Source organism: Leifsonia sp. YAF41, from assembly GCF_052113185.1.
GTDB lineage: Bacteria > Actinomycetota > Actinomycetes > Actinomycetales > Microbacteriaceae > Cryobacterium.
The window spans coordinates 1-56,957 of sequence record NZ_JBFRCS010000016.1 but is presented as its reverse complement, the minus strand read 5'-3'; the positions used below and the strand labels follow the sequence as shown (position 1 = coordinate 56,957).

The window sequence follows — 56,957 nt, the reverse complement described above, 5'->3', positions numbered from 1 at the left end:
TTCAGCCGGGCGAGCCAGGCCGCCGGCCTGCCCCGCGCCGAACTGACCGACGCCGGACTGCTGCGTGAAGTTGGTGAATTCCATGGTGATTGCTGCCCGTCCCTACTTCTTGTTCGCTGAATCGTCGGTTCCGCCGCCGCCGACAACCTCGGACGCGAATTCGCGCAGGTGGTCGACAAAGCCGTACTCGAGGGCTTCCTGTGCGGTGAACCAGTTGTCGCGGTCGTTGTCGATCAGAACCTGCTCGACACTCTTACCGGTCTGCTCTGCCGTCAGTTCAGCCATCCGCTTCTTCATGTCAAGGATCACCTTGGCCTGCGTCTGGATGTCCGCGGCGGTTCCGCCGAAGCCACCGGAGGGCTGGTGCAGCAGCACGCGGGCGTTCGGCGTGATGTAACGCTTGCCCTTCGTGCCGGAGGACAGCAGGAACTGGCCCATCGAGGCGGCCAGGCCGATGCCGACCGTGACGATGTCGTTCGGCACGAAACGCATCGTGTCGTAGATGGCCATGCCCGCGGTGATCGAGCCACCGGGCGAGTTGATGTACAGGAAGATGTCGCGTTCCGAGTCTTCTGCGGCAAGGAGCAAGATCTTCGCGCAGATCTCGTTCGAGTTGTCGTCACGGACCTCTGAGCCGAGCCAGATGATGCGGTCCTTCAGCAGTCGGTCAAAAACACCGGGTGTGGGTGTCTGTTCGGCCATGTCAAGCTCCGTTTCAGTTATCGCTTCGAATTGAATCTATAGGAGCTAACGCACACAAACTGCTCTGTTCGCCCTCGGCAGATTGCCAGGGCCCGATTCGGCGGAAACTCGCCTCGCTGAAGGGCCCGAAGACAGCGAAAGGGCCGGATGTCTGTGACATCCGGCCCTCGTTCGCTCTGTGCGAAACTACGCGTGCGAAACGCGTGGGAAGTTACTCCGCTGCGGGAGCCTTCTTGGCTGCAGCCTTCTTCTTCGGCTTCGCTTCGACGACTACCTCTTCGGCAGCGTCTTCGGCGGGAGCCTCAGCAGCTGCGTCTGCAGCGTCTTCGGTCGGAGCATCGGCGACGGCGGTGAACTCGGAGAGGTCAACCTTCTTGCCGTTGGTGTCAACGACGGTTGCCTTGCCGAGAGCGATAGCGAGAGCCTTGTTGCGTGCAACTTCGGCAACCATCGACGGGATCTGGCCGTTGCTGGACAGGGCCTGAACGAACTCGCTCGGGTCCATCCCGTACTGGCTGGCGCCCTGGATCAGGTACTGGGTGAGCTCGTCCTGGCTGACCTGCACCTTTTCTGCCTCAGCGATGGTGTCGAGCAGGATCTGCTGACGGAAGGTCTTTTCGCTGGACTCGGTGACCTCGGCGCGGTGCTCAGCGTCTTCGAGGCGGTTCTCGCCCTCGAGGTGACGGTGCACCTCGTCTTCGATGATCGCGGCGGGGATCGGGACCTCGACGACGGCGAGCAGCTGCTCAACCATCTTGTCGCGGGCCTGGCTGCCCTGACCGAAGACCTTCGAGCGCTCGACCTGAGTCTTGAGGCTCTCGGTCAGCTCGGCGATGGTGTCGAACTCGCTGGAGATCTGAGCGAAGTCGTCGTCGGCGGCGGGAAGCTCGCGCTCCTTGACGGCGTTGACGGTGACGGTGATCTCAGCGGTCTCGCCCTCGTGGTCTCCACCCATCAGGTTGGAGTTGAAGGTGGTGGTCTCGCCGGCGGTGAGGGAGTCGAGCGCCTCGTCGATGCCGTCGATCAAGTCGCCGGAGCCGACCTCGTAGGAGATTCCGCTGGCCGTGTCGACCTCAACACCCTTGATGGATGCGACGAGGTCGATCTGAGCGAAGTCGCCGGTCTTGGCCGGGCGGTCAACGGTGATCAGGGTGCCGAAACGAGCACGCAGGGTGTCGAGTTCTTCGGCGACCTCTTCGTCGGACACCTCTACGGCGTCAACTTCGATCTTCAGGCCGTCGTACTTCGGCAGCTCGATCTCGGGACGGACGTCGACCTCAATGGCCAATTCCAGATCGCCGGAGAAGTCTTTGTCGCTCGGCCAGGTGACGATGTCAGCCTGCGGGCGGCCCAGGGGGCGCAGCTTGTTCTCGGTGACAGCAGCGCGGTAGAAACCGTCGAGGCCCTCGTTGACAGCGTGCTCAAGCACAGCGGACTTGCCGATGCGCTGGTCAATCATTGCCGGCGGGACCTTGCCCTTACGGAAACCGGGAATGTTGATGCTCTCAGCCATGTGGCTGTAGGCGTGGGTGATGCTGGGCTTCAGCTCCTCGGGCGTCACCGAAATGGTGAGCTTGGCGCGCGTGGGGCTCAGCTGTTCGACCGTGGACTTCACGTGGGGACTCTCCTGTATCTGAACGATGTACTGGGGTGATGGTCGGGGCGACAGGATTCGAACCTGCGACCTCTCGGTCCCAAACCGAGCGCTCTACCAAGCTGAGCTACGCCCCGGATCGCCATCTCAACCCGATTGAGCCACCCACAGACGCGCAGTAATTCACGTGCCGTGCGGATTGACCTCGGTCAGTCTACTGCACTGTTGCAGGTGCCGGGGTGCACGGGATGCGACACACGCGGGACGCAGGACGTGGCGCGAACTACCCCCGAACGTGTACTACGATAATTTGAGTGCCCGGTTCTACTGGGTCACGGGGATGTAGCTTAGTGGTAAAGCCTCTGTCTTCCAAACAGATGATGCGAGTTCGATTCTCGTCATCCCCTCCAGATGAAATGAACCCCCGCAGCCCCGAAGGGCCAGCGGGGGTTCATTCGTTTAGCCGCCGCAATCTGTCGGGATGCCCAACGCCGACGGCACCCTCACCGATGCATCGTTGAAACCGTCATTTAGGTCAGGGGCCGGGAGCTCCATGCTCGTCTCGAACGACTCGGACTTCGAAATCGAGACCCAATAGATCGATTGCTCGGTGAGACTCGCGGCAATTGTCGCAACGTCATCGGCCACCTCCGTCGGCCACTCGGCTGCGCTGAGGGTCTGCGACCCCGACGCGGTGAGGTCGGCCAGATTCGCCGTGATCGTTTGGATTGCAGGGAAGTCTTTCGCAACGGTTGCCGTGATCAGCTTCTGAGTTTCATCTGCCGCGGGACAAACCGCTGCGATGTAGGTCTCTGCTGCCTCAGCGTTGGACATCACGGGTTCAGCCGAGCAAGCGGTGAGCAACAGTAGAACGGCGGACCCCGCCGCCAGCCTCATAACAAGCTTCCTCATCGTTCTCCCCCCACGAATGACTCTGACCCTAGCGATGCAATCAATCCGGCGACCACCCCGCTTCCGGGGCGGTTTCGTACCAGGTGCCCGGAACACCAGCCGTGAGGGGTCGCATATCGACCTTCGTTGGCGCCACGAAGGTCGATGTGCGCCCCCTCACGCGATCGCATCCGGCCGGCGAGTTCGTCCGAGGACGGAAACACTCAGCCTGATTGGCTGAGCTCAGCAAGCCGTGCAAGCCCTGTGGGAAGCCCCGTCTGCAGACGGCTCAGAGTGTTCTCCAGCTCTGCAGATCGCACGTACTCGGGCGGGACTCGCGCCGGGTTGAGCGCGACTCCGTCAGCCCACGCCTTGATGTCGGGTTCGGCTCCGAACGAAGCCGTGGCGCGGGCGCCTAAGAGTGTCATGTTCGCCCATCCCGCCAGCGAGTTCCCGTACGGGGTCGGTGGGCACAACCGATTCTTCTCTTCTTCGTCCCGACGAGTCGCTTCCACGTATCCGGCCAGAGCTGCTCCGAAGCACGGAAACCCGGCTCGGATCGGCTGGAGCGTGATCGTTGACGGGCTCCAGATCGGTACGCGTGGCGGAGTCTTCAGACCGGACGCCGCGCAGTGCACGACGAGCGCGTCCCTCGTGATCGCCACCTCCCCGTGTTCGAGGGTGACACGGCCGCGCTCCACGCGCCGGACGTGCCCCAGACGCACAACGTGCTCAATCGTGCGCAGCTGCTCGAGCTCCCAGCCGGCCAGGGTCGGCGTCCTCGCCATCGTCGGCATCACCGTCCGGTCGATGCGAAGCATGATGCCGGCATCTTCCAGCCTGAGGAACAGCTCCGCCAATGATGTCGCGGCCGCTGCCGCTTCCATGGTGTCGGCAGCCATGCCGAGGACTACGGCAGGATCCGGCTGCACCACCGCCCGGTTGAGCATCCACGGCTCGCGCGGTCTCACCCAGCAGATCGCTGCGGCATCCACACCATGCGCCAGGAGCCAGATGCAGGCGTCGGTCGCGGTCTTGCCAGACCCCACGATCACGTATTGCCCTGGCGCCTCGCTGAGACGGGCAAGGTCATTGACCGGAATCACCCGGGCGTCGTCCGTAACGTCGAACGGTGGCGGCGTGGTCGCGGGAATATCGGGTGCGAGGTATCGCGCGTCCACGATTCGACAGCCCGGCGACACGTCGATCCGCTCACCCGAGATGCGCGAGACGATCTGACGCGCCGAGTCGTACTCGCAGTTGGCAAAGAACTCGACCCTGCCGGATTCCAGCATCCGGTCACCCAGGATGTGCGCATAGTAGGCGCAGATCTCTGAGACGTTAGCCCGCTCGTGCAGGCCGGCCTCCGGCCCATGCGCCTGCACCTTGCCGCCCAGCGGCGTCGACGCGACACCGTAGAAGGCGGAGGCCTGGTGCAGACGGACGAAGGGATATGCGTCCAGCCAGTGCCCACCGACGCTGTGTCGTCGGTCGACCACGGCCACGCGAACGTCGGCGTTATCGATCAGCGCGTCAGTGAACGCCATACCGGAGGCACCGGCGCCGACGACGAGGTAGTCAGCCTGCAGGCTGCGCGTCATGGCGCAATTCAATCACCGCGGCAACTGCGGCACCAGGACCAGTCCAGGTCCGGTCGGCAAGAACCTCATGTATGTGCTCGTCACCGCGCCGACGGTTCGTGAAGCGGCAGAGAAGTCAGCCCTCGAGACCCAAACGGATGCTCTTCGGCAGCGACGCGACAATGATCGCGTGCGACTCGGCGATGAGCTCACGCACATGGTCGTCGGGCACGGTGCCATCGAGGTTCACCGTCACCCAGTGCTTCTTGTTCATGTGATAGCCGGGGTTGATGCCATCCACACTCTTGATCAGCCGCGGCACGTTCTCTGGCAACGCCTTGAGCGTGATCCTCGGGTGGGGAGCATCCGGTGCGTCAATCGAAAAGACCTTCCCGGCGACCTTGAACACGCGGGCCTCTGGCCCGAACGGGTAGGTTTCCTCGGCGCCGTTCAGGTCGAGCAGGAAGGCGGTCAATTCGTCTGGATTCATCTCGCTCGACAGACTATCGCGCGGGGAACCGGTCGTCAGCGGCGCAGAGTGCGACCACGCCGGCGTCGGCCCGAGCGCAGCCGAATGGCATACTCGAAACGGTGACCACGAACCCGACCCGCGAACAAGCACGCCGCGGGCTGCTCGTCGACATCAGTCCACTGCGTGAGAGTCCCGCGTTCGCCCGACTCTGGGCGGGCGGCGCCATATCCGGCATCGGTGCCCAAATGACCGTCGTCGCGGTCGGTCTGCACATCTACGCGCTGACCGAGTCCACGATGGCCGTCGCCCTGGTGGGCGCGTTCGCACTGATCCCGATGATCTTCGCCGGTCTCTACGGCGGGATGCTCGCCGATGCGTTCGACCGACGGCTCATCCTGATCTGGGGTTCGGTGATTGCCTGGGGCTCGACCATCGCCCTCGCGTCACTGGCCTGGATGGGCATCGAAACGATCTGGCCGTTCTATCTGCTCACGACGGTGAACGCGGTGGCCGCGACGGTGATCGGCACCGTGCGTTTCGCGGTGATCCCGCGCATCCTTCCGACACACCTGCTGCCGGCGGCGTCGGCGCTTGGCGGCATCAGCGTCGGGGTGATGGTCACCGTCGGCCCGGCGCTGGCCGGGGTGCTCGTGGCCACCGTCGGGTTCGGCTGGACCTACACGATCGACGCCATCCTCTTCGTCGCCTCGTTCCTCGGCATCCTCGCACTCCCCCGCCTGGCACCGGAAGGCGACGTCGACAAGCCGGGCCTCGCCTCGCTCGTGTCCGGATTCCGGTTCCTACAGACGGCTCCGAACGTGCGGATGTCGTTCATCGTCGACATCATCGCCATGACCTTCGGCCAGCCCCGCGTGCTGTTTCCCGCCGTCGGCGCGCTCGTTCTCGGCGGCGGCGCGATCACCGTCGGTATCCTGATCGCGGCAGGGGCGATCGGGGCGCTGGCCACCAGCATCCTCTCTGGACGCCTCGGTCACGTTCGCATGCAGGGCCAGGCCATCTCCCGCGCCATCATCGCCTACGGCGTCTTCATCCTTGGGTTCGGGCTGCTGTTGGCCGTGCTGGCAACCGGATGGTTCGGCCCAGTCGGACCGTCGATCGAGAGCGCCAACGTGCCCGCGATCGTCATCGCGGCCGTTCTTCTGGCCGGTGCCGGCGGGGCCGACAATGTCAGTTCCATCTTCCGGATGACGATGCTGCAAACCGCGGTTCCCGACAGCATGCGCGGGCGACTGCAGGGCGTGTTCACGGTGGTCGTCACGGGCGGTCCGCGCCTCGGCGACATCTATGTCGGAGCGGTCGCCGTGCTCGGCGCCCTCTGGCTGCCTCCGCTCGTCGGCGGCCTCGCGATCATCGTTCTGGTCTCGGTGCTCGTGCGTGCACAGCGCACGTTCCGGCACTACGACGCGCTCGACCCGCGCCCGTAGTCGCGCGCGGGCCACGCAGGCGCCGTGTCGCGATGACGCATCCCGGAGCAGAATGGGTCCATGCCAGAGATGGCGGATCCCCCCTCCGAGAATGAACCGGATGCTCCCCCATCCGGCAATGCACCGGATGCCTCCCCATCCGGTGGCGAGTCACCGGTTCCCGCCTCGGTGCGCGCCCAGCTTCTCGCCACCGAGCATTGGGGTTTGCTCGCCGCCCGCGGCACCACGCAAAGCGAGGTGCTGAGCCGGATCGGCATGTTCCTCACCCTGACCTCCGCTGCTCTCGTAAGCCTCGCCCTTGTCGGACAGGCCAGCAAGTTCAGCGGAATCTTCCCTGGCTTCGCTATCGTCGTGCTCGGAATCGTGCTTCTCGTCGGCCTGCTCACCCAGCTGCGTGTGATGAACACCATGATGGAGGATCTGCAGTATGTGCTCGCGATGAACCGGCTGCGCGCCGCCTACGCCGAACTCGACCCGGGCATTGAACGTTACTTCATGGAATCCCGCTTCGACGATATGGCCGGATCACGGGAGACTTACTATTTTCTGGGTCCCCGGGGTCCCAGCCAACTTCTCGGCAGTAGCGCGATGTTCATCATGGCGGTCAACTCGACACTTCTCGGCCTGCTGACCGCGGCGGCGGCCGGTTTCGTCACAGCGTCCACCGCACTCGCCGCGGCGGTAGGTGCACTGTTCGGTGTGGCACTGCTTGCACTATCGCTCTGGCGGGGCAGCCGCCGCTACTTCACATTCTGGAAGCGGCACATTCCAATGTTCCCCACCCCGCAGTCTTCTCAGGCACCGCCGACTCCCCCGGCGCCTCCAACCTGACGCGCCTGAAATTAGCGCTGCAGAAACGCCAGAACGGCAAGCACCCGCCGGTGATCGGTGCCCGAGTCCTCGAGACCCAACTTCTGAAAGATTGCCGTCACATTCTTCTCGACGGCGCCGACCCCGATGACCAGGGCGGATGCGATCCCGGTGTTGGTGCGTCCCTCCGCCATCAACCCGAGCACATCACGCTCGCGCGGGGTGAGCGCGCTGAGCGGGTCGGTGCGGCGGGCGAGCAACTCGCGCACGACCTGCGGGTCGAGCACGGTGCCGCCGGCGCTGACCCGGGCCACGGCATCCTTCAACTCGTCGAGCGACGCGACGCGATCTTTCAGCAGGTAGCCGAGCCCGCCATCGCCGGCCGACAGAAGCTCCTGCGCGTACGTGCCCTCGACATACTGGCTGAGCAGCAGCACGCCGATCCCCGGCAGCCGACGGCGCAGTTCGAGGGCGGCGCGCACCCCCTCGTCGCGAAAGGTGGGCGGCATCCGCACGTCGAGCACGGCCAGGTCGGGGGCAAGCGCCTCGACCTCGGCAAGCAAGGCGTCGGCATCGCCGTAGGCGGCAACCGTCTCGAAGCCGGCCTCGTCAAAGAGCCGAACCAGGCCTTCGCGCAGCAGCACCGAATCCTCGGCCAGCACGAGCCGGAGTTTCGCCGGCGGCGCCGAAATCGTCGGGTCGCCGCCGGATTCACTCGTGTCAGACATTCATTCAGGATAGGGCGCGGAACTGCCGCCTTGCGAAACGACTCAGGCCGCGGAATCCGCGCTGGTCGTGCGGGCGACCATCTCGCCCACCGGGATGTGCGCTCCGATCGTCGTCGGCCCGCCCACGGGACTATCGATGCTGAGAATCCCGCGGAGACCCCGCAGTCGCTCGTCGAGACCCGCCAGCCCGTGGCCGGGGGCGACCACCGCACCACCCACGCCGTTGTCGATCACCCACAGGTCGAGCCAGGTACTGCCGTCGACATGCTCACGCAGTGTGGCGTGCAAACGGATGCTCGTGGCCGCGGAATGCTTCGCCGCGTTCGTCAAAAGCTCGGCCGCGACGAAATACGCACTGCGTTCAATCTCTGACGAAAGCCGGAGCTCGGGGTCCAGTCGCATCTCTAGAATCACTGGAACGGTGCTGCGCGCGGCCAGCGATTCGAGGCCGGCGACGAGGCCCCGGTCCTGCAGGATCGGCGGCACGAGCCCCCGCGAGAGCGCACGCAGTTCTTCGAGCGTGTCGTGTGCGTGACCGCGGGCTTCCTGGAGAAGTGCGCGAGCGGCATCCGGGTCGGTGTCGATCTTGCGTTCGGCGCTCGCGAGATCCATCTGCAAACGCACCAGGCGTTGTTGCGGGCCGTCGTGGATGTCTCGCTCGAGGCGGCGTAGCGAATTGTCCTCTGCGGCCACGGCAGCTCCGCGCGACGCGCTGAGGTCGGCCACTTCGCGGCGCAACGCTTCGGATCCCCAGGCGCCGAGCATGCCCCTGGCGACTCCCTGGTGCACGCGCACGAAGAGGTGGGTGATGAGCGGGAGCGTGAGGAGAAAGACGATGCCGAGTGCAAGAAAGAGCAGTGTCTCGCCGACGAACGGGTCGATGCTGATGGAGTTGCCGGGGAACATCCAGTCGAGGATGGTGCGGTTCAGCCAAATCCTCTCGTCGGTGTCGCCGTTGGTGAAGCGGCCCCAGATCCAATAGGTGATTCCGCCGACGCCGACCGAGAGCCAGACGACGGTGACGACCCAGGAGACGAGTCCGACCAGAAAGTTCACGATCATGCCGTGAAGCAGGTACAACCAGTAGTGCCCGTTGATCAGTGGGCCGAGCAAGGTGCGCATCGGGGTGGCGGCGACACCACGCGGCTGCCAGGCCGGCTGCGTGATTTCCGGCTGGCCGGCCCAGCGGAGACGGGCCAGCTCAACCACGCCAAACCCACGGGCGATGTAGAGGGAGGCGACGATGACGAAGAGGCCGATGAAGATGGCAATCATGCCCACGCCGGTGAAGAAGACGGTGGAGAGCACCGAGAGAGCAATGACGACGACCGGCAGGGTGAGCAGCAGGAACCCGAGCTCCTTCGGCACGCCGCGCCAGAGCGCACCATAGCCGCGGCGCGATGCCGGCGGCGTGGCCGCTACTGCGGTGGTCGCGGTGGTGGTTGCGGTGGCCGTGGTGTTCGACGCGGTGGGGTTCCCCGTGTCAGCTGGCGTGGCGGGATCAGGATGGGTCTGCACGCTTTCCAGCGTGGCAGACGGTGGCTCGGTATTCGACGACATAACTCAACTCTGGTCGCTGGGCGGCTGCAGAGTGATCCGGTGGGCATCCGACTTCTTCCGGGGGCAAACCCCCGCATGACGACAGATCCCCCGCATCACGACTCCTCATCACGACAGAAGCCCCGCCGAAGTTCGGCGGGGCTTCTCGTGCACGCTGGCGTGCTCGTGGTGGGAACGACGGTGCTAGTTGATCACCTTGTTGTCGCTTGACGATACGGTCAGCCACGGTCCGGCCGGAACATCAGCTGCTTCGACGAACTGCCAATCGACCTTGTCGGCGTCTCCGTCGAGTTCAGCGAAATTGAGGCAGCCGTTCAGCGCAGGCGAGACATCCATGCCCGCGCCGCCGTAGCGAGCGTTGGCCGGGCGTGCGTCGTTGCCTCCGAAGACGTAGGCCGAGTCGTGGTACTCGCCGGGGCCGGCGTCCGCGATCTGGCCGTAGCAGGTCTGGCCATCCTTCGTCAGCTTGACCCAACGGTTCTTCATCAGGCTGACCGAGGCGTCGCCTGCCTTGCCGGCGTAGGCCGGATCGTTGGCCCAGGGAATCACCGAACCGCGATTGGCGAACCCGGTCGAGTCGTTGACGTCGTCGTAGGGCAGATCGAGGTAGAACGGGTTCTGCTTGGGCGACATCGACGTCGGGAAGAATCCGTTCGCGGCGACGCGCTTCTCGGTCTCACACGATCCGCTCGAGGCGATCCCATCGCAACCACCGAAGTTGGCGAACCAGTTCGCGTCGTAGGTAGACAGCATCTGACTTCCGTCTTCAGCATTTGCATCGAAAATTTCGCCCACCCAGAACGTGGTCGCAACGATCCCGGTGTGCAGCGGATACGTGCTGGCGCCGGTACCCGTGGAGGCCGGCGGAGCGACGGGTGCGGTCGGAGCCACCGGTGCCGGAGGCGGGGTGGGGACCGGCACTGCGGTGGCAGAAGGACTGGGCTTCGGTGCCGGCGTGGATGTCGGCTTCTTCTTGTTGTGCTTGTAGGTCTGGGACGACTTCGTTCCGTAGTCACGGTGGCCGTCTGCTGTGGAGGCGCGCGACGAATCAGTGCGTGCGGATGCCTTTCGCGAGTCTGCCTCGGCTGAGGCCGCGTTCACGCCCAGCGTCGAGGCAACGACGAGGGCGAGCACAGCAACCCCCACGGTTCCCGTCGTTTTCGGATGGCGGCGAAACCATTTTCGAGCTGTTTGAATCACAACTTTCCCTCTCAGATTGAGTCGCCTCGACCCCCGTGAGGGGGGTGTGGCGACCCAGCGACCCTACGTGGGCGAAACTGAGAGAGTCATCATTTTGACGTGCCAATGCGCTGCGAGGAAACCAGCAATCTGCCTGGTCAGGAATCGATTCATTCCGAGTTGAATAGTTCTCAGAAACTCTCAGATTTGAACGTCTGCCCGCGCTGAGTGCACGGACTACCGGCCGAGCCGACCATGCACCCGGCGCATCTCTGCGGCGAGAGCCTGACTCGCGTACGGCCCGCTGCCCTCGAGTTCGCCGATGATGCGCTCGACCGTTTCGGCCGGTTTGTTCTGGCTCATTTTGCTCTTCGCAACGAACCGGTCGACGCGCATCCGGAATCCCACGGTTCCGCTCACGATCCGCGCGGCATACTCGGCGTTCTCCAGGGTGCCGTTCATGCGACGGGGCTCGTCCATCCGGTCCTCGAAATGGTCGACGAGCTTGTCGAGCACCGCCAAGTTATCGTCGTTGCTCAGCAGCTCCGGCGTTCCATAGAGGTGCGCTGTCACGAAGTTCCAGGTGGGAACCGCGGGCTTCGCGTCGTACCAGCCGGGCGAGATGTAGCCGTGCGGCCCTTGAACGATGAGCAGCAGTTCGTGGGCGCCCAGCTCATGCAGCTGTTCGTCGGGGCGCCCGACGTGACTCAGCACGACGATCTCGTCAGACGTCTCGTCGAGGATCACCGGATAGTGCGACGCCACCAGCCCGCCGTGATCGGGGTTGCTGACCACAGTCACCCACGGGTTCTCCCGGATAAGCCGTTTGATCTCGGCGATCTCGCCAAGCACGAAGCTGGGGTTCTGTCTCATGGATTCCTCACTTCATCGGGGGCGCCACAGGTCGAGCAGGATGCTATTGGTCAAGCAGGATGTTGCGGGTCGAGCGGATGTCGCAGCTCACGCAGTCCAGAGAGCCGTCAGGACTGGCAGCGCGGGCACCAGTACAGCTTGCGGGCACCCATCTCTTCGAGCGTTATATGAGTACCACAGACCCGACAGGGCAGGCCCTCGCGTTTGTAGACCCAGTGCCGGTCGGCTCGATTGGCCATGGCCAACACATAGTCGTCACCGTCGAGGTCGTCCATGGTCATCATCTGACCCGTTTCGACACCAATCTTCAGCAAGTGTGCCCAGTCCCGCCAGAGCGCGCGCACCGTGTCTTCGGTGAGCGATTTTCCGGGCGCATAGGGGTTCAGGTTCGCGCGAAAAAGCAGTTCGGCCCGGTAGACATTTCCGATACCGCTGACGACGTTCTGGTCCATCAAGATGAGACCGATCGGGGTGGCCTTCTTGCGCACGACCGCGGTGAAGCGGTCTTCGGCTTCTGGGCTTGCATCGAGCAGCGGGTCGGGTCCCAGCTTCGCGATCACCGCATCGACTTGTTGCGGGTCGAGCACTTCACAGGCGGTCGGCCCGCGGAGGTCAGCACAGACGGTCTCGGTAAGTAAACGCACCCGCACCTGCCCGATCGGGTCGGGCGGAAAGGTCTCCGGAGCGTTTGTCTCTTTCTCCTGCTCCGACATGCGCACCCGGGTGCGCCGCGGAGCCCCGATTGAGTGCAGGGAGTTTTCGCCGGCCGAGTCATGGATCGGATCGAGAACCGTGCCCTGCTGGTTCGTCTGACCCATCCGTCCGTTCGCCGAAGCGATCGTCGCATCCATCAGAATCTCGCCGGAGAAATCCCAGGCGCCGTAGAGGCCGAGGTGCACGCGCAGCCAGACCCGGTGGTCGAACTCCAGGAACATCTGCTTGCCGACCGCTCGGGCGTCGGTCATCACCAAACCGTCGAGCTGAGCCGCGCCGACTGCGAAACGGCCTTGGGGAGACGACAGCGACACCCGACTGCCGACGAAGTTGCGTTGAAACTGTCGCGCAATGCGGTGGACTGAATGACCTTCAGGCACTGTTAGCGCCGAATGCCCTTGCCCGCGATGTCGCCGGTCAGTTCGTACTCGGCGAGCTGGGCAATGCGACGCGCATGGCGTTCTTCGTCGGAGAACGGTTCTGCGATGAAGGCGTCGATGAAGCTCGTCGCATCCTCAATCGTGTGCTGGCGAGCCCCGATCGAGATGACGTTGGCGTCGTTGTGCTCCCGAGCGAGTCTGGCCGTGCTCAGGTTCCAGACGAGAGCGGCGCGGGCACCGGTCACCTTGTTCGCGGCAATCTGCTCGCCGTTGCCCGATCCGCCGAAGACCACACCGAGCGCTTCGATGCCCGCTGCCTGGTCATCGACAACGGCCTGGGCTGCGTTGATGCAGAAGGCCGGGTAGTCGTCAAGCGCATCGTAGGACTGGGGACCGTGGTCGATGACCTCGTGTCCGGTACCGGTGAGGTGGTCGATCAGGTGACGGCTGAAATCGAGGCCGGCGTGGTCGGTGGCGATGTGGATGCGCATGAAGACAGTCTATTTAGTCGCGCCGGGTAGTTCGCCGCGTCGGCTGCCGCATCCTTCGCCGCGTCGAGACTTCGCCCGAGAGGCGTCGTGCGCGATAAGTTGGCTGCATGAGCGCGACGACAGCCATCGGAATCGACATCGGCGGAACCGGCATCAAAGGAGCGGTGGTCGATCTGTCGACCGGTGAGCTGATTTCGGAGCGGGTGAAGCTGGCCACCCCGAAGGGCGGCGCCCCCGACGACATCATCGAGACCACGCGAGAGATTCTGGAGAAGGTCTCCGAGGGCTCGAGTTCCCTGCCGATCGGCGTCTGCTTTCCAGCCGTCGTCAAGCACGGGCACACGATGTCCGCGGCGAACGTGTCCGAGAAGTGGATCGGTCTCGCCGCTGAAGAACGCTTCGAGAAGGGGCTCGGTCACCCGATCCACTTTGTCAACGACGCGGATGCTGCGGGTTACGCCGAAGCACAGTTCGGCGCGGCGAAGGGCGAGCCAGGCGTGGTCATCCTCACCACGCTGGGAACCGGTATCGGTTCGGCACTGCTCAACGACGGCGTGCTCGTGCCCAACACCGAACTCGGCCACCTTGAAATCGACGGGCACGATGCCGAACGGCGTGCCGCGTACTCGGTGAAGGAACGCGAGGACTTGAGCTGGGAAAAGTGGGCCCATCGGCTCCAGACCTACTACTCGGCTCTCGAGGCTCTCTTCTCGCCCGATCTGTTCATCGTCGGTGGCGGAGTGTCGAAGAGTTACGAAGAGTTTCTGCCCCTGCTGAATCTCTCGACCCGCATCATCCCGGCCGTACACCGCAACAATGCCGGCATCCTCGGCGCGGCAGCCCTGGCCGTGAAATTTCCGACGACGCCCCGGGGACCACTCGTCGATGAACAGGTGCCGGCGACGACGACTCGTTAACCGTGACAGATTGAGGAATGGGCCGGCTATTACGCCGGGTTCTGTCTCAGTGCCTGCGTCGAAACGCACGCACCCTCGACGGTCATCTATCTACGAGCTACGTTGCCGCAACCCTCTAGCGGCCTACCCGAAAACTCGGCGAGCAGCCTTAGCGTTTTCTGTCTGACCTTGCTCCGGACGAGGTTTACCGAGCCGACCAGGTCACCCTGGCCTCTGGTGGTCTCTTACACCACCGTTTCACCCTTACCGCAGAGCGTTTTCCGAGGAAAAGCCCTGAGGCGGTTTACTTTCTGTGGCACTGTCTCGCGGGTTACCCCGGGTGGGTGTTACCCACCGTCCTGCTCTGTGGAGCCCGGACGTTCCTCGGCATCCGTTTGTAAAACAAACGAACAACGCGACCGTCTTGCCGACCCATTCTTTGCTTAAGCCTAGCTCAGATGCCCGATTCTTCGGTGCGCACGAGGATGGCGCCGCAGTCGGGGCAGAAGATGACGTCGTTGGCCGGGGCCATCCGCACGGCTTCCAGGTCATTTCCGGTCAGCGTCATCGTGCATCCGCTGCAGGTGCGAGCGCGCAGCAGCGCTGCAGCGTTTCCGCGACCCGCAATGTAGCGCTTCTCGTAGAGCTCGACGAGTTCGGGGGCGACGGATGCCGCGACGGCGGCCCGGTCGCGAATGGCCTCGGCACGCTGCTGATCGATGACAACCAGTGCTTCGTCGCGCACGCGCTCGGTCTCGGCGATCTGCTCGGCGATTGCCGCGCCTTCGACCTCGATCGCGGCGACGGCGGCTTCGTGCTCCTCAACGCGCTCCATCACTGCGATCTCGATCTCCTCGAGGTCGCTCTGTCGCTTCTTCAGCGCAGCGACCTCGCCCTCGTAGGCCTGGATGTCTTTGACCGACGAGCTCTGCTGCATGCGCTCGGTGTCGCGTGCGATGCGCTTCTCGACAACCTCAACGTCTGACTCGATGCGACGCAACTCGGTGCGCACATCCTCGAGCTCGCCCGTGCGCGCGGTCAACTTCTGGCGACTCGCGTCGGCCTTCTTGCTCAGTTCGGCCAGCTCGGCGTGCTGCGGCAGCGCCGTGGTCTGGTGCGCGAGCTGCTGGGCCTTGATGTCGAGGGCCTGGAGCCGAAGAAGCTCTTTCTGTTCTACGGGAGTTGCCTTCACGATGTCCTGACCTTTACGAGTGTTGAGTGTGAATGAGTTGAGGGGCCGGCGGTGGTGCCGGGGTGGCGGGCGAAGAATTAGTGCATGACGACAAAGTCCCACGGATCGGTGCGCAGGTCGCTGACGTTCACCGTGACGCCGGGGAGCGCCGCGCGCAGCTGTGCGGCCGCGGTGTCGAGCCAGAGCCATTCGCTGGCCCAGTGGGAGACATCGATGAGGGCGGGGCCGCCGCTGATTTTCGCTTGCTCGCGCGACTCCGAAGCCGGGTGGTGTCGCAGATCGGAGGTGACGTACACGTCGGAAGCGAGCACCAGTGGGTGGGCGAGCAGCGAGTCTCCGGCGCCGCCACAGAGCGAGACGACCTCGACGAGTTGCTGGTAGTCACCGGACACCCGCACACCGGATGCCGTCGCCGGAAGCAGGTCGGCAAGCACACGAGCGAGATGGCCGAGCGTGACAGGCCGGGCGAGTCGGCCGACCCGGCCGATGCCGGTCCCCGGCTCGACACTCGATGTGATCGGCTGGGTGTCCTGGAGTTCGAGGCGCTGAGCCAGGATGTCGGAGACTCCGTCGGTGACGACATCCGCGTTGGTGTGCGCAGCAAGCAGTCCGCAGTTCGCGCGGATCAACCGGGCCAGAAGTGCGCCCTTGTAGCGGTCTTCTGACACCGTGGTCACACCGCGCAGTAACAGCGGGTGGTGCACAAGAAGGAGGTCGGCCCCGGCTTCGATTGCCTCGTCGACGGTGTCTGACACAGCGTCGACGGCGAGATGAATCGACGAGACCTGGCGAGCCGGGTCTCCGCTGACGAGCCCGGAGGAATCCCAGGACTCCGCGCCGGACAGCGGCCACAGTTCATGGATGACTGAGGTTACTTCTGCGAGCGATAAAGACACCCTGCCAGCCTACCGGTCGCATCAACCGTGCCGCCTGTGGAGATGCAGGCCGAGGAGCTCACTCGCGCCGTTTCGCTTTCCGCGACGCGCGCGTCTCGTAKACCGGTTCAGCATTCGGAGCAGCTTCGGGAGCGGTCTCAGGCGTGGGCTCGGGAACGACAGCAGAAGCCACGTCGGGCTTCACGTCCGGCGTCACCGCCGCCCCCGGTTGCGGCTTCTTCTCCGCCTGCAGCCACGCCAGCGGATCCGCCGCGGACCCTGCCGCCGCAGCCGGCGGTGCTACACCCTCGCTCGGAACGGTTTCGTCGTAGTGGCCGCGTTTTCCGTGGTCCGTCTCCCGGTGATGGTGATGGCGCGAGAACCACCAGCGTCGGCGAGCAGACGGCACCACGTGCTCGCTTTCGCTCACGCGCGGACTCGCGATCGGCTTCGACGGAACCAGGGCGACATCGTCGGCGTCGTCGTCGAGCGAATCATCGAATCCGGCCTTGATGATGTCATGCGACGTCGTCGTCACGGCATCCGGATCACCGCCGACAATGATGGCCAGATCCGCCTCGGTCGGCGGTTCCGTCGGTTCGACGCCATCCTGCCCCTCTGGGCCACGATCTGACATCCCACTATTCTAGTGAGAAATCCTCAGATCAGCCGGTGAGCGTCAATTTGTCCGTCAGCTCACATGAATCGACGGTCGTCGTTTCGCGTTAGGTTCGGATGCCCGGAGCACCTCGCGCGTCACCGGCGCGATCTCACCCGCACCCGTGATCAAGAACTTGAACATGTTCGAAATCGGATTGCCTTCCGTCCATTCGAAGTAGATCTCGGGGATGATTCCGGTCTGATCGCGAATCTCGAGCAGCACCGACGCGATCGTGTTCGGCACGTTTCCGCTCGTCACCCTGAGCACCCGATAACCGTGCGCCGCCACCCCCTGAACGAGAAGATCCTCTTCGAAGTCCGAGGAATCCGACGGGTACACCTCGAGAAAAATCACCGACGACCCCGGCGGAATGTGCCCGTACCGGCGTTCGTCGCGACTCTTGTCGTGATACTCGGCATCCGTGTCGACACCGGGCTCGTGGGAAATCAGCCGCACTGCGTCGTACTCCTCCGTGTCTTCCATCACATAGTCGAGCGCGTTGGCGTCGAGCACCACGGAGGTCGCCCGCAGCTGGAACGAACGCCGCACGCGCGAGATCAATGAGATTCCCACGATGCCGAGAATGAAAAGCGCCGCAATGCGCACGCCGTCCGGGCGCTCGAAGATGTTGGCGATGGTCGTGTACACGAAGATCAACGAGATCAGGCTGAATCCCGCGGTGCGCCACTTCTGGCGTTTGCGCCGCGCCGACAGGGCGACGGCGACGGATGCCGAGGTGATCAGCACCAGAACACCGGTGGCATATGCCCCACCCTGGGCGTCGACGTTGGCGTCGAAAACGACGGTGATGAGAAACGCGATCGCGATGAAGACGAGGACCAGGGGGCGTACCGCCCGCGCCCACTGCGGGGCCATTCCGTAGCGAGGCAAGTATCGCGGAACCAGGTTGAGCAGACCCGCCATCGCCGACGCCCCGGCAAACCAGAGGATGCAGATGGTGCTCACGTCGTAAACCGTGCCAAACCCGTTGCCGAGATACTCATGCGCGAGGTAGGCCAACGCGCGCCCATTTGCCGGTCCCCCGGGTTGAAAATCCTTCTGCGGGATCAGGAACGTTGTGACAATGCTCGAGGTGATCAGAAATCCGCTCATGATGAGCGCTGACGTGGTCAGCAATCGTTTGGTGTCGCGGATACGCGTCGCCGGGTTCTCCTCGGTGTCTCCCGCGCCTCCCTTGACCTGCGGCATCACCGCGACCCCGGTTTCAAATCCCGAGAGACCCAGCGCAAGCTTGGGAAAGACCAGAAGTGCGATTCCGACGATCATCCAGGGGTCGCCATGCTGGGTGGTCAGCGCCGCCCACCAATCGGTGGCCACTTGTGGGTGCTGCAGCACCTCACCGATCGAGACCGCGATGACCACAAGATTCAGCGCAAGATAGATTGCGACGAGCACAACGGCGATCCCGATTGCTTCTTTGAATCCACGTAGGAAGACGGCCCCGAGCAAGGCGATCAACACGAGCGTGACGATCATTTGCGAATCGAGCCAGCTCGGCACGAACGGGTTCTCGAGAAAGTGTGCGGACGCATCCGCAGCCGAGAGCGTGATGGTGATCATGAAGTCCGTCGCCGCGAAGCCAAGCAGCACCAGCACAAACAGCTTGCCGGCCCACCACGGCAGCAGATTCTCGAGCATGTGAATCGAGCCAGAGCCCTTGAAACTTTCGGCTGCGACGCGACGGTATACCGGCAACGCACCGAACAGTGTCAGGGCGACCAGCACGATCGTGGCGATCGGCGAGATGAGGCCGGCAGCCAGCGCGGCGATGGCCGGCTGATATCCCAGGGTCGAGAAATAGTCGACGCCGGTGAGACACATGACGCGCCACCACGCGTGTGTCTTCTCGACCGCCTTGGCGTGCGGACCGACATGTGCGCCGGTCTTATCGACCAAGCCGTCCAGCATCCAGGCGCGAAACCCGACATTGGGAGAATGCAGTTTGCTCACGTGCACAGATTACGCCCGCACTTCGCTCGGCTCGCGCAAATCCCCACCGAGAGGAGGATGCGCCGGTCAGTTTTCCTCGCCCTCAAGCAGCGCCTTCGCGACGGCGAGGCCCGCTGTCTCGCTGTCCATCGAGGCCTGAACCGGTTTGCTCATCACAAGCTTCTTGATTCCGGAAAGGTCGGCGTTCAGTGAGAACTCGACCTCCGTACCAGAGTCGGTCGCCGTGAACCGGAAATCGCCGTGGGGTCGCACCGGTCCGGCGACAACCTGGAAACCGTACTGGCGGGGCGGGTCGTAGTCCGTCACCACGATGTCGGCCTGGATGCGACGCCCGCCAGGCCCGGCGACGGTCTGCGCGATGCGTCGACCGACGGCGGGCGGCCCCTCCGCCGCGATGGTCTCGACATGTGAGCGCCACCGCGGGTCATTCGCCGGTTCGGTGAAGAAGGCGAACACCTCGTCGATAGGACGGTTGATCACAATCACACGCGATGCACTCGGCATGACCTCAGGCTACGCTTCACCGGCCCACTCTGCGCGTGCGGAGGATTCGAGGGGCAATTCGCGTCGCAGCCACCCGCAGCCACGATTCGTAGTCACAATTCGTAGCCACAATTCGACGGTGAATCTTCCGAAAACCGAACATCGTGCTGGTTTGACGTAGTAGACATAGAGTGCGCCGATTTTGCAGCACTCTGATCAAGGAAGACCAATGACTACAACGCACCACGCCCGCGCCGCCGAACTCGTCTCCCAGCTCACCCTGGATGAGAAACTCCTGCTTCTCTCGGGGGTGAACATGTGGGAGACCGCGGCGGTGGGCGCGATCCCGTCGACGTTCCTCGCCAACGGCCCAGTCGGCGTCGGCAAGCAGGCATCGGCCGGCGACCACGTCGGCGGTGGTGAGATGCTGCCCGCCACGTGTTTCCCCTCTCCCTCCGTGCTCGCGTCGACATGGGACGTGGAACTCGTTGAGGAGGTCGGGGTCGCGCTCGGTCGTGAGTCCCGCTCGAAAGGCGTCGGCGTGCTGCTCGGCCCTGGTCTGAACATCAAGCGCCACCCCGGCGGCGGGCGCGTCTTCGAGTATTTCTCCGAAGACCCGTATCTCTCGGGGAAGATTGCCGCCGCCGCTGTGCGCGGAGTGCAGTCGCAGGGTGTCGGCTCCTCCATCAAACACTTCGCCGGCAACAACCAGGAGACCTTCCGGATGCGACTGGACTCGATCATCGACGAGCGCACGCTGCGAGAGATCTACCTCACCGGTTTCGAGATTGCGGTGACAGAGTCAGAGCCGTGGACAGTCATGACCTCCTACAACCTGGTCAACGGGGAATACCCCGGCGAGTCGCACCGACTGCTGGCACAGATTTTGCGCGAGGAGTGGGGCTTCACCGGCTTGGTCATGAGTGACTGGTTCGCGGTCTCCGACCGTTCGACCGGCATCAGCGCCGGGCTCGACCTGGAGATGCCGGGCAACGGCGGGCTCTGGACCGGGCGAGTCAAGAAGGCTCTCGAGGACGGCACGCTGCCGCTGACTGCAGTGGATGCCGCGGCCACCCGCGTCGCCGCGCTGGCATTGCGTGCCGCCTCCGAGTCGGCCGGCGCCGCCGTCACAGCAGACCTCGACGCCCACCACGCTCTGGCCCGCCGCGCGGCCGCGGCCGGCACAGTGCTCCTGCGCAATGATGGCATTCTTCCGTTACGCGCGAAAGGCACCATCGCACTCATCGGCGCCGGCGCCAAAACGCCTCGCTACCAGGGCGTCGGCAGCGCCAGCGTCAACGCCATCACGGTCGAGACCGTGCTCGACGCGCTGCCCACGCGACTCGGCGACAGCGCCGAGTTCACCTATGTGCGTGGCTATGACGCCCAGTCCGGAGCCGTCAGCGCCGAGGATTCGAAAGCAGCGCAGGCCGCCGCGGAAGCGGCCGACGTCGCCGTGATCATCCTCGCGATCCCGGCCGGCAAGGAGGCTGAAGGGGTTGACCGCGAACACCTCGCCTTCCCGCCCGCCATGAACGAACTGGTGCGCGCCGTGACGGCGGCCAACCCGCGCACCGTCGTCGTGCTTGTCAATGGCTCGCCTCTCGAACTGCCGTGGGCTGAGGAGCCCGCTGCCATCCTTGAGGCTTACCTGGGCGGCCAAGCAGCCGGACCTGCCATCGTGGATGTGCTCTTCGGTGACGCCGAGCCGGGCGGTCGCACCGCTGAGAGCTTCCCGGTCGTGGCGGCCGATCTCCCCTCCGCAGCCAACTTTCCGGCCACGACCCCGACCCAGGTGCAGTACCGCGAGAACCTCTACGTCGGCTACCGCTTCCATGACACGTTCGGCATCGCTCCGCGCTTCCCGTTCGGGCACGGACTCAGCTACACCACCTTCGAATACGGGGCCCTGGATCTGTCCGGCGAGGGCGTCGACCGCACCATCACCGTCTCGGTCACGAACACCGGTGACCGTGCGGGTTCCGAGGTCGTGCAGCTCTACGTGCACGCCACCGGCTCCTCGGTGCACCGCCCCGAGCAGGAGCTGAAGGCGTTCGCCAAGGTTCACCTCGCGCCGGGCGAAACCCGGAGCGTGAGCCTGACCCTCGGACACCGTTCCTTCGCGATCTACGATGTGGGGAGTTCAGAGTGGGCTGCCGAAGCCGGCGAGTACGAGATCCGCGTCGGTTCCTCCTCACGCGATATTCGCGCGACGACGACCATCCGATTCGACATTGGCGAGACCGTCACCCCGGTTGCGCGACCCGTGGCCGCGGTGGCGACTTCTGCCGAATTCGCACGGCTTCTCGGCCGCTCGGTTCCGATCGCGAAGGAGCTCTTGCCGTTCAGCCTCAACTCCCCCGTCGCCGACCTGCCGAGCACCTGGCTCGGTCGACGTCTCCACGGTGTGCTGCTGGGTGTCATCACCAAGCAGCTCCCCGCCGGAGGCGATGAGGACACTCAGGCGATGATTCACGCCGTCGTCGGGGGGATGCCGCTCCGTGCCCTCTCCGCGAACTCCGGCGGGCGTCTCAGCCTCGACACGATGGACCGCATCGTGAGCGTGCTCAATGTCGCATCGCCCCACGCGCGGCGAGCTCGCCGAGCGGCCAAGCACTAGAGACTGACGGGCGAGCCGGGTCCCCACGGGATACCGAGCAGGAACCAGGCGGCGAAGAGAACGATCCAGCCGATCAGAATCCAGACGGTGTAAGGCACCATCAGCGCGATGATGGTGCCGATTCCGGCATTCTTCTTGTAGCGCTGCGCGATCGTGACGATAAAGGGCAGGTAGACCATCAGCGGAGTCAGCACATTCATCGGCGAGTCGCCGACGCGGTACGCCGCGAGCAGTGTCTGCGGGGCTACATCGAGCGACGCGAAGATCGGCACGAAGATCGGTGCGAAGATCGCCCACTTCGGCACAACGCCGGGCAGGATCATGTCGAGCACGAAGATGACGAGCACGAAGGCGACGAGGAGCACGACGGCGGGAACGTTCGCCTGCTCCAGCACATGAGCCGCCTCGACGGCAGCGACGGTGGGGAGATTGGTCCAGTTGAAGAGGGCGATGAACTGCGAAATCATCAAGAACATGATCAGCAGGCCGCCGAGTCCGGCGAAAGTCTTCGCGATCGCTCCGACGACGGCGTTGCTGCCGCGCAGCGTGTTCGCCCCGATGCCGTAGCACACGCCGCACACCAAGAAGCCGAGCGAGATGATGAAGATGAGGCTCGCCATGAATGGCGTGGCGCCAATGAGCTCGCCGGTGGCGTTGTCGCGTAGCGGCGCTCCCGGCGGGAGGCTCAGCGCGAGCACGATGGCAGCGACGACGAGCAGGCCCCACATCGACAGGCGCAGGCCACGGGCTTCACCGGCGTCATCGACGGGCTCGCCCGTCGTGACATCCACCGGTTCGGCCATCTCGTAGACGCCCAGACGCGGCTCGACGATTTTCACGGTGACGACGACGGCGATGAGCGCCATCAGTATCGACGAGGCGATGCTGAAGAAGAAGTTGGCCGTCACAGTGAGCGGCTGCAGTCCGATGCTGCCGAGCGCCTCGTTGGTGATCTCGGTGAGCATCGAGTCGACCGGCGTGATGAGCACGTTGACCGAGAAGATCGCGCCGACGCCGGCGAACGCGGCGGCCATGCCTGCCAGCGGATGACGCCCGACCGAGAGGAACGCGGCGGCGGCCAGTGGAATCAGGATGAGGTATCCGGCATCGGAGGCGACCGACGACAGCACGCCGACGAAGATGAGGATGAAGGCGAGCGACCAGCGCGGGGCGACCTTGACGACCTTGCGGATGAGTGCGCCCATCAGGCCCGCCTGTTCGGCCACGCCGACACCGGCCATTGCGACCAGAGTCACGGCGACGACGCCGAAGCCCGCAAAGTTGTCGACAAACGAGGAGAAGAAGAACTGGATGCCGTCGCTCGAGAACAGGCTGCGCACAGCGAAGGTCTGTTCGCTCACGGTGTAGTCGGGAAGCGTCACAAACGCGTCGGTGTTCGTGTCGAAGGGCACCAACGTGCCACCGAGCGCGTCGTTGAGCTGCTGAAGTTGTTCGGTCGGCACGGGGGTGACGACCTCATCGGTGACGCTGACTCCGACCCAGGAGAGAATCGCGGAGATGATGGCGATGAGCAGAATCAGGTAGACGAACATGATCGTCGGGTTCGGAACCTTGTTGCCCAACCTCTCGATCTTGTCGAGAAATGTGCCTGACCCCTTCGTCGTCGAAGTCGCTGCTGCTGACGTCACAATGCCCCCACCTGTCGGCCACCTCGGCAGAAGCCGGGCTGATGCGGCCTCCAGTGGCCGCCGATCTCACCCTAATGGGAAGAAGAAACGTACTGGATATCTGCTTAGGTGAAGTAACCCTGGGCTAACTCAGCTTTCGGAACTTTTCGACGATGTCGCCTGTCGCCATGGCTGTCTGACTCTGGCAGCGTTAGTCAGCTCACCTAGCTCTCGGGCCCCGGTCAACCGTCTCGCAATCGTGGGCGGTCAGGCCTCTCTGGTCACGTTGCCGCGTTCTCGTGTAGAAGATTGCCCGAACCATATCCAAAGGGGTCGAGCCGTGACGAAGATGAGCACCGCAAAAAGGCTTTGACAGATGACCCCGAAGGACGAGAGTCCGCCGACCGTAGCGAAGACGGTCCAGTTCACTGCGATGTCGGCGATGATCACGGTGCTGCCGAGCACGATGCCGGAGCGCCGTCGAAAGATGATCAGCGCAGCGGTGGCCGGATCCAGGATCGTTAGTGTCACCCAGAACAGCCGGACGCCGAGCGGGAAGGCGCTGTAGGCGTCTAATCCGCCGATGATCAGATCCGCCGTATGAGTGGTTGTTCCAACGAGAAAGCCGATCACCCACATGACTTGGAACACTCTGAGCGCTCGTGCTGATGCGGTGAGAGCGATCATTCGCCCATGATACCGAGCCTGCAAGGGCAGTCGAGCAGGAGCCGATTTGAGAACACCTTGCTATTGGCTTAGCAAGAACGCCTATGACGACCGCTGAAGTCACCGCCCCGAGCACTACCTGGGGACCCGCAATTCTCCGAGATGCGCACCGGATGGTTATGGGTCCACGGTGGCACGTCCTGCGCCGTCTGAGGAGATTACCAGTGTCTCGATCGGATGTGGACCCGTGGCAACGCATTGCTGGAGGAGTCGGTAGAAGAGCAGTCCGCGGCTCTTCGAGGTGCGCCTATTGAATCGGAACGTGAACTCGTCCAGGTAGTTGGCGAGATGATCGCTCGAGGTGCCTTAGTGCAACGTCCCAGTCAGCCAGCGCTTCAGCAGCGAGGCAACGATATGCACGCCGGGCAGATCAACGTGAGCTGGCACGGTCGATCCGAGCTGGGTGAAATAGATGTGGTCGTAACCCAGCCCACCGAGACGACGGAGCTCGCGCGCACCATCAGTCTTGACCACCGAGCCTGGCGCTACCGTGCGCTTGGTGAACTCGACCAGGGCGAGTGGCTCGTTCGGGGCTGGCTCCAAGCGGATCCGTCCAAGCTTTCGCGCGCTGACCATCTCGGCCGCAACCATAACCCCGATCTTGTCGCTGGACCGGCCTCCCTTGCCGCGAGAGATCCCACCTACATAGCTCTGGTCGATCTCGACCGTCCCCGAAAGCACTCCACGCCCTGGAACGACCATCGCTCGCCGGAACTTGTGCATCCACGCCCACGCCGTCTCATACGATTTCAGACCTAGCACTCTCTGCAACCCCAACGCAGAGACGCCATTCTTCTGAGACGTGATGAACCACGCCGCCGCAAACCATGTCGGCAACGGCGCACGTGTCCGGTCGAAGATCGTGCCAGCCGTCACCGACGCGCGTCGACCGCAGTCGCGACACATAAACAGAGCATCTCCAGTCCGCCAGAACCGCGTCGAGGCGCAGGCCGGACAAACGAAGCCCGCCGGCCAACGAAGGCCAGCAAGGTACTTAAGACAATCGCGCTGCGAAGAGAAACGCTCCTGGAACTCACCAAACGTCGATGGAAAGTCGACACCGGATCGCGGACCCGAAACGCTCATGTCAGTCACAACTCACCGCTACTTCACCTAAGCAGATACCCAGTAGAAACGTTCTACTCGCCACCGCGCCGGGCTTCATTCTGTCCGCGCTCTGAGGCGGGCAGGCCCGATACTGGATTCGTGCTCGACTCCAACGTCACTGCAACCCCGACGGCCCTCACCTGGCGGCTGCTCCCGGCTGCGCTCATCTCCGCTTCCGCCGTTTTGCTGTTCGGCGTGCAAGTTCCCGTGGCGGGCTACGGGGTGCTTGTACTCGGCCTCTTGCTCGCCTGGTTCATCGACCGGCCGCTGTTTCGCGACTTGCTGCTCATCGCCAGTGGCCTCGGCATCATCAGCACGATCTCGCTTGAAGCCAACATCGACTACGCCAACATGGTGCTCTTCGGAGTCGTGCTGTCCGCCGCCGTTCTGGTGCCGTTCCTGATCCAGCGTTACGTCTACCGTGAGAGGGTCATCCGGTTTCCGTGGAGGGGAACCTGGCCGTGGACGCGAGCGCAATGGTGGTACATCGCCGCCGTGGTGGTGGCCGCCATCGTGCTGTTGCCTGCCTACTTCATCGGCTCCGGTTCCTACCAGAACTGGCCGGCGGTGCACGAGCCTGATGCCATCGTGCGGCTATTCGTCGGGGTGAATGCGGTCGGCATCTGGGACGAGCTGTTCTTCATCTGCACGGTCTTCACGCTGCTTTGCCGGCACTTTCCGGTCTGGCTCGCGAATCTGCTGCAGGCCACGATCTTCGTCTCATCTCTGTGGGAACTCGGCTACCAGAGCTGGGGGCCGCTGCTCACCATCCCGTTCGCGCTCGTGCAGGGCGCAATCTTTCGCATGACCCGCTCACTCAGCTATGTGGTGACCGTGCACCTACTGTTCGACCTGGTCGTTTTCGTCGTCATCGTCGCGGCGCACAACCCGGACTGGTTCGGCGGGTAGCTCGCCTGAAGACAGGCGTCAGGCTAGCCCGGATCGTGCCACCACAACGGCGAGTTGGGTGCGGTTTCGGATGCCCCACTTCGTCTTGATACCGGCGAGGGTTGACTTGACTGTGGTTTCTGCCACGAAGAATTGGGCGGCAAGCTCCGCGTCACTCGCGCCGGTAACGAGCGCAAGCGCAAACTCGTGTTCCCGGTCAGTGAGCTGGCCGAGCTTCTCGATGGCGTCTCGGCGTCCGTCGGCATTGTGGGAATCCTGAACCCACTGAGTCAGCTGGCGAGCGGCGCGTGGTGAAAACTCGGCGTCACCCGCCGCGACGTGTCGCACCGCCGCAATGATCCGGCGCGGGTCCTCGTCTTTCAGGAGAAAGCCGGCCGCGCCCGCGGCCACTGCGTCGAGAACAAGACCGTCCTCATCGAACGCCGTCATCATCAACACGCGCGGCGCACCGATCTTCCCCTGGACTGAACGCACGACCGCGACCCCGTCCATCCCTGGCATGCGCACGTCACAGAGGAGGACATCAGGCGACAGGCGGTGGATGGCGTCAGCCACCTGGGCGCCGTCGGTGCAGCTGCCGACAACAGCAAGGTCATCGGCCGTGCCGAGGAGCGCAGTGACGCCGGCGGTAGCCATCGGGTCGTCGTCGACGATGAGGATCCGAATGGGGCTGCTGTCCTGGTTCGGCGTGGTCACCGCGCAAGTCTAGCGACGGTGCCACGGTAGCCAGGCGACGACCGCATAGGTTTCCTCCAGCGTCACCCCAGCCTCAAATGAGCCTCCCACCAGGGTGGCCCGTTCTCCCATTCCCCTCACCCCGTTTCCGCCTCCGGTCGACGTGGGATGCGCTCCAGGTACGAGCCAGTTGACGGCACGGATGGTCACCCCGGTCTCCGGTCCGCCGCGGAGGTCGACTGAGAGGGCGACGCCGGGGGCATGCCTCCGCACGTTCGAGATCGCTTCCTGCACGATTCGGTAGCAGGCGTGGGCGACGTCCGGATCGCACGAGGAGGGGTCACCGACGAACATCTGGGTGCGTATGTCGGTACCCTCCCGCACTGCTGCATCGACGAGCGCACCAATGTCGACCAGCCCGGTTTTCGCCACCGCGTTGAGTTCGGGGTTGCGAATGACCCGCACGACACTGCGGAGGTCGTCCAATGAATGCTGCGCCGATTCCCGAACCGCGCGGGCCGCGGCGGTCACCCGAGCGTCAGACTCTCCGACCTGAAGTTCCAGTGCTCCGGCGTGCAAGGACACCGAGCTCAGCCGAGCGGCTAGGGTGTCGTGAAGCTCCCGGGCGATCTCCTGACGTTCGCGCTCCATCGACACCTCGTGGTGCAGCGCGGCAATGTTGCGGGCGGCAGATGCATTGCCCAGCCGCGCGATGTCCCGCTCCGCTTTGAGCTGTCGGGAGAATCCGAAGGCGGCGAACGGAGCAACCGCGAGTGCAGCAAGAATGGGCACCACCCACAACAAGGCCACCCTGGCCGGAGTTCCTTGATCCGGTGAACCGGCAAAGATGGCGAGGAACGACACGTGGGCCGCAACATCCCACGAGAGTGAGACGACGGTCGCAGCATACGTTGCTCCGACCATCGCCCAGCGCATCCGGCCGCGACGGACAGCGGCCAATGCAGCGAGGGCCAGCAATGCAGGGAGTGGGGTCGTCGGCAGAATAAAGGTCAGAGCTGTCGCGACGACGTAGAAGAGCGCGGGGAATTGATGCCGCCAGATCAGGAACACCGACACGGCGAGCATCGGGAGGATCCCGAGCATGGCCAGTATCTGCATGATCGACGGAGATGTGCCGTCTTGGGGCAGCTGGGTCCCCGCGGCAGTGATCGCCAGCAGCGACGACACGATGGCAAGCACAATTGACCCGGTGAGCGCCCACGCCCGCCGAGTGCGCGAGCGCGGTGCGACGGTCAGGGCTGGTGCGGTGGATGCCGCCCAGCCGCCGGACGGGAGAGGCGGAGCGGCGGTCATGTCTCGATCGTAGAGGGCCGCCCGACTCCTCCACTACCGACGTTCGGGCGGACAGAGACACCAACATCCCGTGCTTTCGGTCGGAACGAACTGACCCAAACGAGGTGGTTGCCGTCCGGGTGCCGATGCTGTTCTAGATGTGGCCGATCGGCCGCAGTCCGCACCTACCAGGAGGCATCCTTGTATTCACGTTCCATCATCCAGCGTTCAGCCCTCCAGCGTTCCGTCATGCGGCGTTCCACCCTTGCCGCTGCCGGCGCTGCACTCGCCCTGACCGTCGCGCTCACCGGCTGCGGCGCCACGTCCACATCCGGAGGCTCGGCATCGGGCGCTTCGACCGGCAGCTCGGCCGAGGCAGAAGCACCGCAGACCCCGGGGCTCAACGTTCCGGTCACGGTCGGCGCGTTCGAGTTCACCGCCCTTGCCGCCGCTGATGTGGGGACAACCGTCGGAGAGTCCCCACTGTCTCAGACAGCGCAGGGCTCCTTCTATCGCTTGGATCTCAAGATTGCGAATGTCGGCGATTCTCCAGAAACCTTCATCGTCAACTACGTCACGCTCGAGGACGCCGATGGCAAGACGTACGACGCGGACACCCTGGCGACGATGTACGCCGGCGGAGACGCGCAAACCTGGGTCGCAGCGATCAACCCGGGCAACGCAGTCGAAGGCCCTCTGTTGTTCGATCTGCCCGCCGGCACAACGCCGGTCAAGTTGATCGTGCGCGACAATCTGCTGTCTGGAGGAACGGCGATCGCACTCGGCTAGCTGCCGACATAGGAAAGGCCAGGGGACACGGATATGCCGGGGGGGCAACGCAGAAGGGCCAGGTCAGAATTGATTCTGACCTGGCCCCAGCGGAATCCTGCGGGTGAGCGGGACCTAGGCCGTTGTGGTGATTCCGCGTCCGAACGTGAACGCACGGATGATCTGCACGACACCGATCACGATCAGCGCGATCCCGGTCAAGAGGAAGAGCAGCTGCGCGCCCCACAGCGGTGCGAACAACAGTGCGATACCGGCGATGATGCTGACGATCGCGAGGATGACCGCCCAGGTCTTCGACGGTGCATCGCCGAGCTGCACGAGTGTCGCGACACCTTCGATGATCCACAAGATGCCGATCGCGATTCCCAGGAAGACGGCGAGGAACTCCACCGTGCCCGACAGGTTCCCGAATGCGAGGCCGGCACCGATCAGGAAGAGGACGCCGAGGATGATGTCGAGCGCCCTGGCCCCACCTGAGATGCCTCGGGCGAAGATGCCGATGCCGACGTATACCAGGCCCGCGACGATGAAGTAGATCCCCAGCAGGATGGCGATCGTCGCTGCAGCGGCCTGCGGCTGGAACGTGATCAAGAGGCCGATGAGGAGAGTGACAACTCCGCCAACGCCCAGGGCGATGCGGATGCCGTTGACAGCGGACTTGGTGAGGTCGCCTGAAGTGAACGAGTACCCGCCGAGAGCCGAACCGGATTGAGTGGACATCTGAAACCTCCTGCAGCAACGGGTGAGCAATTGTGCTCAGGCTATTCCCAGCATCGCTCACCTGCCACGATATTGCGAGGGCGTGTCGTCGATCCCGGCATCTCGCGTACGTTTCTGCGGGAATCGCGGCTTCGGCCCGCTCAGCAGGTGCTCTTCACCGCATCCGTCAGCGTTGTCAACGAGGTGCCCAGTGTCTTGACCGCCGTGCCGACGGCGGTCAGAGACTCGACCGTCGGCGAGGTCGTGGCCGCGTCAATGCTTGAGCCGACCGATGCGGAAGCCTGCTCGACGGCGTCGATCTCGGTGGCGTACTGATCTTTGGCGTCGGCCTTGACCTGGCTCAGGTCGGTCTGCACTTGGGTGAGCTTGGTCTGCAGCTCCGCCAGCGCGCCCTGGTCGAGCTCGACGTTCTTTACGTCAGAGACCGACTCCTTGAGCGATTCGACCGCGCCACACACCGCCGGCGAAGCCACCGGTGACGCCGTGGGCGGGGCGCTCGACGTGCATCCGGAGGTGATCAGTGCCGTCAGGAGTGCTCCTGCGGCCAGAAACGAGGTGATGGCCCGACTTGTCATGGCGGTGAGGCTACTCCCGCCTCCGGAAACAGAAAAGGTCAGAGGCGGAAACACCGCCTCTGACCTTTCTTTCTTCCTGCTGTGGGCCCTACCGGGATCGAACCGATGACATCCACGGTGTAAACGTGGCGCTCTACCAGCTGAGCTAAAGGCCCTGACAACCAGCCACTCACGTGGCGAATCAGGTTGCTTACATCCTAGCCAATCCGCCGGGCCCGATCAGAATCGAGCTCGCAACTCGCGCGCGTCGCAGGGTGTTCTCCAGCACGTTCGCCGCGGTGTTCTACGATGACGCATGACCTCCAACGGACTCACCTGGCACGCCAAACACAACCAATCGCTGAGTCGTGGGGCTCGTGCGGCCGACATCATGCGCAACGGTATGGGCAGCTGGCCGTTCGTCGGCGGATTCATCGGCATCATGCTCATCTGGGCCGCGATCAATATTGCGCTCCCGAATGACAGCAAATGGGACCCCTACCCATTCATTCTGCTGAACCTGTTTCTCAGCATGCTGGCGGGTCTGCAGGGCGCAATTCTGCTCATCGCCGCGAAAAGGCAAGACGGCATCTCTGCAGCTTTGGCTCAGCACGACTATGACACGAACCTCGCGGCCAAAGCCTCAATCGACAAGTTGATGACCATCGCTCATGGTCAGACTGAGATGATCACCGAGTTGCACCGCTTGCTCGCGGCCGAGCGTGTCGGGTCGGAGGCGTAGCCGGGGCTGCCGGCCCCACCGCCGGGACGCTGCAGACCACCTCTATGGGAACAACGGCTAAGCCGGCTGCAGCTCGTCGAGCGCAGCCCGGTAGGCGGCCAGTGAACGTGCTTCACCGGGGGCCGTGATGAAACTGGCACGGATGATGCCGCTCTGGTCGATCAGGAAGGTCGCGCGATTCGCGAATCCCTTTGCATCAAGGAACACTCCGTATTCCTTCGCCACGCCGCCGTGCGGCCAGAAGTCGGCGAGCAGGCTGAACTCGTAGCCTTCCTGCTCGCCCCACGCACGAAGGGTGTGCCGGGAGTCAACGGAAATGCCGATCAATTCGACGCCGCTGTCGGCGAAGAGCGACAGATTGTCACGCAGCTCGCACAGCTCATTGCTGCAGATTCCCGAGAATGCCAGCGGGAAAAAGACCAGCGCGACTGACTTCTCACCCCGGAACTGACTGAGCTGGACTGACTGTCCGAACTGGTTGGTAAGTACAAAATCGGGTGCCTGGGTGTCGTTCTCCAGTGCCATGGCGCAACGTCCTTTCCGCGCCACGGTGAACCCGTGGCAAGCCAAGCTGCACAGCCTAGTCCGGGCGGCTGCGGGAACCAAGAACGGTCGCTGGGAGCACCGAGGATGCTGCGGCGCGTACGCGGAGTTCAGCAAGAATCAGTAGGCTGGCGGGTGGTGCCGATGGTCGTGATCCGACCCACCCAGATATGCGGCACGAAACCCAGGCACGACCTGCCCAACACAGAGAGGTCGAGTGTGACTGTCAACGACCAGGACCCGTACTCGATGGACAACACCGACGCAGATCCAGAAGAAACGGCCGAATGGTCGGAATCGCTGGATGCGCTTGTCGCCGAACATGGCCATGAGCGAGGTCGAGAGATCATGCTCAGCCTGCTCAAGCGGTCCAAAGAACTTCACCTGGGCGTGCCCATGGTGCCGACCACCGACTACATCAACACGATCGCCGCAGAGAACGAACCAGCGTTCCCCGGCGACGAAGACGTTGAACGCCGCTACCGCGCCTGGATTCGTTGGAACGCAGCGATGCTCGTGCACCGCGCCCAGCGCCCCGGTATTGCCGTCGGTGGCCACATCGCCACGTACGCATCGTCTGCCGCGCTCTACGAAGTTGGTTTCAACCACTTCTTCCGTGGCCAGAACCACCCCGGCGGCGGCGACCAGGTCTTCATCCAGGGTCACGCCTCCCCCGGCACGTACGCCCGCGCCTTCCTCGAAGGACGCTTGAGCGCCAACCAGCTCGACGGTTTCCGCCAGGAGAAGTCACACGTCGGCGGAGGACTGTCCTCCTACCCGCACCCGCGTCTGATGCCCGAGTTCTGGCAGTTCCCGACCGTGTCGATGGGTCTCGGACCGATCAACGCGATCTACCAGGCACAGGCCAACAAGTACCTGACCAACCGTGGCATCAAGGATGCGAGCGACCAGCAGGTCTGGGCCTTCCTCGGCGACGGCGAGATGGACGAGGTCGAAAGCCGCGGTCAGCTTCAGGTTGCCGCCAACGAAGGTCTCGACAACCTCAATTTCATCATCAACTGCAACCTGCAGCGCCTCGACGGCCCGGTGCGCGGTAACGGCAAGATCGTTCAGGAGCTCGAGAGCTTCTTCCGCGGTGCCGGCTGGAACGTCATCAAGGTCGTTTGGGGCCGCGAGTGGGACGACCTGCTCTCCCGCGACACCGATGGCGCCCTGCTCAACCTGATGAACGTCACCCCGGATGGCGACTACCAGACTTACAAGGCTGAGAGCGGCGCGTACATCCGCGAGAACTTCTTCGGTCGCGACCCGCGCGCGCTCAAGCTCGTCGAGGGCTACACCGACGACCAGATCTGGAACCTCAAGCGCGGTGGCCACGACTTCCGCAAGGTCTACGCCGCATTCAAGGCTGCGTCAGAGCACAAGGGCCAGCCGACCGTCATTCTGGCGAAGACCGTCAAGGGCTACGGGCTCGGACCGAGCTTCGAGGGCCGCAACGCGACCCACCAGATGAAGAAGATGACGCTGGAGAACCTCAAGACGTTCCGTGACAGCATGCATGTGCCGATCACCGATGCGCAGCTTGAAGAGAACCCGTACCTGCCGCCGTACTACAACCCCGGCGCGTCAGACCCGGCGATCGAGTATATGCACGAGCGCCGCCGCGCACTCGGCGGATACCTGCCGGAACGCCGCACCAAGTACACCCAGGTGAACCTGCCGGACGACTCGACCTACGCGATCGCCAAGAAGGGCTCCGGCACACAGGAGATCGCCACCACCATGGCGTTCGTTCGTCTGTTGAAAGACCTGTTGCGGTCGAAGGAGTTCGGCAACCGCATCGTGCCGATCATCCCCGACGAGGCCCGCACGTTCGGCATCGACGCGTTCTTCCCGAACGCCAAGATCTACAACCCGAACGGCCAGCACTACACCTCGGTCGACCGCGAACTGCTGCTGTCGTACAAGGAGAGCCCGCAGGGCCAGATCCTGCACGTCGGCATCAACGAAGCCGGCGCCATGGCTGCGTTCACGAATGTCGGAACCTCGTACTCCACCCAGGGTGAAGTTCTCATTCCGATATACGTGTTCTACTCCATGTTCGGTTTCCAGCGCACGGGCGACGCCATGTGGGCTGCCGGCGACCAGATGGCTCGCGGTTTCATCATGGGCGCCACCGCCGGTCGCACCACCCTCACCGGTGAAGGCCTGCAGCACGCCGACGGCCACTCGCACCTGCTCGCTTCGACGAACCCGGCCATGGTCTCCTACGACCCGGCCTACGGTTACGAGATCGGCCACATCATGCGCGCCGGCCTCGACCGCATGTACGGCGGCACGCACTCCGACCCGAACGTGATGTACTACATCACGCTCTACAACGAGCCCCTTGTGCAGCCGGTCGAGCCCGAGAACGTGGATGTCGACGGCATTCTGCGCGGGATCTACCGCTTGAACCAGTCGACCGTCGCCGGTCCGAAGGCGCAGCTGATGGCATCCGGTGTTTCGGTGCCGTGGGCGCTCGAAGCCCAGCAGCTTCTCGCCAACGACTGGGGTGTATCGGCCGATGTCTGGTCTGTCACCTCGTGGACCGAGCTGCGTCGCGACGGCCTCGCGGCCGAGGAGCACAACTTCCTCTACCCCGAAGCTGCCGAGCGTACCGCCTACGTCACCGAGAAGCTCGCCGGAGCCGAAGGCCCGTTCGTTGCGGTTTCCGACCACATGCACGCGGTACCCGACCAGATTCGCCAGTTCGTTCCCGGCGACTTCGCAACGCTGGGTGCCGACGACTTCGGTTTCTCCGACACCCGCGCCGCAGCACGTCGCTACTTCAAGATCGACAGCCCGTCGATGGTCGTGCGCACCCTCCAGTTGCTCGCCCGTCAGGGCAAGATCGACCGCAGCGTGGTCGCCGCAGCAATCGAGAAGTACCAGCTGCACGACGTGAACGCTGGAACCACCGGCTCTGCCGGGGGCGAGAGCTAACTCATACCGTGGCACCGGCGCCCAAGACGAAAGAGCAGACGCTCGCCTGGCTTCGAACGATTTCAGGCGAGCTGTCGACAGCGACACTCAAGCGACTCGAGGACACGCTGCCCTGGTATGGCGAAATGCCACCAGGGCGGCGGTCCGCCGTCGGCCTTGTCGCGCAAGCGGGGATCACCTCGTTTATCTCCTGGTTCGACGACCCCAAGTCGACACCCTGGATTGCTGCCGACGTCTTCGGCGCCGCCCCACGTGAACTGCTGCGGTCGATCAGCCTGCAGCAGACTCTTCAACTCATTCGTGTGACCGTCGAGGTCGTCGAAGAACGGGTGAAGGAGGGCGGCGAGCTTCTCCGTGAAGCGATCCTGCTCTACTCCCGGGAGATTGCATTCGCCTCAGCGGATGTCTACGCTCGCGCCGCCGAGGCCCGCGGCCTCTGGGACGCCCGCCTTGAAGCCCTCGTCGTCGACTCCATTCTCTCCGGGGAATATGACGATGAGCTGCCGAGCCGCATCGCTGCTCTGGGCTGGCACGGTCACGGCGAAGCGTGTGTGCTCGTCGGCACCACCCCCAAAATGCTGGACGTCGACCAGTTGCGTCGCGCCGCCCGCCACATGTCCGCCGACGTTCTGATCGGCGTGCAGGGCAACCGGCTGGTTCTGGTGATCGGCCGCGCGCACCCGACCCCGGTCGACAGCGACGACGCGATCGGCACCGCAGCCACGCTGACCTTCATGGAAATCGCGATGGCACTCGAGCCCAACTTCGGGCCGGGGCATCTCGTGCTCGGCCACGAGGTTCCGAACCTCGTCGATGCGTCGAAGAGCGCCAAGGCGGCCCTTGCCGGTTTCGCCGTCGCCCGTTCCTGGCGCAACGCTCCACGGCCGGTGCAGGCCGACGACTTGCTGCCGGAGCGCGCTCTGGCGGGCGACCCGCTCGCTCGCGCCACCTTGATTCACCGCATCTATCGACCGCTACAGGCTCACTCCACCGAACTTCTGACGACACTGTGGTGCTACCTCGACAACGGTCGTTCACTTGAGGCGACAGCGCGGGAGCTTTTCGTGCACCCGAACACGGTGCGCTACCGCCTGAAGCGGGTCTCCGAGGTGATCGGCTACGACGCGACCGGCGCCCGGGAGGCGCTGATCCTGCAGTCGGCATTGATTCTCGGCTCGATCAGCGATCACGACGGGTCGACGCGGCGGCGCTAGCTCGCTTGACGTTGCCTGTTCCGCCGCGCGGGCTCTCTTGCCCGCCGACACCCGCCGACTTTGACACTTGCGGTCGAGGTACCCCGGCACACCAGGGAAAGTCGACCGGAAGTGTCAAGCTCGGCGAAGTTGGTCTCGACAGGTGTGAGCAGCGGGGGCACTCGATCACCGGGCTTCTGACAGATCCAACAAGGGATCCGCCAATTCTTGGTGGAGTGTCAACACACCGTCGTCCGACAGGATTGAGAGACTAGTCAGGTGATTGTCGTCGTTTGCCCTGGACAGGGCTCGCAAACCCCCGGTTTCCTCGCACCCTGGCTGGAACGCCCCGATTTCGCCGCAGACCTGCGCGCGATTTCCGACGCGGTCGGACTCGATCTGGTTGCCCACGGCACGACCAGCGATGCCGACACCATCCGCGACACAGCAATTGCCCAACCACTGATCGTTGCCGCCGGCCTCCTCACGCTCAAAGCACTGCTCGCCGACGGCCGTCGTGAGCGTGTCGCCGGCATCGCCGGGCACTCGGTCGGCGAGCTCACCGCCGCAGCAGGTGCCGGCATCCTCAGTGATGCTGAGGCCGTCCGTTTCGTGCGCGAGCGCGGTGCGGCAATGGCGGCGGCCGCCGCTCTGACGCCGACCGGCATGAGCGCCGTCCTCGGCGGCGATGAAGCCGAACTTCTTACGCGCCTCGACGAGCTCGGTCTCGAACCGGCCAACTTCAACGGCGGCGGACAGATCGTCGTCGCCGGCGCACCCGACGCCCTCGCCGCCCTGGCCGAAAACCCGCCGACACGCGCCCGAGTGATTCCCTTGCAGGTGGCCGGTGCATTCCACACCCGGTATATGAAGCCTGCCGTCGAGCGTCTTGCCGAGGTCGCGACCGGTTTGCAGACGACTGACCCCACTCTTCCCATCTGGACGAACAACGATGGGAGCCGCGTGACAAGTGGCTCCCGATTCGTCGAGCTTCTCGTCGGCCAGGTGTCGTCGCCGGTACGGTGGGACTTGTGCATGGCCGCCTTCTCGGAGGCCGGCGTGACCGGAATCATCGAGGTCGCCCCCGCCGGCGCCCTGGTGGGACTCGCCAAACGTGCATTGAAGGGCATTCCCAGCGTGGCCATCCGCACTCCGGATGACCTTCCCGCCGCCTGGGAGCTGATCGATCAGCACGCCTGATCACTCCTCCCCCATCCCGGCCCACCCAGCCCGGCCCACCCAGCCCTCGACCAAGAGATACCCATGACGAAGCCCCTCCTTGTACAGTCGCACGGCCCCGAGTTCACCCGCATCCTCTCCGTCGGCGCCGCCCGCGGCGACCTGATCGTTCCGAACGACGAGCTGGTCGGTCCGATCGACTCCTCCGACGAGTGGATTCAGCAGCGGACCGGCATCATCACCCGCACTCGTGCGAGCCGCGACATCAACGCCGTCGACCTCGCCACGGATGCCGCCCGTGAGGCCGTCGAACGCTCCGGCATCGCCCCCGAGCTCATCGACCTCGTGATCGTGGCCACCATCAGCAACATTCAGCAGACCCCGTCGATCGCCGCCGTCGTGGCCGACTCCGTCGGTGCCAACCCGGCCGCCGCCTACGACATGAACGCCGCATGTGCCGGCTACGCCTACGCGGTGGCTCAGGCCGACGCGCTGATCCGCACCGGCGCCGCTCACTACGCGCTCGTCATCGGCGCCGAGAAGCTCTCGGATGTCGTCGACCCGACCGACCGCAGCATCTCCTTCCTCCTCGGCGACGGCGCGGGCGCTGTCGTCATCGGTCCGAGCGAATACCCGGGTATCTCCAGCACTGTCTGGGGTTCCGACGGCTCGAAGGCCGGGGCTGTGGCGATGAACCACACGCTGGCCGAGTTCCGTCGCGGCGAATCCGAGTGGCCGACGCTGCGCCAGGAAGGCCAGACGGTCTTCCGTTGGGCAGTCTGGGACATGGCCAAGGTGGCCAAGCAGGCCCTCGACGCCGCCGGTATCACCAGCGACGACCTGGCCGCATTCATTCCGCACCAGGCGAACATGCGCATCATCGACGAGTTTGCGAAGCAGCTGAAGCTGCCGGCATCCGTCGTGATCGCCCGTGACATCGCAACCACCGGCAACACTTCGGCCGCCTCGATCCCGCTGGCAACCCACCGTCTGCTCGAAGAAAACCCCGAACTCAGCGGCGGTCTCGCCCTGCAGATCGGCTTCGGAGCCGGTCTTGTCTTCGGCGCGCAGGTCGTCGTTCTGCCTTAAGGCCTCCCCCGTCCCCCTAAACTAGGTCTCGGTCAAACGAGACACCCCCCAAGGAGAAAAAAATGGCATTGTCCACCGAAGAAGTTCTTGCCGGCCTGGCCGAGCTCATCAACGACGAGACCGGCATTGCAACCGACTCGGTTGAGCTGGGTAAGTCGTTCACCGACGACCTCGACATCGACTCCATCTCAATGATGACCATCGTCGTCAACGCAGAAGAGAAGTTCGATGTGAAGATCCCCGACGAAGAGGTCAAGAACCTCAAGACCGTCGGCGACGCCGTCGAGTTCATCGTCAAGGCACAGGACTAAGACCTCGTATCGAGAGCGGGTCGGCCGGGAAACCGGTCGGCCTGCTCTCCCTGGGGCATGCCCCTTCGTGTTACCCCGTTCCTTGGAGAGTTGACCGTTATGACCAAAAAGATCGTTATCACCGGCATCGGTGCGACCTCCCCGCTCGGCGGCACGGCCGCCGACAGCTGGTCCGCCCTGCTCGCCGGCGCCTCAGGCGCGAGCCCCCTCGACTACCCGTGGGTTGCTGAAACGCAGCTCCCGGTGACCTTCGCCGCTCAGGCCAAGGTCTCCCCCAGTTCCGTGCTCGAACGTCACGAGACCAAGCGCCTCGACCCGTCCAGCCAGTTTGCTCTGATCGCCGGGCGTGAAGCCTGGGCGGATGCCGGCTCGCCAGAGGTTGACCCCGAACGCCTCGCCGTTGACTGGTCAACCGGCATCGGCGGAGTCTGGACCCTGCTCGACGCGTGGGACACCCTGCGCGAACGCGGCCCCCGCCGTGTCTTGCCGATGACCGTTCCGATGCTCATGCCGAACGGCCCCGGAGCAGCAATCGGCATGGACCTGCACGCACGTGCCGGCATCCGCACCGTCGTCTCCGCTTGCGCGTCCAGCACCGAAGCGCTCGTCAACGCCTACGACCGTCTGCAGGCGGGCCTGGCCGATGTGATCATCGCCGGTGGCTCCGAAGCTGCGATTCACCCGCTGCCGATCGCGTCGTTCGCCGCCATGCAGGCGCTGTCGAAGCGCAACGACGACCCGGCCACCGCCTCACGTCCGTACGACCTGACCCGTGACGGCTTCGTTCTCGGTGAGGGTGCAGCCGCGCTTGTCGTCGAAACCGAAGAGCACGCTCTCGCTCGCGGCGCTCGTATCTACGCCGAACTGCTCGGCGGTTCGATCACCAGCGACGCGTACCACATCACCGCGCCGGACCCCGAAGGTTCCGCCGCGGCACGGGCGATGCTCACGACCATCCAGAACGCCGGTGCCAGCCTGGCGGATGTCTCCCACATCAACGCCCACGCCACCAGCACCCCGGTCGGTGACATCGCCGAGTACAACGCACTGCGTCGCGTCTTCGGCGATCTGCTCGACGGCATCCCCGTGTCGGCGACGAAGGCCTCGACCGGCCACCTTCTCGGTGGCGCCGGAGCAATCGAAGCCCTCTTCACGGTGAAGGCCCTACACGAGCGCCTTGCCCCGCCGACGATCAACCTGACCGAGCAGGACCCGGCGATTCCGCTGGATGTTGTGACGTCGCCGCGTGCACTGCCGGCCGGAGACCTGCTGGCGATCAGCAACTCCTTCGGCTTCGGCGGACACAACGCGGTCGTCGCGTTCCGCAGCGTCTAACCTCGAACACTCGCACCGCCACGCTCCGACTGGAGCACCCACAGAAAGACCCCGCCGGGAAGCCACCGGCGGGGTCTTTTCTTCGATGCGGTTCAGGGCGTTTCGTCTGTGTACGACCGGGACATTGCCACCGACCTGCGCATGTGACGCCACGCAACCTGAACCGCAAGTTCAGGCAGAATACTCGATCTCAGCCCACGTTGTGCAGCCAGACAATTGAGTTCATGTCACTGGCGTGCCGGAACGGCTCAAGCTCGTCATCCCAGGCCTGGCCGAGCACCAGACGGAGCTCCCGATGCAACTCGCGCACGTTCATCCCGGCCAGCTCGAGCGCACTGCGCAGCCGATCTTCGGGGATCACGATGTTGCCCACCGCGTCGGTCTGAGCGAAGTAGATCCCGAGATCGGGCGTGTGCAGCCAACGGCCGCCATCAGTGCCGGGACCGGGATCTTCCGTCACCTCATAGCGGAGGTGTTCCCAGCCGCGCAGGGCTGACGCGAGGGAGGCCCCGGTGCCGGGTGCGCCCTCCCAGTAGTATTCGGCGCGCTGGGCATCCTTCAGGACCGGTTGCTCAGACCAGGCAAAATTCGCCGCCTCGCCGAGCGCTCGACCAACCGCCCACTCGACGTGCGGGCAGAGCGCTCGCGGTGCCGAGTGAACATAAATAACTCCCCGTGCAGTGGGTACCTGACGGGTTTGTACTGCCGTCATCAATTTCTCCGTTCTGGTGAGGTGCGTCTTCCCCAACGACCTCGAAACGAATCTGATTCGGCAATGCTGTGAAATTATGCGGCGGTGAGGCCGTTAGCTGATTATGCCCTACCGCTTCCGAGGACCACAACCGCGGAAATGTACCTGCGTGTCGTCGTCAGTTCTGCAACGTTCAGCTCCGCACCCGCGCAATTATGTATATTCGGTATATATTCAGCGGTCAGTTGATCAGGAGCCCCGATGTCAGTTCGAAGCAGTCTTCTCGCGATCCTGACTCTCGGCCCGGCCTACGGATTTCAACTTCATGTTGAACTGCGCTCGCGCACCGGAGCGCGACGGACCGTCAATGTGGGTCAGATCTACGCCACCCTCGACCGCCTGGTCACGCAGGGAGCGGTAGACGCCGCCGGGGTGACCGATGACGGCCTGCCGCTCTATCGGCTGGCCGAGCCCGGCCACCGTGAAGCGCTCACCTGGCTACACGACACGTCAAGTGTGGCCGGCGAGGAATGGTCGGAGTGTCTTGACCGAGTGCTGATTGCCTCGTCGCTGCCCGAGATTGATGCGCTTGAGATCATTGCGGCCTACCGCCGAGCCTGGTCGGCCGACCCTGAGCGCCCGGCGGAGAATGGCCAGGAACGGCTGGTTGCCGCGGCAGATACGGCCCTTGCCGCCGCGGCGCTGGCCTGGCTGGATGAGGCGGCGACGGCAATCAGTGCCTCCGAACCCGGTTCCTTCGAGCGTGAGCTGAGCGACGAACGTCCGCGGCGGGGCCGCCGGCCGACACACGTGCCCGACGTGGAGGAGAGCGCGGGCTGACCGTTCGCCCGCCTGCTACTTCGCGTCTGCGTAGCTGTCGACGACGGCGACGGTCAGCGGAAAGTCAACGGGGAACTCACCGAACAACAACCGGCCGGCCCGGGCCGCAGCCTCATGGATGAGCGCCACCACCTGCTCGACTCGTTCGGCCGGTGCATGCACGATCACCTCGTCGTGCAAGAAGAAGACGAGGTGCGGTGCTTCACTGAAGGGCCCGGCCGCAGCGCCCGTTGACTCCGGTTGCGGATGCTGGACGCCGAGCACGAGCAACGCCTTGCGGATCTCGGCCATCCAGCACAAGGCCCATTCCGCGGCGCTTCCTTGCACAATGAAGTTGCGGGTGAAGCGTCCCCAATCGCGCGCCTCGCTGCGTGCACGCCGCTCGTCGGTCGAGGAGGCGGCGGGGTCGTACGCTTGCGCCTGGGTGGCCAGCCATCGTTCGCCCGGGCGAGGCGAGGAGCGACCGAGACGGGTCGACACGACGTCGCCGCGTTCGCCGGCACGTGCCGCGGCCTCGGTCAACGCGAGCGCCCGCGGGTAGGCTTTCGCCAGGCTCGGCAGCAGCCTGCCGCTCTCGCCGGATGTCGCCCCGTACATGGCGCCGAGCATCGCAATCTTCGCTTGATCGCGCGTCTCAACGACGCCACGCGCGACGATTCCGGCGTAGAGGTCGGTGCCCCGTCCGGCATCCGCCATCGCCATGTCACGGGAGAGCGCGGCGAGGATGCGAGGCTCCAGCTGTGCGGCGTCGGCCACCACCAGCTTCCAGCCGTCATCGGCGACGACGGCGCCGCGCACCTGCTTGGGTAGCTGGAGGGCGCCGCCGCCCTTGGCTGCCCAGCGCCCGGTCACGACGCCGCCCGGAACGTAGTCTGGCCGGAATCTGCCGTCGACGATCCAGGTGTCCATCCAGTACCAGCCGTTCGCGGTGAGCAGGCGCGAGCGCTTCTTGTACTCCAGTAGCGGCGCGATGACCGGGTGCGTGAGCTCCTGCAGCTCCCAGGCTCGAGTGGACGTCACCCGGAGCCCAGCCCGCTGCAGCGATTTCAAGACGTCTTGCGGCGAATCGGGGTTCAGCACGGGGTCGCCGAGTGCCGTGCGAATCTGGCCGGCCAACTGCTCGAGCCGGCTCGGCCGGGTGCCGTACGGCACCCGGGGCCCGAGTTCAGCGGTGAGCAGCTGAGCGTGGATGTCGGTGCGCCACGGAAGCCCGGCGAACTGCATCTCTGCCGCGATCAGGGCGCCCACCGACTCCGCGGCCAGGAGAAGACGCAGTCCGGCTGGTTCTGCCGACGTCGCGACGGCATCCATTTGGCGGGTGAACTCGGCCAGAGCATCACCGCCGGCGGATTCAGAATCATCGGAGTCGCTTGATCCGGGTTCGGATGCGAAGAAATCGAAGAGTGTGGCCGGCGCGACGGCGGAGGCGTCGGCGATCGCCGACGCGCCATCCCACTGGGTGGGTGCGGCACGGGCCAGACCGCTGTCTGCGGTCAACTCGGAGTTGCGCAGAATTGCGTGAGAGAGTCGCAAGTCGTGGGCGCGCTGCACACGGATGCCCGCCCGCAGCAATCCCGGATACCACCGTGCGGTGTCGTCCCAGACCCACCGGGTGGCGTCGGGCTCCTCGTCCAGCACGTACGCGTGAAACTCCGCCTCGGTGAGAGTCTGGGGCGCGGCCGATGGAGCGACGCCGTCAGCGGTGAGTTCGACGCTCTGCACGAGGACTCCCCCGCTGCCCGACTCACTCACGACGCGATACACACTGCAATTCTCTCCCGGACCACTGACACCGCATCACCACGCGTCCGGACGTTGACTCAACCCGTCAGCTCTCGCCCCAGGCCTCCGAGAGCAAGGCCAACGTCTCCTCATCGCTCAACTGGTGAAAGTCCGAATAGAACTGCCCGATGGCCCAGAAGACATGGGGCGCCTCCACGACCACGAGGGCGTCGACCACCTCGGCCAGTTCATCGAGCCGATCGGCCGGCGCAACCGGAACCGCGAGCACTACCCGTGTGGCGCCCTCCCGTCGCAACACAGCAACCGCCGCCTTCGCCGTGGCGCCCGTCGCCACCCCGTCATCGACGACCACGACTTCCCGTCCGCGCACCGGGAGCGTCGGGCGGTCACCGCGATAGCGTCGCCGACGCCGCTCGATCTCCGCGAGCTCACGGGTGCGGCCCGCATCGAGTCCCTGGACGTCGCTGCCCGTGGCCCGGAACACGTCGAGATTCACGATGGTCGGCGCCTCGGTGTCGGGGAGTGCCGCATCGTCCTGAGCATCGGCGTCCCACGTGTCAGCGTCGTGAGTGACACCGTCGCGCGCTGCGCCGCCGGGCAGATCCGCCGCATCCGCCACTGCCGCGAGCGCCACCTCCGGATACCCGGGGGCACCGATCTTTCGCACGATCAGCAGATCGAATGGCGCTGCCAGCGCCCGCGCCACCTCCAGGGCGACCGGAACGCCGCCGCGCGGCAGGGCGAGCACGATCGGATCGTCGAGGTGCAACGCGACAAGACGCGTCGCGAGTCGACGCCCGGCTTGCCTGCGGTCGCTGAACATCACCATTTCGCTTCCTTGTCGAAAGCCTAGCCCGGGTTGAGGGGAACGACAGGGGGCGCTACGCTCGGTCCGCATCGCCCCGCTACCCTGACCACGAGTCAAAGGAGATTCCCATGGCACCTCGATATACCGCCCCTCTTGGCGCACCGTGTTGGATCGATCTGATGAGTTCTGACACCGATCGTGCGGTGTCGTTTTACGGCGACATCTTCGGCTGGCGCGCTGAACAGGGCGGCGAGGAGTACGGCGGCTACATCAGCCTGTACCAGGGCGACGCCATCGTTGCCGGGCTGATGAAGAACGAGGCAGATTCCGGGTATCCCGATGGCTGGTCTACCTACCTGTCGAGCGTTGACATCCATGCGACAGTCTCGGCCGCGGAGTCGGCAGCCGGAACCATCCTTCTGCAGCCGATGGACGTGGTGTCGCTCGGCCGGATGGCCGTGATCGCCGACCCCGGCGGCGCCTCGATCGGAGTGTGGGAACCGAATGAACTCACCGGGTTCGCCGCACATGGCCTGGCGGGAACGGCGTACTGGCATGAATTGCACACCCGCGATTACCCGGCCGTCGTGCCGTTCTATCAGAAGGTCTTCGGTTGGCAAACGGAGATCACCGGCGACACCGACGAATTCCGCTACACCGTGCAGGTCTCCGGGCCCGAACAGTTGGCCGGAATCATGGACGCCCACGGATTTCTGCCGGAGGGCGTGCCGTCAAGCTGGCAAGTCTATTTCGGCTCAGCGGATGTCGATGCCACCCTGGCACGGATCGTCGAGTTGGGCGGAAGCATCGTCGAAGAGGCCGAAGACACTCCGTTCGGTCGGCTCGCCGGCGCTACCGACCCGGACGGGTCATTCTTCAAGCTCACGTCGCTTACCTTGTGACCCACGCTGTGACCCACCGCTCCTGACGAGCACGCCTGACTGAAGGGCCACCGATGATCACGACCCTGGCTCCGAACGAAGTCTTCGTTTTCGGCTCGAACGCCGCCGGCGCGCACGGTGGGGGCGCCGCTCGTCTGGCCTGGGAGCGATTCGGCGCCGTCTGGGGCGAAGGCCACGGCTTGCACGGACAGAGCTACGGCATCGACACGATGAGCGGCTTGCCCGTGATCGAGCAGGAGGTGGCTGGGTTTCTCGAGTTTGCCGCGGCGCATCCTGAACTGCGTTTCTTGGTCACCGCGATCGGCTGCGGGATCGCGGGGTACCAGCCGCACCAGATCGCGCCGCTCTTTGCGGGAAGCACCAGCAATGTGGTGCTTCCCGACCGTTTCATACGTGAACTCGGTGAGCGCGGTGAGTCCGGTGAGCCAGGGACGACTCAGTAGCCGCCGCCCGCTGCCGGGGTTGTGACCTTGGCCCCGTCGGGACCGACCACCCACCAGATTCCGCCGACTCCCTGCCCGTTCACATCGCCGGCTGCCGTGTCTGCCGCATAACGGTAGAGCGGAAGTCCGTTGAGGGTCACCTGATCTTTTCCGTCGGGGAGAGTGATGGTGCCGAGCGTGCCGGTGACTCCCTCAGCCGTCGGGGTACCCGTGGTCGTCACCGGCGGCCAACTTGCCAGGCAGTTGCCTTCGCAGGCGCTCTTGCCGGAATTGGCGGTGTCGTTGTCGAAGACGTAGACAGTCATTCCCGTGCCGTCGACGACGATCATGCCGAGCGAACTCGACGCTGTTGAGAGGGCCGCCGTCGAGGCGCCGGGTATGGCCGTCGACGAACTGCTCGACGAGGAGCTGCTTGACGAGCTGGGGGTCGAGCCGTAGCCACCACCCCCACCGGTTTGGGAGCATCCGGCGAGCGCCAGCACGGCCAACGCCCCGACGACGAGTGCTCCTCGAATCTTCGTGTTCATGAGTGGGTCTTTCTCCCCCGGTTTGTGTCTTCTCCGACGATGGGCAACCCCCACTCATGAACACGAGACATGAAGCCGCCCGGTTCAGCCGACTCGCTGAACCGGGCGTTGGGTCATTCGTCGTTCTCCCGACCGCGGTGACCCTGCTCCTCCTCCTTAGTCGCTGTCGTCGTGACTGCCCTGACCGCCAGGGCCGCCCAGCGGAACGATGGTGACCTTGCCGATCGGTTGCGGGTTCCCTGTCGCATCGGGCACGAACGAGTCGGTCGTGACATAGAGGCTGCCCTTGTGCAGTTCGATGGCTGCCGGTGACGACAGCGCCAGCAATACCGAGGGTGTGGATGCCCCGCGCGGGATGACCGAGATCTGGCCGCTGCCGGTCGGTCCACCGAACAGCTCGGCTACATAGATGATTCCCGACTTCGGCGAGACGGCAAGCCCTGTGGCTCCACCGAATCCGGAGGCCACCTTCACGACCTCTCCGCTGTCAGGATCAACCTTGACAACCGAGCCGCGGGCGCCGAGTTCTTGCGACTCCGGGCCACCCGGAAGTGAGGTGACGTACAGCCACCCGTCGGGGCCGAGCTCGACATCCGTCGGCACCGGCTCAAACCGGTAGTTGTATCCCGTAGTGCACGTCGGCAACCCAAATTGAGCCACCACTTCTGCAGTGGCGACGATCGGATCGGCGGGTGGCAGAACAGCGGTCGTCGACACGGTGCCGTCGTAGTCCACTCTCAGGATGTCGTTGCCTCCGGCATCGGCCACATAGACCGCATCATCGAGTGCCACGCTTCCATAGGCGTGGGTGTCAATGACGCCGGTGTAGCTGGCCGGTTGGTATGGCGGAGCCGAAGGGTCGATTTGATCGGCACAGGCCTGTGGCAACCCCTCAAACCCGTAGGTGTTGATCTGGTCGGGGTTTGCTGAGTTTTCGTAGGCCCAGAGGTCGGCAACCGGGGTCGGTGCACCGCCGTTATCCATCTTCATCAGTGAAGAGCTGCTGTGATCCATCGCGTTCTGTGCGTAGTAGACGGTGCCGCCCCGCTCAGAGACAGCGCCGATCTCCTGACCGGGCGCGCTCGCCGCAACCGAAGCCGTGCCGCTCCGAGTCACCTGGGTGAGCTGCCCGATGAAGTTCTGGGTGGTGTAGACGGTTCCGTCGCGCTGCACGGCGAGGCTGAGCGGCGAAGTGAGGCCGTCCGTGAGGGTGACCGGAGTTCCTGTCTGCGGGGGCGAGCTTCTATCGCGGCCGCCGGCGAGCGCCGGTGCGGCAACGGTCATCGCGGCGAGCGCAATTGCACTTACTGCGGCAACAAGCAACGGCTTTTTCATTGAGTCCTCCCTGTTTTCGATGGGTGATGCCTCGAGGGGGGCTCGCAATCGCCTCACGCAACGAGGGCTTGACGCCGCGAAGGATACCCCCGTTCGGGGGGTATATCTAGGGAGCTTGACTGAGCGCGTTCTGCACGGGCAATGAACCCGCCAAGGAACCAGGAGAACCCTCCAAGGAATCGCAGAACACCGTGCTGGAACAGAACCGTTAGGTTTTGCGCCGGCACCGTGAGGAAACCGTTAGGGCCAGCGCCACCCGCTCCCGGGAGGTATCTAATCGTTCTCTGCACCCCCGTGGTGCACGCGCCCCGACCGGGTGTTCGCGTCGCTCAAACAGCAGGAGTTTCCGTGCTCGACCTTGTTTACGTTCTCGGCATCATCGCCGTGTTCGCACTCGTCGGCCTTGTCGCTTGGGGGGTGGAGAAGCTGTGATCTTCTTCAACATCCTGGCCGCAGCGCTCGCCGTCGCTTCGATTGCCTACCTTGTCTACGCCCTCGTGAAACCGGAGAAGTTCTAATGGCCGCGTGGTTCGCGATTCTCCAGGCCGCCACACTGGTCGTCATTCTCGCTGCCCTGTATCGTCCGCTCGGCGACTACATGGCCCACATCTACACGAGCACGAAGGATCTCAAGGTCGAGCGCGGCTTCTACCGCTTGATCGGCGTGGATGCCCGGGCCGAGCAGGCCTGGCCGTCGTACCTCCGCGGCGTTCTCGCGTTCTCAGCGGTCAGCGTTCTGTTCGTCTACGCCCTCCAGCGCGCCCAGGCGATCTTGCCGTACTCGCTCGGCTTTCCCGCGGTGCCCGAGGGGCTCTCGTTCAACACCGCAGCCTCCTTCGTCTCCAACACCAACTGGCAGTCATACTCGCCCGACGTGACGATGGGCTACGCGGTGCAGATCATGGGCCTCGCCGTGCAGAACTTCGTCTCTGCCTCCGTAGGCATTGCGATCGCCGTCGCCCTGATCCGTGGGTTCTCCCGACGCAAATCCGGCACGATCGGCAACTTCTGGGTCGACTTGACCCGTGGAACGTTGCGTCTGCTTCTGCCGATCTCGGTGATCGGCGCGATCATCTTGATCGCCGGCGGCGTCATCCAGAACTTCAACGGATTCACCGAGATGACCACCCTCAGCGGTGGCACCCAGTCAAYTCCGGGCGGACCTGCCGCGTCACAAGAGGTGATCAAACTGCTCGGTACCAACGGCGGCGGCTTCTTCAACGCCAACTCGTCGCATCCGTTCGAAAACCCGAAGGCCTGGACGAACCTTTTCGAGATCGTGCTGATGCTCATGATTCCGTTCAGTCTGCCGCGCACCTTCGGCACTATGGTCGGCAACCGCAAGCAGGGGTACGCGATCCTCGCCGCGATGGCGACGATCTTCGTCATCTCGCTGACGGCTCTCACTCTGCTCGAGTTCGCCGGCGCCGGCACCGCGCCGATGGCGGCCGGCGGCGCAATGGAGGGCAAGGAGACACGGTTCGGCATTGCCGGTTCCACCTTGTTTGCCACGACAAGCACCCTGACCTCCACGGGTGCGGTGAACTCGATGCACGACTCATTCACCTCAGTCGGCGGAATGCTTCCGATGCTCAACATGATGCTCGGCGAGGTTGCGCCGGGTGGTGTGGGCTCCGGCATCTACGGCATGCTCGTGCTCGCCGTCATCACGGTGTTCCTTGCCGGGCTACTGGTCGGTCGCACGCCGGAGTACCTCGGCAAGAAGATCGGCACCCGCGAGATCAAACTCGCCAGCCTCTACATTCTGGTCACACCGACCATCGTGCTGATTGGAACCGCACTCAGCTTCGCGATCCCCGCGGTTCGAGCGGATGTGCTCTCCACGTCGATCTGGAACCCCGGGCTTCACGGCTTCTCTGAGGTGCTCTATGCGTTCACTTCGGCAGCCAACAACAACGGTTCCGCATTTGCCGGCCTGACCGCCAACACCCCGTGGTTCAACACCGCCCTCGGTGCGGCGATGCTGCTCGGTCGTTTCGTTCCGATCGTGTTCGTCCTCGCCCTGGCCGGTTCGCTCGCCGCTCAAGACAAAGTGCCGGCCACTGCCGGAACTCTGCCGACCCACAAACCGCAGTTCGTGGGCCTGCTCGTCGGCGTGACGATCGTGTTCACCGCCCTCACTTATTTTCCCGTTCTTGCGCTAGGTCCCCTAGCTGAAGGGTTGCAGTAACAACCATGTCAACGCTCACACGTATGTCTTCGGCACCGGAGCACTCCCCCAAAGCACCGCAYCGTCCCGCGCAGAAGAGCGCGGTCAGTGTCGCTCAACTGGTTGCCGCTGCTCCCGGCGCATTCACCAAGCTCGACCCTCGGCTCATGTGGCGCAATCCCGTCATGTTTCTCGTCGAGATCGGCGCGGTGCTCACCACGGCCCTGGCTATCGCCGAACCTTTCCTCGGGGGCCCCGGATCGTCAGGGGGTACTGCGGTTCCGCCGAGTTTCACCTGGGCGATCGCGATCTGGCTCTGGCTCACCGTGCTCTTCGCCAACCTAGCGGAGTCCGTGGCCGAGGGCCGAGGCAAGGCGCAGGCCGACAGCCTGCGTCAGACCCGCACTGACACCACCGCGAACCGGATCAAGGATTACGATCCGCTCGGAGATCCAGCGGCCCTCCATGCCACGGCGCGCGGCCTGTCGTCTGCTGAGCTTCAGCTCGGCGATATCGTCGTGGTCACGGCCGGGGAGCTGATCCCCGGCGACGGCGACATCATCTGGGGCATCGCCTCGGTTGACGAATCGGCGATCACCGGCGAATCGGCCCCGGTCGTTCGGGAGTCCGGCGGCGACCGCAGTGCGGTTACCGGCGGCACCCGGGTGCTTTCCGACCGCATCGTCGTGAAGATCACCAGCAAGCCGGGTGAGACGTTCATCGACCGGATGATCGCCCTCGTCGAGGGTGCCTCTCGCCAGAAGACGCCGAACGAGATGGCGTTGAACATCCTGCTCGCGAGCCTGTCGATCGTCTTCGTCGTCGTGACCCTGACACTGAACCCGATCGCCAGCTATTCGAACGCGACGGTCAGCCTGCCCGTGTTGATCGCCCTACTGGTCTGCCTCATTCCGACGACGATCGGCGCACTGCTCTCGGCCATCGGTATCGCCGGCATGGACCGCTTGGTGCAGCGCAACGTGCTGGCCATGTCGGGCCGCGCAGTCGAAGCCGCCGGTGACGTGACCACGCTGCTACTCGACAAGACCGGAACCATCACCTACGGCAACCGCCGTGCCGCAGAGTTCGCCCCGTTGTCGGGTGTGGCGATGACCGATCTGGTCGAGGCCGCCGCACTGTCATCTCTCAGCGACCCGACGCCCGAGGGCAAGTCGATCGTCGACCTGGCCGAGGAACAGGGTTTCATCAGGCCGACAGCGCTGAGTGGCGACATCGTTCCGTTCACCGCTCAGACCCGGATGAGCGGCATCGACCTCGCCGATGGCGCCGAGATCCGCAAGGGTGCCGGCTCCGCGGTGATCAACTGGATGCTTGAATCCGGCACGGTCACGTCGCAGGCCAAGGCAGAACTCGATGCCCAGGTGCAGCGCATCTCGCTCGCCGGTGGCACGCCCCTCGTCGTGGCCACGAAGTCAGCGGCGGGCCAGGCGCGAATCCTCGGCGTCGTCTACCTCAAGGACATCGTCAAGGAAGGCATCAAGGAGCGGTTCGCCGAGCTGCGTGCCATGGGCATCCGCACCATCATGGTGACCGGTGACAACCCGCTGACGGCGAAAACCATCGCCGCAGAGGCCGGTGTCGATGACTATCTGGCCGAAGCCACTCCCGAAGAGAAGCTCGCGCTGATCAAACGGGAGCAGGAGGGCGGAAACCTCGTTGCCATGACGGGTGACGGAACCAACGACGCTCCGGCTCTGGCTCAGGCGGATGTCGGTGTGGCGATGAACACGGGAACGTCGGCGGCCAAAGAGGCCGGCAACATGGTCGACCTCGACTCTGACCCGACCAAGCTCATTGACATCGTGCGAATCGGCAAGCAGTTGCTGATCACCCGGGGTGCGCTGACGACGTTCTCGATCGCCAACGACGTGGCGAAGTACTTCGCCATCATTCCAGCGATGTTCGCCGGAGTGTTCCCTGGCCTCGCGCTGCTGAACGTGATGCAGCTGCACTCCCCGGCGTCGGCCATCCTGTCGGCGATCATCTTCAACGCGATCATCATCGTCGCGCTGATCCCGCTGGCGCTGCGCGGCGTGAAGTACCGGCCGATGAATGCCTCACGCATCCTCAGCCGCAACCTGCTGATCTACGGCGTGGGCGGTGTGATCGCCCCGTTCCTCGGAATCAAGCTGATCGACGTCTTCGTCAGCCTCATCCCCGGCTTCTAAACCGGAACTTCTCAGCTGAATTCTCGAAACGGAAATAGGACAATGAGTTCAACACAACGCTCCACAGCCCGGCACTACTGGGTCGCTTTCCGGGCCATGCTGGTTCTTACCGTGGCGCTCGGAGTGGTCTACCCACTCGCGATCACCGCGGTCGGCCAGCTGGCACTCCCCTGGCAGGCCAACGGATCAACGGTTGCATCCGGCGGCGACATCGTCGGCTCTGCCCTCATCGGGCAGTCGTTCACCGACGACAAGGGTCAGCCGCTCGCCGAGTGGTTCCAACCGCGTCCGTCGGCGGCCGGTGACGGCTACGACGCTGCTGCCTCAAGTGGCAGCAACTGGGGGCCGGAGAACCCCGACCTGATCGAGGCGATCGCGACCCGCAAGGCCGAGATCTCCGCGACTGACGGTGTCAACCCAGGCAGCATCCCCGTAGACGCTCTGACCGCATCCTCGTCGGGGCTCGACCCACACATCAGCCCGGCCAACGCGCTCATGCAGGTCGAGCGAGTTGCCGCGGCACGCGGGCTCTCCGCGTCAAGCGTGCGCACCCTCGTCGAGTCTAAGATTCAGGGACGGGACCTCGGCATTCTGGGCGATCCCACCGTGAATGTTCTGCAGTTGAACGTCGCCCTTTCAGAGATGGACCAGTAACCGATGAAACACGGCCGACTTCGAGTGTTGCTCGGCGCCGCTCCGGGCGTCGGTAAGACCTACAGCATGCTCGAAGAAGGCAAACGCCTCCGCGAGGAAGGCAAAGATGTGGTCGTCGCGATCGTGGAAACCCACGGTCGCGCGGCCACGTCCGGCATGTTGGACGGCCTCGACATCATTCCGCGGATCGCCGTCTCGCACCGCGACGTCGAGCTGACCGAGATGGACTTGGCGGCGGTGTTGGAACGCCACCCGCAGATCGCCCTCGTCGACGAACTCGCCCACACCAACGCCCCCGGTTCGGTGAATCAAAAGCGCTGGCAAGACGTGCAGACCCTGCTCGCCGCCGGCATCGACGTGATCTCGACCGTCAACATCCAGCACATCGAATCGTTGAACGACGTGGTGCAACAGATCACCGGCGTCGTGCAGCGCGAAACGTTGCCCGACGCGGTGTTACGGGAGGCCGACCAGATCGAGGTCGTCGACCTAGCGCCCCAGGCGCTGCGCGACCGTTTGGCCGAAGGAAATGTCTACCCGGCCGAGCGCATCGACGCGGCGCTGTCCAACTATTTTCGGCTCGGCAACCTGACCGCGCTCCGCGAATTGGCCCTGCTCTGGCTGGCCGACGAGGTCGACAGCGCGTTGAAGGCGTATCGCACCGAGCACGGCATCAGCAATAAGTGGGAGGCCCGGGAGCGCGTTGTCGTGGCGCTGACCGGTGGCCCTGAGGGGGAAACCCTGATCCGCCGTGGCGCGCGCATCGCCGCCCGCTCGGCCGGCGGCGAGTTGCTCGTCGTGCACGTGATCAGTCAGGACGGCCTGCGCACGCCGCATCCGCAGGCCCTCGCCGATCAGCGCGCCCTGGCCGTGGAACTGGGTGGCAGCTACCACCAGGTCGTCGGCGACGACATCCCGCGCGCGCTCGTCGAATTCGCCCGCGCCGCGAACGCCACCCAGCTCGTGCTCGGCGTCAGCCGGCGCACCCGGCTGATGGCCGCCTTCACCGGGCCGGGTATCGGGTCGACGGTGATCCGGGAATCCGGCGACATCGACGTGCACATCGTCACCCACTCGGCAGCGGGCGGCAAGTTCGCGCTTCCCCGCCTCGGCGGTGCCCTCTCGCTGCGTCGGCGCATCCTCGGCTTCGCACTCGCGCTCATCGGAGGCCCGCTCCTCACCTGGCTGCTGGTGTCATTCCGCACGACCGAGTCGATCACCAGTGATGTGCTCAGCTACCAGCTTCTCGTCGTTTTGGTCGCTCTCGTCGGCGGCATGTGGCCTGCTTTGTTCGCCGCTGTCTTGTCGGGGCTCACCCTCGATTACTTTTTCGTCGCGCCGTTTTACACAATCACCGTGGCGGAGCCCCTGCATCTTTTCGCCCTCGTGCTGTACATCGTCAATGCGGTGCTCGTCAGTTATGTGGTCGACATCAGTGCGCGGCGAGGGCGCACGGCCAAGCGGGCGGCGGCCGAATCCGAACTCCTGGCCACCGTCTCGAGCAGTGTGCTGCGCGGCGAAGATGCCCTGCAGGCGCTTGTCACCCGTACGCGCGAGGCGTTCTCCCTGACCGCTGTACAGCTGCGGGTCGGCGACACGGTCGTCTACGAAGACGGCGAGTCTCACGCCGACGACCACACCTCAACCATTCCGGTCGGCGAGCGGGCAGTGCTTGAGCTTCACGGCGCGGACCTGGAGTCGTCGGAACGCCGGCTGCTCACCGTCATCGCCAGCCAGATGGATGCGGCGCTCGAGCACAACGACCTGGCCAAGACGGCCAGCGAGATCGGTCCGTTGGCCGAGGCCGATCGCATCCGGAGCGCCTTACTCGCGGCGGTCGGTCATGACCTGCGTCGGCCGTTGTCTGCTGCGACGGCTGCGGTGAGCGGGCTGCGGGCGACGGATGTGACGCTCTCGGCGGATGATCGCGCTGAGCTTCTGGAGACCGCCGGTGAAAGCCTCGACTCACTCGCCGCGCTCATCACGAACCTGCTCGACGTCAGCCGGCTGCAGGCGGGTGCGCTGGCCATTGCGGCCGAGCCGGTTGAAGTGGCGGAGGTCATCCTTCCGGCACTCGACGAGCTGGGGCTCGGGCCCGACGACGTCGAACTCGACCTGCCTGCCGATCTCAGCCTGATCCTGGCCGATCCGGGGCTACTCGAGCGGGTCATCGTCAATCTGCTGGCCAACGCTACGAGGTTCTCCCCCGCTGGGCGGCGCATTCGCATCTCGGCCAGCGAGTTCGCCGGCACGGTGGAGATCCGGGTGATCGATCACGGACCTGGAATCCCGGCAGACCGCCGCGATGTGGTTTTCATTCCGTTCCAGCGCCTCGGCGACACCGACAATCTCACCGGCCTCGGACTCGGTCTCGCTCTGTCGCAAGGGTTCGTCGCGGGGATGGGTGGAACGCTCGAGGCCGACGACACTCCGGGAGGCGGGCTCACCATGGTGATCTCGCTGCCGGCCGTCGCGACGGGATCTCCAGACATACCCGGTGCACTGGGATCATCAGATGCACCAGACGCTCCAGACTCACCAGGCTCACCCGGCTCAGCAGCAAAGGCAGACGCATGAAGATTCTCATCGCCGATGACGACCCCCAGATTCTGCGCGCCCTGCGCATCACCCTGGGTGCACGCGGTTACGAGATCGTCACTGCCGACGACGGTGCTGCGGCGCTCAACGCGGCGATCGCGCACCATCCTGACCTGGTGATGCTCGACCTAGGCATGCCGAACATCGACGGCATCGGGGTGATCACCGCGTTGCGCGGGTGGTCGCAGGTTCCGATTCTCGTAGTGTCGGGGCGCAGTGGCGCCGCAGACAAGGTTGACGCTCTCGATGCGGGCGCCGACGACTACGTCACCAAGCCGTTCTCGATCGATGAGTTGCTTGCGCGCATCCGTGCGCTCACGCGCCGCGTTGTCGCGCCGGATGACGAACCGGTGGTCAGCTTCGGCGACATCACCGTCAATCTGGCGGCCAAGCAGGTCACTCGGGTCGTGGCCAATGGAGCAACCGGTGAGGGGGCGACGGTTAACGGGGCTTCCGGCCAACAGACGGAGGCCGTGCGGCTGACGCCCACCGAGTGGCTGATCCTCGAGGAGCTGCTGCGCAACCCCGGCCGACTCGTCACTCGGGAGGCGCTACTCACCCGGGTGTGGGGGCCGAACCACACCGGTGACAGCGGCTACCTCCGTCTCTACCTGGCTCAGTTGCGCAAGAAGCTTGAGACGGATCCGTCGCGACCGCGCTACCTACTGACTGAGGCCGGGATGGGGTATCGCTTCACTCCTGACGCGTAGGGCGTCGCCCGGCTTCGGCCGGCTCCGGCCGGGCACTCCTCGCTCACATGGGTCGTGTCAGTGGTGGCTGTCATGCTTGTGGTGGGCGTGACCGGAGAACCCGGGGCAACGAAGCTACAGCCCGTTGACCCGAAAGCAGCACCACCATGATGGGAACCCATCACGCGATCACCGGCGCCGCCGCGTGGGTCGCCGTGACCTCCACCGCCACTCAGATTCCGACTTTGGGCTGGCATCCGCTCGGCCCGGTGAGCGTTGTGCTCGGCGCGGTCGTCTGCGCCGGCGCAGCGTTGTTGCCTGATGCCGATCACCACAATGCGACGATCGCCCATTCACTGCCGGGTGTCGGACGGCTCGCGACCGGAGCCGTCCGTGCCGCGTCAGGTGGGCATCGACATGGCACCCATTCACTGCTCTCCGCGATTCTGGTTCTCGGCACCGCGCTCTGGCTCGCTCAGTCGAGCTGGTATGCCGAGGACCGCACCGGAGCGGTCTTCGTCGGATCGGCCATCGCCGCCGCTGCGCTACTGGCATTCGCGGTGAAGGTGCTGACTGTCGTGCCGGGATGGTGCCAAGCCTGGGCGATCGGAGGCACGATCGCGGCATTGATCAGCTGGCTGAGCCCGCACCAGTGGGAGTGGCTGCCTCTCTGCATCGCCATCGGCTGGGCCGCGCATCTCGCCGGCGACTTTCTGACCACCGGCGGGCTCCCGCTGTTCTGGCCGCTGAAAGTCAAAGCACCCCGATTGGTCTCCCGGACTCCACTGCTCAAAGCCCTCTGGTCCAAAGGCGGGTACTTTGCCTTGCCGATTCTCGGCAACACAGGCTCCTGGCGGGAGTGGTGCTTGATGGTTCCACTGGGGATCTATGCGCTTTCCGGTGTCGGCCTCGAGGTGTGGCAAGTCGTTCAGCGCTAGCGTTCCGGTGATCGAGGAGCGCCCGACGGAGTCGGCCGCGTCTCGAGGCCCCGTGAGCCGTTCTCGGGAACGCAGTCATCGCGGTGGTCGAGTCTGTCGGGGGCCGATCCATCTCGGTGATCGAGGAGCGCCCGACGGAGTCGGACGTGTCTCGAGATCGCGCGAGCCGGTCTCGGGGACCCTTCGTCCGGGTGGGTCAGCGGCCGAGTGTGGTGCGGGCGCGGTGCTGGTTGGCGGGGAGCCAGTCTCTGCCGAGTCCCAGCCAGGGTGGTGCCTTGATCTGCACGGCGCCGTTGAGGATGCGGATCTGCCAGCCGGAGGTTTCGATGGTSGAGTGGTGGTACCARCAGAGGGCGACGCCATTGTTGACGGTGGTTGTGCCTCCGTGCCGCCAGGGGATGACATGGTGCAGTTCGGCCCAGCCGGGCGGTGAGGTGCAGCCGGGGATGATGCAGCCGCCGTCCCGGGCGATGATCGCCTTGCGTTGCCCGTAGGAGAAGAAGCGTTGCTTGAGGTCGAAGGCGACGATTTCACCGGCGTCGTCGGCGAAGACGATCTTCTGCATCCCGCCGGC

53 protein-coding genes, 3 tRNA genes, 1 other RNA gene and 1 pseudogene (1 of these 58 running past the window's edge) are annotated in these 56,957 nt (G+C 64.6%); 24 read left to right on the top strand and 34 right to left on the bottom strand.

Features of this window, described 5'->3' with window-relative positions:
• From AB4Y63_RS17055 to AB4Y63_RS17040, 4 genes are all read right to left on the bottom strand, one after another.
• Positions 1–84: the 5' portion of an ATP-dependent Clp protease proteolytic subunit gene (locus tag AB4Y63_RS17055; RefSeq protein ID WP_441792263.1), read on the bottom strand. The gene continues 615 nt to the left of window position 1, outside the view; only the first 84 of its 699 coding nucleotides appear in the window; its start codon is at positions 82–84; the stop codon falls past the left edge of the window.
• Positions 85–102: 18 nt separating this feature from the next.
• A complete protein-coding gene (locus AB4Y63_RS17050) occupies positions 103–702 on the bottom strand; it encodes an ATP-dependent Clp protease proteolytic subunit (RefSeq protein ID WP_345062255.1) in 600 nt (199 codons plus the stop codon).
• A gap of 211 nt (positions 703–913) precedes the next feature.
• Positions 914–2,317, bottom strand: coding sequence for a trigger factor (gene tig / locus AB4Y63_RS17045; protein WP_441792262.1), 1,404 nt, complete (start codon positions 2,315–2,317; stop codon positions 914–916).
• A 39-nt stretch (positions 2,318–2,356) separates the two neighbouring features.
• Positions 2,357–2,433, bottom strand: a tRNA-Pro gene (locus tag AB4Y63_RS17040).
• A gap of 199 nt (positions 2,434–2,632) precedes the next feature.
• On the opposite strand from AB4Y63_RS17040, the gene AB4Y63_RS17035 reads away from it, so the two are divergent.
• Positions 2,633–2,706, top strand: a tRNA-Gly gene (locus tag AB4Y63_RS17035).
• 49 nt (positions 2,707–2,755) lie between these two features.
• On the opposite strand, the gene AB4Y63_RS17030 is transcribed toward AB4Y63_RS17035, so the two are convergent.
• From AB4Y63_RS17030 to AB4Y63_RS17020, 3 genes are all read right to left on the bottom strand, one after another.
• A complete protein-coding gene (locus AB4Y63_RS17030; protein WP_441792261.1) occupies positions 2,756–3,133 on the bottom strand; it encodes a hypothetical protein in 378 nt (125 codons plus the stop codon).
• Between the two features lie 278 nt (positions 3,134–3,411).
• A complete protein-coding gene (locus tag AB4Y63_RS17025; protein WP_441792260.1) occupies positions 3,412–4,788 on the bottom strand; it encodes an NAD(P)-binding protein in 1,377 nt (458 codons plus the stop codon).
• A gap of 115 nt (positions 4,789–4,903) precedes the next feature.
• Entirely contained in the window at positions 4,904–5,257 is a 354-nt protein-coding gene (locus AB4Y63_RS17020) for an MmcQ/YjbR family DNA-binding protein (RefSeq protein WP_441792259.1), read from the bottom strand.
• A 101-nt stretch (positions 5,258–5,358) separates the two neighbouring features.
• Between AB4Y63_RS17020 and AB4Y63_RS17015 the strand changes: the two genes are divergently transcribed.
• Both AB4Y63_RS17015 and AB4Y63_RS17010 read left to right on the top strand, forming a co-directional pair.
• On the top strand, positions 5,359–6,684 hold the full coding sequence (locus tag AB4Y63_RS17015; RefSeq protein WP_441792258.1) for an MFS transporter: 1,326 nt from the start codon (positions 5,359–5,361) through the stop codon (positions 6,682–6,684).
• Positions 6,685–6,744: 60 nt separating this feature from the next.
• Complete coding sequence (locus AB4Y63_RS17010; protein WP_441792257.1) at positions 6,745–7,515, top strand: hypothetical protein; 771 nt, start codon at positions 6,745–6,747, stop codon at positions 7,513–7,515.
• An 11-nt stretch (positions 7,516–7,526) separates the two neighbouring features.
• Here the strand turns inward: AB4Y63_RS17010 and AB4Y63_RS17005 are convergent, their stop codons facing one another.
• The 6 genes from AB4Y63_RS17005 to AB4Y63_RS16980 all read right to left on the bottom strand — a co-directional run bounded on the left by AB4Y63_RS17005 (position 7,527) and on the right by AB4Y63_RS16980 (position 13,419).
• Positions 7,527–8,222 (bottom strand): response regulator, encoded by a 696-nt coding sequence (locus AB4Y63_RS17005; RefSeq protein ID WP_441792256.1) that lies wholly within the window; start codon positions 8,220–8,222, stop codon positions 7,527–7,529.
• A 42-nt stretch (positions 8,223–8,264) separates the two neighbouring features.
• Positions 8,265–9,782, bottom strand: a complete 1,518-nt coding sequence (locus AB4Y63_RS17000; RefSeq protein WP_441792255.1) for a sensor histidine kinase — start codon at positions 9,780–9,782, stop codon at positions 8,265–8,267.
• Positions 9,783–9,965: 183 nt separating this feature from the next.
• Positions 9,966–10,982 carry a hypothetical protein gene (locus tag AB4Y63_RS16995; RefSeq protein WP_441792254.1) on the bottom strand — a complete coding sequence of 339 codons (1,017 nt, stop codon included), beginning with the start codon at positions 10,980–10,982 and terminating at the stop codon, positions 9,966–9,968.
• 216 nt (positions 10,983–11,198) lie between these two features.
• Positions 11,199–11,834, bottom strand: coding sequence for an FMN-binding negative transcriptional regulator (locus tag AB4Y63_RS16990; protein ID WP_441792253.1), 636 nt, complete (start codon positions 11,832–11,834; stop codon positions 11,199–11,201).
• 107 nt (positions 11,835–11,941) lie between these two features.
• Positions 11,942–12,928 (bottom strand): Fpg/Nei family DNA glycosylase, encoded by a 987-nt coding sequence (locus AB4Y63_RS16985; RefSeq protein ID WP_441792252.1) that lies wholly within the window; start codon positions 12,926–12,928, stop codon positions 11,942–11,944.
• Positions 12,929–12,930: 2 nt separating this feature from the next.
• Positions 12,931–13,419, bottom strand: coding sequence for a ribose-5-phosphate isomerase (locus AB4Y63_RS16980; protein WP_441792251.1), 489 nt, complete (start codon positions 13,417–13,419; stop codon positions 12,931–12,933).
• 107 nt (positions 13,420–13,526) lie between these two features.
• On the opposite strand from AB4Y63_RS16980, the gene ppgK reads away from it, so the two are divergent.
• Entirely contained in the window at positions 13,527–14,336 is an 810-nt protein-coding gene (ppgK, locus tag AB4Y63_RS16975; protein WP_441792250.1) for a polyphosphate--glucose phosphotransferase, read from the top strand.
• Between the two features lie 14 nt (positions 14,337–14,350).
• On the opposite strand, the gene rnpB is transcribed toward ppgK, so the two are convergent.
• From rnpB to AB4Y63_RS16945, 6 genes are all read right to left on the bottom strand, one after another.
• Positions 14,351–14,750, bottom strand: an RNA gene (rnpB, locus tag AB4Y63_RS16970) — RNase P RNA component class A.
• Between the two features lie 19 nt (positions 14,751–14,769).
• Positions 14,770–15,507 carry a zinc ribbon domain-containing protein gene (locus AB4Y63_RS16965; protein WP_441792249.1) on the bottom strand — a complete coding sequence of 246 codons (738 nt, stop codon included), beginning with the start codon at positions 15,505–15,507 and terminating at the stop codon, positions 14,770–14,772.
• Positions 15,508–15,584: 77 nt separating this feature from the next.
• Positions 15,585–16,403 carry a Nif3-like dinuclear metal center hexameric protein gene (locus tag AB4Y63_RS16960; RefSeq protein ID WP_441792248.1) on the bottom strand — a complete coding sequence of 273 codons (819 nt, stop codon included), beginning with the start codon at positions 16,401–16,403 and terminating at the stop codon, positions 15,585–15,587.
• Between the two features lie 58 nt (positions 16,404–16,461).
• Complete coding sequence (locus AB4Y63_RS16955; RefSeq protein WP_441792247.1) at positions 16,462–17,019, bottom strand: hypothetical protein; 558 nt, start codon at positions 17,017–17,019, stop codon at positions 16,462–16,464.
• A gap of 54 nt (positions 17,020–17,073) precedes the next feature.
• Positions 17,074–18,972 (bottom strand): amino acid transporter, encoded by a 1,899-nt coding sequence (locus AB4Y63_RS16950; protein ID WP_441792395.1) that lies wholly within the window; start codon positions 18,970–18,972, stop codon positions 17,074–17,076.
• A 108-nt stretch (positions 18,973–19,080) separates the two neighbouring features.
• Positions 19,081–19,518: an SRPBCC family protein gene (locus AB4Y63_RS16945; RefSeq protein WP_441792246.1), complete on the bottom strand. Its 438-nt coding sequence runs from the start codon at positions 19,516–19,518 to the stop codon at positions 19,081–19,083.
• A gap of 208 nt (positions 19,519–19,726) precedes the next feature.
• On the opposite strand from AB4Y63_RS16945, the gene AB4Y63_RS16940 reads away from it, so the two are divergent.
• Complete coding sequence (locus AB4Y63_RS16940) at positions 19,727–22,117, top strand: glycoside hydrolase family 3 C-terminal domain-containing protein (RefSeq protein ID WP_441792245.1); 2,391 nt, start codon at positions 19,727–19,729, stop codon at positions 22,115–22,117.
• Here AB4Y63_RS16940 and AB4Y63_RS16935 read toward each other — a convergent pair.
• The 3 genes and pseudogenes from AB4Y63_RS16935 to AB4Y63_RS16925 all read right to left on the bottom strand — a co-directional run bounded on the left by AB4Y63_RS16935 (position 22,114) and on the right by AB4Y63_RS16925 (position 25,557).
• Positions 22,114–23,766: an AbgT family transporter gene (locus AB4Y63_RS16935; RefSeq protein ID WP_441792244.1), complete on the bottom strand. Its 1,653-nt coding sequence runs from the start codon at positions 23,764–23,766 to the stop codon at positions 22,114–22,116. The two genes, AB4Y63_RS16940 and AB4Y63_RS16935, sit on opposite strands and share 4 nt — an antisense overlap.
• A gap of 246 nt (positions 23,767–24,012) precedes the next feature.
• Positions 24,013–24,432, bottom strand: coding sequence for a hypothetical protein (locus AB4Y63_RS16930; RefSeq protein WP_441792243.1), 420 nt, complete (start codon positions 24,430–24,432; stop codon positions 24,013–24,015).
• A 156-nt stretch (positions 24,433–24,588) separates the two neighbouring features.
• Positions 24,589–25,557: pseudogene (locus AB4Y63_RS16925) on the bottom strand (IS1595 family transposase).
• Positions 25,558–25,677: 120 nt separating this feature from the next.
• On the opposite strand from AB4Y63_RS16925, the gene AB4Y63_RS16920 reads away from it, so the two are divergent.
• Complete coding sequence (locus tag AB4Y63_RS16920; RefSeq protein ID WP_441792242.1) at positions 25,678–26,487, top strand: CPBP family glutamic-type intramembrane protease; 810 nt, start codon at positions 25,678–25,680, stop codon at positions 26,485–26,487.
• An 18-nt stretch (positions 26,488–26,505) separates the two neighbouring features.
• Here AB4Y63_RS16920 and AB4Y63_RS16915 read toward each other — a convergent pair whose 3' ends face one another.
• Both AB4Y63_RS16915 and AB4Y63_RS16910 read right to left on the bottom strand, forming a co-directional pair.
• On the bottom strand, positions 26,506–27,183 hold the full coding sequence (locus AB4Y63_RS16915) for a response regulator (protein WP_441792241.1): 678 nt from the start codon (positions 27,181–27,183) through the stop codon (positions 26,506–26,508).
• A 9-nt stretch (positions 27,184–27,192) separates the two neighbouring features.
• Entirely contained in the window at positions 27,193–28,476 is a 1,284-nt protein-coding gene (locus tag AB4Y63_RS16910) for a histidine kinase (protein ID WP_441792240.1), read from the bottom strand.
• Between the two features lie 228 nt (positions 28,477–28,704).
• On the opposite strand from AB4Y63_RS16910, the gene AB4Y63_RS16905 reads away from it, so the two are divergent.
• Entirely contained in the window at positions 28,705–29,244 is a 540-nt protein-coding gene (locus AB4Y63_RS16905; protein WP_441792239.1) for a DUF4352 domain-containing protein, read from the top strand.
• 114 nt (positions 29,245–29,358) lie between these two features.
• Here the strand turns inward: AB4Y63_RS16905 and AB4Y63_RS16900 are convergent, their stop codons facing one another.
• The 3 genes from AB4Y63_RS16900 to AB4Y63_RS16890 form a co-directional block, all read right to left on the bottom strand.
• Positions 29,359–29,964, bottom strand: coding sequence for an HdeD family acid-resistance protein (locus AB4Y63_RS16900; protein WP_441792238.1), 606 nt, complete (start codon positions 29,962–29,964; stop codon positions 29,359–29,361).
• Between the two features lie 140 nt (positions 29,965–30,104).
• Positions 30,105–30,539, bottom strand: coding sequence for a hypothetical protein (locus tag AB4Y63_RS16895; RefSeq protein ID WP_441792237.1), 435 nt, complete (start codon positions 30,537–30,539; stop codon positions 30,105–30,107).
• A gap of 82 nt (positions 30,540–30,621) precedes the next feature.
• Positions 30,622–30,694 (bottom strand) — tRNA-Val (locus tag AB4Y63_RS16890).
• A 140-nt stretch (positions 30,695–30,834) separates the two neighbouring features.
• On the opposite strand from AB4Y63_RS16890, the gene AB4Y63_RS16885 reads away from it, so the two are divergent.
• The gene (locus AB4Y63_RS16885; RefSeq protein ID WP_441792236.1) at positions 30,835–31,260 is read left to right on the top strand and encodes a DUF1003 domain-containing protein; all 426 of its coding nucleotides are present in this window, start codon (positions 30,835–30,837) and stop codon (positions 31,258–31,260) included.
• A gap of 57 nt (positions 31,261–31,317) precedes the next feature.
• Here AB4Y63_RS16885 and AB4Y63_RS16880 read toward each other — a convergent pair whose 3' ends face one another.
• A complete protein-coding gene (locus AB4Y63_RS16880) occupies positions 31,318–31,785 on the bottom strand; it encodes a peroxiredoxin (RefSeq protein WP_441792235.1) in 468 nt (155 codons plus the stop codon).
• 237 nt (positions 31,786–32,022) lie between these two features.
• Here AB4Y63_RS16880 and aceE point away from each other — a divergent pair, with 237 nt between their 5' ends.
• The 6 genes from aceE (at position 32,023) to AB4Y63_RS16850 (ending at position 39,856) form a co-directional block, all read left to right on the top strand.
• Positions 32,023–34,749 carry a pyruvate dehydrogenase (acetyl-transferring), homodimeric type gene (gene aceE, locus AB4Y63_RS16875; RefSeq protein ID WP_441792234.1) on the top strand — a complete coding sequence of 909 codons (2,727 nt, stop codon included), beginning with the start codon at positions 32,023–32,025 and terminating at the stop codon, positions 34,747–34,749.
• Between the two features lie 8 nt (positions 34,750–34,757).
• Positions 34,758–35,963 (top strand): PucR family transcriptional regulator, encoded by a 1,206-nt coding sequence (locus AB4Y63_RS16870; protein WP_441792233.1) that lies wholly within the window; start codon positions 34,758–34,760, stop codon positions 35,961–35,963.
• 258 nt (positions 35,964–36,221) lie between these two features.
• Positions 36,222–37,142, top strand: a complete 921-nt coding sequence (locus AB4Y63_RS16865) for an ACP S-malonyltransferase (RefSeq protein WP_441792232.1) — start codon at positions 36,222–36,224, stop codon at positions 37,140–37,142.
• Between the two features lie 63 nt (positions 37,143–37,205).
• Positions 37,206–38,210 carry a beta-ketoacyl-ACP synthase III gene (locus AB4Y63_RS16860; protein WP_441792231.1) on the top strand — a complete coding sequence of 335 codons (1,005 nt, stop codon included), beginning with the start codon at positions 37,206–37,208 and terminating at the stop codon, positions 38,208–38,210.
• 62 nt (positions 38,211–38,272) lie between these two features.
• Positions 38,273–38,521: an acyl carrier protein gene (locus AB4Y63_RS16855; protein ID WP_179577782.1), complete on the top strand. Its 249-nt coding sequence runs from the start codon at positions 38,273–38,275 to the stop codon at positions 38,519–38,521.
• Between the two features lie 99 nt (positions 38,522–38,620).
• Positions 38,621–39,856 carry a beta-ketoacyl-[acyl-carrier-protein] synthase family protein gene (locus AB4Y63_RS16850; protein WP_441792230.1) on the top strand — a complete coding sequence of 412 codons (1,236 nt, stop codon included), beginning with the start codon at positions 38,621–38,623 and terminating at the stop codon, positions 39,854–39,856.
• Between the two features lie 190 nt (positions 39,857–40,046).
• Here the strand turns inward: AB4Y63_RS16850 and AB4Y63_RS16845 are convergent, their stop codons facing one another.
• Complete coding sequence (locus AB4Y63_RS16845) at positions 40,047–40,568, bottom strand: DUF3145 domain-containing protein (RefSeq protein ID WP_441792229.1); 522 nt, start codon at positions 40,566–40,568, stop codon at positions 40,047–40,049.
• Between the two features lie 240 nt (positions 40,569–40,808).
• Between AB4Y63_RS16845 and AB4Y63_RS16840 the strand changes: the two genes are divergently transcribed.
• Complete coding sequence (locus AB4Y63_RS16840) at positions 40,809–41,387, top strand: PadR family transcriptional regulator (RefSeq protein ID WP_441792228.1); 579 nt, start codon at positions 40,809–40,811, stop codon at positions 41,385–41,387.
• Between the two features lie 15 nt (positions 41,388–41,402).
• Here AB4Y63_RS16840 and AB4Y63_RS16835 read toward each other — a convergent pair whose 3' ends face one another.
• Positions 41,403–43,151, bottom strand: coding sequence for a bifunctional 3'-5' exonuclease/DNA polymerase (locus AB4Y63_RS16835; protein ID WP_441792227.1), 1,749 nt, complete (start codon positions 43,149–43,151; stop codon positions 41,403–41,405).
• Positions 43,152–43,215: 64 nt separating this feature from the next.
• Positions 43,216–43,959: a phosphoribosyltransferase gene (locus AB4Y63_RS16830; protein WP_441792226.1), complete on the bottom strand. Its 744-nt coding sequence runs from the start codon at positions 43,957–43,959 to the stop codon at positions 43,216–43,218.
• Between the two features lie 158 nt (positions 43,960–44,117).
• Between AB4Y63_RS16830 and AB4Y63_RS16825 the strand changes: the two genes are divergently transcribed.
• Together AB4Y63_RS16825 and AB4Y63_RS16820 are read left to right on the top strand one after the other, a co-directional pair.
• Positions 44,118–44,840 carry a VOC family protein gene (locus tag AB4Y63_RS16825; RefSeq protein WP_441792225.1) on the top strand — a complete coding sequence of 241 codons (723 nt, stop codon included), beginning with the start codon at positions 44,118–44,120 and terminating at the stop codon, positions 44,838–44,840.
• A 53-nt stretch (positions 44,841–44,893) separates the two neighbouring features.
• Positions 44,894–45,283 (top strand): A1S_2505 family phage non-structural protein, encoded by a 390-nt coding sequence (locus AB4Y63_RS16820; RefSeq protein ID WP_441792224.1) that lies wholly within the window; start codon positions 44,894–44,896, stop codon positions 45,281–45,283.
• Here AB4Y63_RS16820 and AB4Y63_RS16815 read toward each other — a convergent pair.
• Positions 45,277–45,810, bottom strand: coding sequence for a COG4315 family predicted lipoprotein (locus AB4Y63_RS16815; RefSeq protein ID WP_441792223.1), 534 nt, complete (start codon positions 45,808–45,810; stop codon positions 45,277–45,279). The genes AB4Y63_RS16820 and AB4Y63_RS16815 overlap by 7 nt on opposite strands.
• A 156-nt stretch (positions 45,811–45,966) precedes the next feature.
• Entirely contained in the window at positions 45,967–47,145 is a 1,179-nt protein-coding gene (locus tag AB4Y63_RS16810) for a ScyD/ScyE family protein (protein ID WP_441792222.1), read from the bottom strand.
• A 428-nt stretch (positions 47,146–47,573) separates the two neighbouring features.
• On the opposite strand from AB4Y63_RS16810, the gene kdpF reads away from it, so the two are divergent.
• From kdpF to AB4Y63_RS16775, 7 genes are all read left to right on the top strand, one after another.
• Positions 47,574–47,663, top strand: coding sequence for a K(+)-transporting ATPase subunit F (kdpF, locus tag AB4Y63_RS16805; RefSeq protein WP_441792221.1), 90 nt, complete (start codon positions 47,574–47,576; stop codon positions 47,661–47,663).
• Positions 47,663–49,336, top strand: a complete 1,674-nt coding sequence (gene kdpA / locus AB4Y63_RS16800) for a potassium-transporting ATPase subunit KdpA (RefSeq protein ID WP_441792220.1) — start codon at positions 47,663–47,665, stop codon at positions 49,334–49,336. Before kdpF ends, kdpA begins: the two co-directional genes overlap by 1 nt.
• Before the next feature lie 5 nt (positions 49,337–49,341).
• A complete protein-coding gene (gene kdpB / locus AB4Y63_RS16795; RefSeq protein ID WP_441792219.1) occupies positions 49,342–51,504 on the top strand; it encodes a potassium-transporting ATPase subunit KdpB in 2,163 nt (720 codons plus the stop codon).
• A 42-nt stretch (positions 51,505–51,546) separates the two neighbouring features.
• Positions 51,547–52,158, top strand: a complete 612-nt coding sequence (gene kdpC, locus AB4Y63_RS16790) for a potassium-transporting ATPase subunit KdpC (RefSeq protein ID WP_441792218.1) — start codon at positions 51,547–51,549, stop codon at positions 52,156–52,158.
• A gap of 3 nt (positions 52,159–52,161) precedes the next feature.
• On the top strand, positions 52,162–54,735 hold the full coding sequence (locus AB4Y63_RS16785) for an ATP-binding protein (protein ID WP_441792217.1): 2,574 nt from the start codon (positions 52,162–52,164) through the stop codon (positions 54,733–54,735).
• Positions 54,732–55,466, top strand: a complete 735-nt coding sequence (locus tag AB4Y63_RS16780) for a response regulator (protein WP_441792216.1) — start codon at positions 54,732–54,734, stop codon at positions 55,464–55,466. Before AB4Y63_RS16785 ends, AB4Y63_RS16780 begins: the two co-directional genes overlap by 4 nt.
• Positions 55,467–55,612: 146 nt before the next feature.
• A complete protein-coding gene (locus AB4Y63_RS16775; protein ID WP_441792215.1) occupies positions 55,613–56,383 on the top strand; it encodes a metal-dependent hydrolase in 771 nt (256 codons plus the stop codon).
• A 196-nt stretch (positions 56,384–56,579) separates the two neighbouring features.
• Here the strand turns inward: AB4Y63_RS16775 and AB4Y63_RS16770 are convergent.
• A partial coding sequence (locus AB4Y63_RS16770) for an HNH endonuclease signature motif containing protein (protein ID WP_441792214.1) occupies positions 56,580–56,957 on the bottom strand: 378 nt, incomplete at its 5' end.

What these genes read in the sequence shown, in the direction of transcription:
- AB4Y63_RS16990 (WP_441792253.1), bottom strand. Translation starts at nt 11,834, where the DNA reads ATGAGACAGAACCCCAGCTTCGTGCTTGGCGAGATCGCCGAGATCAAA.
- AB4Y63_RS17025 (WP_441792260.1), bottom strand. Translation starts at nt 4,788, where the DNA reads ATGACGCGCAGCCTGCAGGCTGACTACCTCGTCGTCGGCGCCGGTGCC.
- AB4Y63_RS16930 (WP_441792243.1), bottom strand. Translation starts at nt 24,432, where the DNA reads ATGATCGCTCTCACCGCATCAGCACGAGCGCTCAGAGTGTTCCAAGTC.
- AB4Y63_RS16825 (WP_441792225.1), top strand. Translation starts at nt 44,118, where the DNA reads ATGAGTTCTGACACCGATCGTGCGGTGTCGTTTTACGGCGACATCTTC.
- kdpC (WP_441792218.1), top strand. Translation starts at nt 51,547, where the DNA reads ATGAGTTCAACACAACGCTCCACAGCCCGGCACTACTGGGTCGCTTTC.
- AB4Y63_RS16950 (WP_441792395.1), bottom strand. Translation starts at nt 18,972, where the DNA reads ATGCTGGACGGCTTGGTCGATAAGACCGGCGCACATGTCGGTCCGCAC.
- AB4Y63_RS16945 (WP_441792246.1), bottom strand. Translation starts at nt 19,518, where the DNA reads ATGCCGAGTGCATCGCGTGTGATTGTGATCAACCGTCCTATCGACGAG.
- AB4Y63_RS17020 (WP_441792259.1), bottom strand. Translation starts at nt 5,257, where the DNA reads ATGAATCCAGACGAATTGACCGCCTTCCTGCTCGACCTGAACGGCGCC.
- AB4Y63_RS17005 (WP_441792256.1), bottom strand. Translation starts at nt 8,222, where the DNA reads ATGTCTGACACGAGTGAATCCGGCGGCGACCCGACGATTTCGGCGCCG.
- AB4Y63_RS16940 (WP_441792245.1), top strand. Translation starts at nt 19,727, where the DNA reads ATGACTACAACGCACCACGCCCGCGCCGCCGAACTCGTCTCCCAGCTC.
- AB4Y63_RS16810 (WP_441792222.1), bottom strand. Translation starts at nt 47,145, where the DNA reads ATGAAAAAGCCGTTGCTTGTTGCCGCAGTAAGTGCAATTGCGCTCGCC.
- AB4Y63_RS16820 (WP_441792224.1), top strand. Translation starts at nt 44,894, where the DNA reads ATGATCACGACCCTGGCTCCGAACGAAGTCTTCGTTTTCGGCTCGAAC.
- AB4Y63_RS16895 (WP_441792237.1), bottom strand. Translation starts at nt 30,539, where the DNA reads ATGACAAGTCGGGCCATCACCTCGTTTCTGGCCGCAGGAGCACTCCTG.
- AB4Y63_RS16880 (WP_441792235.1), bottom strand. Translation starts at nt 31,785, where the DNA reads ATGGCACTGGAGAACGACACCCAGGCACCCGATTTTGTACTTACCAAC.
- AB4Y63_RS16840 (WP_441792228.1), top strand. Translation starts at nt 40,809, where the DNA reads ATGTCAGTTCGAAGCAGTCTTCTCGCGATCCTGACTCTCGGCCCGGCC.
- AB4Y63_RS16780 (WP_441792216.1), top strand. Translation starts at nt 54,732, where the DNA reads ATGAAGATTCTCATCGCCGATGACGACCCCCAGATTCTGCGCGCCCTG.
- AB4Y63_RS17000 (WP_441792255.1), bottom strand. Translation starts at nt 9,782, where the DNA reads ATGTCGTCGAATACCGAGCCACCGTCTGCCACGCTGGAAAGCGTGCAG.
- AB4Y63_RS16850 (WP_441792230.1), top strand. Translation starts at nt 38,621, where the DNA reads ATGACCAAAAAGATCGTTATCACCGGCATCGGTGCGACCTCCCCGCTC.
- AB4Y63_RS16830 (WP_441792226.1), bottom strand. Translation starts at nt 43,959, where the DNA reads ATGGTGATGTTCAGCGACCGCAGGCAAGCCGGGCGTCGACTCGCGACG.
- ppgK (WP_441792250.1), top strand. Translation starts at nt 13,527, where the DNA reads ATGAGCGCGACGACAGCCATCGGAATCGACATCGGCGGAACCGGCATC.
- AB4Y63_RS16785 (WP_441792217.1), top strand. Translation starts at nt 52,162, where the DNA reads ATGAAACACGGCCGACTTCGAGTGTTGCTCGGCGCCGCTCCGGGCGTC.
- AB4Y63_RS16845 (WP_441792229.1), bottom strand. Translation starts at nt 40,568, where the DNA reads ATGACGGCAGTACAAACCCGTCAGGTACCCACTGCACGGGGAGTTATT.
- AB4Y63_RS17010 (WP_441792257.1), top strand. Translation starts at nt 6,745, where the DNA reads ATGCCAGAGATGGCGGATCCCCCCTCCGAGAATGAACCGGATGCTCCC.
- AB4Y63_RS16980 (WP_441792251.1), bottom strand. Translation starts at nt 13,419, where the DNA reads ATGCGCATCCACATCGCCACCGACCACGCCGGCCTCGATTTCAGCCGT.
- AB4Y63_RS16910 (WP_441792240.1), bottom strand. Translation starts at nt 28,476, where the DNA reads ATGACCGCCGCTCCGCCTCTCCCGTCCGGCGGCTGGGCGGCATCCACC.
- AB4Y63_RS16815 (WP_441792223.1), bottom strand. Translation starts at nt 45,810, where the DNA reads ATGAACACGAAGATTCGAGGAGCACTCGTCGTCGGGGCGTTGGCCGTG.
- AB4Y63_RS16905 (WP_441792239.1), top strand. Translation starts at nt 28,705, where the DNA reads ATGCGGCGTTCCACCCTTGCCGCTGCCGGCGCTGCACTCGCCCTGACC.
- AB4Y63_RS16775 (WP_441792215.1), top strand. Translation starts at nt 55,613, where the DNA reads ATGATGGGAACCCATCACGCGATCACCGGCGCCGCCGCGTGGGTCGCC.
- AB4Y63_RS16900 (WP_441792238.1), bottom strand. Translation starts at nt 29,964, where the DNA reads ATGTCCACTCAATCCGGTTCGGCTCTCGGCGGGTACTCGTTCACTTCA.
- AB4Y63_RS17050 (WP_345062255.1), bottom strand. Translation starts at nt 702, where the DNA reads ATGGCCGAACAGACACCCACACCCGGTGTTTTTGACCGACTGCTGAAG.
- AB4Y63_RS16885 (WP_441792236.1), top strand. Translation starts at nt 30,835, where the DNA reads ATGACCTCCAACGGACTCACCTGGCACGCCAAACACAACCAATCGCTG.
- AB4Y63_RS16860 (WP_441792231.1), top strand. Translation starts at nt 37,206, where the DNA reads ATGACGAAGCCCCTCCTTGTACAGTCGCACGGCCCCGAGTTCACCCGC.
- AB4Y63_RS16855 (WP_179577782.1), top strand. Translation starts at nt 38,273, where the DNA reads ATGGCATTGTCCACCGAAGAAGTTCTTGCCGGCCTGGCCGAGCTCATC.